Origin of the sequence: Longispora sp. NPDC051575, from assembly GCF_040681875.1 — a bacterium.
In the GTDB taxonomy this organism is placed as follows: domain Bacteria; phylum Actinomycetota; class Actinomycetes; order Mycobacteriales; family Micromonosporaceae; genus Longispora.
In genome coordinates this window covers 170,959-228,353 of the sequence record NZ_JBFAZP010000010.1, presented here as the reverse complement: position 1 = coordinate 228,353, position 57,395 = coordinate 170,959, and the positions used below count along the sequence as shown (strand labels likewise).

General features: G+C 70.6%; 50 protein-coding genes, 2 tRNA genes and 2 pseudogenes (2 of these 54 only partly in view). 17 read left to right on the top strand and 37 right to left on the bottom strand.

The genetic code is table 11. From position 1 onward, the window contains the following. Window positions 1-157: pseudogene (locus AB0M43_RS30150) on the bottom strand (APH(3') family aminoglycoside O-phosphotransferase) (its annotated part extends 560 nt beyond the left edge of the window); the annotation flags it as partial. A 271-nt stretch (window positions 158-428) separates the two neighbouring features. On the opposite strand from AB0M43_RS30150, the gene AB0M43_RS30145 reads away from it, so the two are divergent. Continuing rightward, window positions 429-1,268: an LLM class flavin-dependent oxidoreductase gene (locus tag AB0M43_RS30145; RefSeq protein WP_363729161.1), complete on the top strand. Its 840-nt coding sequence runs from the start codon at window positions 429-431 to the stop codon at window positions 1,266-1,268. A 12-nt stretch (window positions 1,269-1,280) separates the two neighbouring features. After that, window positions 1,281-1,775, top strand: coding sequence for a YbhB/YbcL family Raf kinase inhibitor-like protein (locus AB0M43_RS30140; protein ID WP_363729160.1), 495 nt, complete (start codon window positions 1,281-1,283; stop codon window positions 1,773-1,775). A gap of 289 nt (window positions 1,776-2,064) precedes the next feature. Here AB0M43_RS30140 and AB0M43_RS30135 read toward each other — a convergent pair whose 3' ends face one another. The 3 genes from AB0M43_RS30135 to AB0M43_RS30125 all read right to left on the bottom strand — a co-directional run bounded on the left by AB0M43_RS30135 (window position 2,065) and on the right by AB0M43_RS30125 (window position 7,827). Then, a complete protein-coding gene (locus AB0M43_RS30135; RefSeq protein WP_363729159.1) occupies window positions 2,065-4,374 on the bottom strand; it encodes a helix-turn-helix domain-containing protein in 2,310 nt (769 codons plus the stop codon). Further along, a complete protein-coding gene (locus AB0M43_RS30130; protein ID WP_363729158.1) occupies window positions 4,371-6,359 on the bottom strand; it encodes an MMPL family transporter in 1,989 nt (662 codons plus the stop codon). The genes AB0M43_RS30135 and AB0M43_RS30130 overlap by 4 nt, the downstream gene beginning before the upstream one ends. Before the next feature lie 232 nt (window positions 6,360-6,591). Then, window positions 6,592-7,827, bottom strand: coding sequence for an MFS transporter (locus AB0M43_RS30125; protein WP_363729157.1), 1,236 nt, complete (start codon window positions 7,825-7,827; stop codon window positions 6,592-6,594). A 46-nt stretch (window positions 7,828-7,873) separates the two neighbouring features. Between AB0M43_RS30125 and AB0M43_RS30120 the strand changes: the two genes are divergently transcribed. Continuing rightward, complete coding sequence (locus AB0M43_RS30120) at window positions 7,874-9,256, top strand: PLP-dependent aminotransferase family protein (protein WP_363729156.1); 1,383 nt, start codon at window positions 7,874-7,876, stop codon at window positions 9,254-9,256. 262 nt (window positions 9,257-9,518) lie between these two features. On the opposite strand, the gene AB0M43_RS30115 is transcribed toward AB0M43_RS30120, so the two are convergent. The 8 genes and pseudogenes from AB0M43_RS30115 to AB0M43_RS30080 form a co-directional block, all read right to left on the bottom strand. Continuing rightward, window positions 9,519-10,667, bottom strand: a complete 1,149-nt coding sequence (locus AB0M43_RS30115) for an acyl-CoA dehydrogenase family protein (protein WP_363729155.1) — start codon at window positions 10,665-10,667, stop codon at window positions 9,519-9,521. Between the two features lie 73 nt (window positions 10,668-10,740). After that, window positions 10,741-12,255: an acyl-CoA carboxylase subunit beta gene (locus tag AB0M43_RS30110; protein ID WP_363729154.1), complete on the bottom strand. Its 1,515-nt coding sequence runs from the start codon at window positions 12,253-12,255 to the stop codon at window positions 10,741-10,743. A gap of 161 nt (window positions 12,256-12,416) precedes the next feature. After that, the gene (locus AB0M43_RS30105; RefSeq protein ID WP_363729153.1) at window positions 12,417-12,695 is read right to left on the bottom strand and encodes a chaplin family protein; all 279 of its coding nucleotides are present in this window, start codon (window positions 12,693-12,695) and stop codon (window positions 12,417-12,419) included. Between the two features lie 332 nt (window positions 12,696-13,027). Then, on the bottom strand, window positions 13,028-13,711 hold the full coding sequence (locus AB0M43_RS30100) for a chaplin family protein (protein ID WP_363729317.1): 684 nt from the start codon (window positions 13,709-13,711) through the stop codon (window positions 13,028-13,030). 3 nt (window positions 13,712-13,714) lie between these two features. Beyond that, window positions 13,715-14,182 (bottom strand): annotated as a pseudogene (locus AB0M43_RS30095) (chaplin family protein); the annotation flags it as partial. Window positions 14,183-14,363: 181 nt separating this feature from the next. Beyond that, window positions 14,364-15,284: a hypothetical protein gene (locus AB0M43_RS30090; protein WP_363729152.1), complete on the bottom strand. Its 921-nt coding sequence runs from the start codon at window positions 15,282-15,284 to the stop codon at window positions 14,364-14,366. Window positions 15,285-15,374: 90 nt separating this feature from the next. Further along, window positions 15,375-16,265: a hydroxymethylglutaryl-CoA lyase gene (locus tag AB0M43_RS30085; RefSeq protein ID WP_363729315.1), complete on the bottom strand. Its 891-nt coding sequence runs from the start codon at window positions 16,263-16,265 to the stop codon at window positions 15,375-15,377. Between the two features lie 100 nt (window positions 16,266-16,365). After that, complete coding sequence (locus tag AB0M43_RS30080; RefSeq protein ID WP_363729151.1) at window positions 16,366-17,691, bottom strand: biotin carboxylase N-terminal domain-containing protein; 1,326 nt, start codon at window positions 17,689-17,691, stop codon at window positions 16,366-16,368. Window positions 17,692-17,768: 77 nt separating this feature from the next. On the opposite strand from AB0M43_RS30080, the gene AB0M43_RS30075 reads away from it, so the two are divergent. Continuing rightward, entirely contained in the window at window positions 17,769-18,080 is a 312-nt protein-coding gene (locus AB0M43_RS30075; protein WP_363729150.1) for a hypothetical protein, read from the top strand. A gap of 80 nt (window positions 18,081-18,160) precedes the next feature. On the opposite strand, the gene AB0M43_RS30070 is transcribed toward AB0M43_RS30075, so the two are convergent. The 4 genes from AB0M43_RS30070 to AB0M43_RS30055 form a co-directional block, all read right to left on the bottom strand. Further along, a complete protein-coding gene (locus tag AB0M43_RS30070) occupies window positions 18,161-18,739 on the bottom strand; it encodes a TetR/AcrR family transcriptional regulator (protein WP_363729149.1) in 579 nt (192 codons plus the stop codon). A gap of 157 nt (window positions 18,740-18,896) precedes the next feature. Beyond that, window positions 18,897-21,506: a tetratricopeptide repeat protein gene (locus AB0M43_RS30065; protein ID WP_363729148.1), complete on the bottom strand. Its 2,610-nt coding sequence runs from the start codon at window positions 21,504-21,506 to the stop codon at window positions 18,897-18,899. Further along, window positions 21,503-23,263 (bottom strand): HSP90 family protein, encoded by a 1,761-nt coding sequence (locus AB0M43_RS30060; RefSeq protein ID WP_363729147.1) that lies wholly within the window; start codon window positions 23,261-23,263, stop codon window positions 21,503-21,505. Before AB0M43_RS30060 ends, AB0M43_RS30065 begins: the two co-directional genes overlap by 4 nt. Continuing rightward, on the bottom strand, window positions 23,242-23,799 hold the full coding sequence (locus AB0M43_RS30055; protein WP_363729146.1) for a VanZ family protein: 558 nt from the start codon (window positions 23,797-23,799) through the stop codon (window positions 23,242-23,244). Before AB0M43_RS30055 ends, AB0M43_RS30060 begins: the two co-directional genes overlap by 22 nt. A 57-nt stretch (window positions 23,800-23,856) precedes the next feature. On the opposite strand from AB0M43_RS30055, the gene AB0M43_RS30050 reads away from it, so the two are divergent. Further along, window positions 23,857-24,648, top strand: coding sequence for a maleylpyruvate isomerase family mycothiol-dependent enzyme (locus AB0M43_RS30050; RefSeq protein ID WP_363729145.1), 792 nt, complete (start codon window positions 23,857-23,859; stop codon window positions 24,646-24,648). Window positions 24,649-24,721: 73 nt separating this feature from the next. Here AB0M43_RS30050 and AB0M43_RS30045 read toward each other — a convergent pair whose 3' ends face one another. Further along, window positions 24,722-25,480: an SGNH/GDSL hydrolase family protein gene (locus AB0M43_RS30045; protein ID WP_363729144.1), complete on the bottom strand. Its 759-nt coding sequence runs from the start codon at window positions 25,478-25,480 to the stop codon at window positions 24,722-24,724. Between the two features lie 80 nt (window positions 25,481-25,560). Here AB0M43_RS30045 and AB0M43_RS30040 point away from each other — a divergent pair, with 80 nt between their 5' ends. Continuing rightward, complete coding sequence (locus AB0M43_RS30040; RefSeq protein WP_363729143.1) at window positions 25,561-27,264, top strand: proline--tRNA ligase; 1,704 nt, start codon at window positions 25,561-25,563, stop codon at window positions 27,262-27,264. Between the two features lie 361 nt (window positions 27,265-27,625). Here the strand turns inward: AB0M43_RS30040 and AB0M43_RS30035 are convergent. The 13 genes from AB0M43_RS30035 to dnaA all read right to left on the bottom strand — a co-directional run bounded on the left by AB0M43_RS30035 (window position 27,626) and on the right by dnaA (window position 41,221). Then, window positions 27,626-27,701 (bottom strand) — tRNA-Ala (locus AB0M43_RS30035). A 36-nt stretch (window positions 27,702-27,737) separates the two neighbouring features. Next, the gene (locus AB0M43_RS30030; protein ID WP_231398964.1) at window positions 27,738-27,866 is read right to left on the bottom strand and encodes a DLW-39 family protein; all 129 of its coding nucleotides are present in this window, start codon (window positions 27,864-27,866) and stop codon (window positions 27,738-27,740) included. A gap of 42 nt (window positions 27,867-27,908) precedes the next feature. After that, window positions 27,909-27,982, bottom strand: a tRNA-Ile gene (locus AB0M43_RS30025). Between the two features lie 138 nt (window positions 27,983-28,120). Further along, window positions 28,121-28,561: a GNAT family N-acetyltransferase gene (locus AB0M43_RS30020; protein ID WP_363729142.1), complete on the bottom strand. Its 441-nt coding sequence runs from the start codon at window positions 28,559-28,561 to the stop codon at window positions 28,121-28,123. 356 nt (window positions 28,562-28,917) lie between these two features. Beyond that, complete coding sequence (locus AB0M43_RS30015) at window positions 28,918-29,613, bottom strand: DUF3566 domain-containing protein (RefSeq protein WP_363729141.1); 696 nt, start codon at window positions 29,611-29,613, stop codon at window positions 28,918-28,920. Window positions 29,614-29,616: 3 nt separating this feature from the next. Continuing rightward, window positions 29,617-32,079: a DNA gyrase subunit A gene (gyrA, locus tag AB0M43_RS30010; RefSeq protein WP_363729314.1), complete on the bottom strand. Its 2,463-nt coding sequence runs from the start codon at window positions 32,077-32,079 to the stop codon at window positions 29,617-29,619. Window positions 32,080-32,155: 76 nt separating this feature from the next. Beyond that, window positions 32,156-34,105 carry a DNA topoisomerase (ATP-hydrolyzing) subunit B gene (gyrB, locus tag AB0M43_RS30005; RefSeq protein ID WP_363729140.1) on the bottom strand — a complete coding sequence of 650 codons (1,950 nt, stop codon included), beginning with the start codon at window positions 34,103-34,105 and terminating at the stop codon, window positions 32,156-32,158. A gap of 360 nt (window positions 34,106-34,465) precedes the next feature. Continuing rightward, the gene (locus tag AB0M43_RS30000) at window positions 34,466-34,945 is read right to left on the bottom strand and encodes a hypothetical protein (RefSeq protein ID WP_363729139.1); all 480 of its coding nucleotides are present in this window, start codon (window positions 34,943-34,945) and stop codon (window positions 34,466-34,468) included. Window positions 34,946-34,978: 33 nt separating this feature from the next. Continuing rightward, window positions 34,979-35,455 carry a DciA family protein gene (locus AB0M43_RS29995; RefSeq protein WP_363729312.1) on the bottom strand — a complete coding sequence of 159 codons (477 nt, stop codon included), beginning with the start codon at window positions 35,453-35,455 and terminating at the stop codon, window positions 34,979-34,981. 167 nt (window positions 35,456-35,622) lie between these two features. Next, window positions 35,623-36,753 (bottom strand): DNA replication/repair protein RecF, encoded by a 1,131-nt coding sequence (recF, locus tag AB0M43_RS29990; RefSeq protein WP_363729138.1) that lies wholly within the window; start codon window positions 36,751-36,753, stop codon window positions 35,623-35,625. Between the two features lie 2 nt (window positions 36,754-36,755). Further along, complete coding sequence (gene gnd / locus AB0M43_RS29985; protein ID WP_363729137.1) at window positions 36,756-37,631, bottom strand: phosphogluconate dehydrogenase (NAD(+)-dependent, decarboxylating); 876 nt, start codon at window positions 37,629-37,631, stop codon at window positions 36,756-36,758. A gap of 148 nt (window positions 37,632-37,779) precedes the next feature. After that, window positions 37,780-38,922, bottom strand: coding sequence for a DNA polymerase III subunit beta (gene dnaN, locus AB0M43_RS29980; protein WP_363729136.1), 1,143 nt, complete (start codon window positions 38,920-38,922; stop codon window positions 37,780-37,782). Window positions 38,923-39,421: 499 nt separating this feature from the next. Further along, entirely contained in the window at window positions 39,422-41,221 is a 1,800-nt protein-coding gene (gene dnaA / locus AB0M43_RS29975; RefSeq protein ID WP_363729135.1) for a chromosomal replication initiator protein DnaA, read from the bottom strand. Window positions 41,222-41,475: 254 nt separating this feature from the next. On the opposite strand from dnaA, the gene rpmH reads away from it, so the two are divergent. The 10 genes from rpmH (at window position 41,476) to AB0M43_RS29925 (ending at window position 50,130) form a co-directional block, all read left to right on the top strand. Next, window positions 41,476-41,613, top strand: coding sequence for a 50S ribosomal protein L34 (gene rpmH, locus AB0M43_RS29970; RefSeq protein WP_363729134.1), 138 nt, complete (start codon window positions 41,476-41,478; stop codon window positions 41,611-41,613). 34 nt (window positions 41,614-41,647) lie between these two features. Further along, window positions 41,648-42,031 (top strand): ribonuclease P protein component, encoded by a 384-nt coding sequence (gene rnpA / locus AB0M43_RS29965; RefSeq protein WP_363729133.1) that lies wholly within the window; start codon window positions 41,648-41,650, stop codon window positions 42,029-42,031. 14 nt (window positions 42,032-42,045) lie between these two features. Continuing rightward, a complete protein-coding gene (gene yidD, locus AB0M43_RS29960; RefSeq protein WP_363729132.1) occupies window positions 42,046-42,288 on the top strand; it encodes a membrane protein insertion efficiency factor YidD in 243 nt (80 codons plus the stop codon). Continuing rightward, a complete protein-coding gene (gene yidC / locus AB0M43_RS29955) occupies window positions 42,285-43,196 on the top strand; it encodes a membrane protein insertase YidC (RefSeq protein WP_363729131.1) in 912 nt (303 codons plus the stop codon). Before yidD ends, yidC begins: the two co-directional genes overlap by 4 nt. Window positions 43,197-43,246: 50 nt before the next feature. Continuing rightward, the gene (locus AB0M43_RS29950; RefSeq protein WP_363729130.1) at window positions 43,247-43,783 is read left to right on the top strand and encodes a R3H domain-containing nucleic acid-binding protein; all 537 of its coding nucleotides are present in this window, start codon (window positions 43,247-43,249) and stop codon (window positions 43,781-43,783) included. A 299-nt stretch (window positions 43,784-44,082) separates the two neighbouring features. After that, window positions 44,083-44,751 (top strand): 16S rRNA (guanine(527)-N(7))-methyltransferase RsmG, encoded by a 669-nt coding sequence (rsmG, locus tag AB0M43_RS29945; protein ID WP_363729311.1) that lies wholly within the window; start codon window positions 44,083-44,085, stop codon window positions 44,749-44,751. A gap of 426 nt (window positions 44,752-45,177) precedes the next feature. Beyond that, a complete protein-coding gene (locus AB0M43_RS29940) occupies window positions 45,178-46,158 on the top strand; it encodes a ParA family protein (RefSeq protein WP_363729129.1) in 981 nt (326 codons plus the stop codon). Continuing rightward, window positions 46,155-47,237, top strand: coding sequence for a ParB/RepB/Spo0J family partition protein (locus AB0M43_RS29935; protein ID WP_363729128.1), 1,083 nt, complete (start codon window positions 46,155-46,157; stop codon window positions 47,235-47,237). The genes AB0M43_RS29940 and AB0M43_RS29935 overlap by 4 nt, the downstream gene beginning before the upstream one ends. Window positions 47,238-48,259: 1,022 nt before the next feature. After that, window positions 48,260-48,865: a hypothetical protein gene (locus AB0M43_RS29930; RefSeq protein WP_363729127.1), complete on the top strand. Its 606-nt coding sequence runs from the start codon at window positions 48,260-48,262 to the stop codon at window positions 48,863-48,865. Window positions 48,866-49,734: 869 nt separating this feature from the next. After that, window positions 49,735-50,130, top strand: coding sequence for a YrdB family protein (locus tag AB0M43_RS29925; protein ID WP_363729126.1), 396 nt, complete (start codon window positions 49,735-49,737; stop codon window positions 50,128-50,130). A gap of 187 nt (window positions 50,131-50,317) precedes the next feature. On the opposite strand, the gene AB0M43_RS29920 is transcribed toward AB0M43_RS29925, so the two are convergent. From AB0M43_RS29920 to AB0M43_RS29905, 4 genes are all read right to left on the bottom strand, one after another. Beyond that, on the bottom strand, window positions 50,318-51,520 hold the full coding sequence (locus AB0M43_RS29920; protein ID WP_363729125.1) for a hypothetical protein: 1,203 nt from the start codon (window positions 51,518-51,520) through the stop codon (window positions 50,318-50,320). After that, window positions 51,517-52,026, bottom strand: a complete 510-nt coding sequence (locus AB0M43_RS29915; RefSeq protein ID WP_363729124.1) for a SigE family RNA polymerase sigma factor — start codon at window positions 52,024-52,026, stop codon at window positions 51,517-51,519. Before AB0M43_RS29915 ends, AB0M43_RS29920 begins: the two co-directional genes overlap by 4 nt. A gap of 318 nt (window positions 52,027-52,344) precedes the next feature. Next, window positions 52,345-53,295, bottom strand: coding sequence for a D-alanine--D-alanine ligase (locus AB0M43_RS29910; RefSeq protein WP_363729123.1), 951 nt, complete (start codon window positions 53,293-53,295; stop codon window positions 52,345-52,347). A gap of 2 nt (window positions 53,296-53,297) precedes the next feature. After that, window positions 53,298-54,554, bottom strand: coding sequence for a PLP-dependent aminotransferase family protein (locus AB0M43_RS29905; protein ID WP_363729122.1), 1,257 nt, complete (start codon window positions 54,552-54,554; stop codon window positions 53,298-53,300). A gap of 214 nt (window positions 54,555-54,768) precedes the next feature. Between AB0M43_RS29905 and AB0M43_RS29900 the strand changes: the two genes are divergently transcribed. Continuing rightward, window positions 54,769-55,416, top strand: coding sequence for a GNAT family N-acetyltransferase (locus AB0M43_RS29900; protein ID WP_363729310.1), 648 nt, complete (start codon window positions 54,769-54,771; stop codon window positions 55,414-55,416). Window positions 55,417-55,475: 59 nt separating this feature from the next. On the opposite strand, the gene AB0M43_RS29895 is transcribed toward AB0M43_RS29900, so the two are convergent. The 3 genes from AB0M43_RS29895 to AB0M43_RS29885 form a co-directional block, all read right to left on the bottom strand. After that, entirely contained in the window at window positions 55,476-55,769 is a 294-nt protein-coding gene (locus AB0M43_RS29895) for a DUF3817 domain-containing protein (protein WP_363729121.1), read from the bottom strand. Window positions 55,770-55,831: 62 nt separating this feature from the next. Continuing rightward, window positions 55,832-56,536, bottom strand: a complete 705-nt coding sequence (locus AB0M43_RS29890) for a peroxide stress protein YaaA (RefSeq protein ID WP_363729120.1) — start codon at window positions 56,534-56,536, stop codon at window positions 55,832-55,834. Next, a protein-coding gene (locus tag AB0M43_RS29885; protein ID WP_363729119.1) for an N-acetylmuramoyl-L-alanine amidase crosses the window boundary here: on the bottom strand, window positions 56,533-57,395 show its 3' portion. The gene runs 265 nt beyond the window's last position; the window shows 863 of its 1,128 coding nt (coding positions 266-1,128); its start codon lies beyond the right edge, outside the window; the stop codon is at window positions 56,533-56,535. The genes AB0M43_RS29890 and AB0M43_RS29885 overlap by 4 nt, the downstream gene beginning before the upstream one ends.

Below are 57,395 nucleotides of genomic sequence, written 5' to 3'. Positions count from 1 at the left end.
CGGTCGGGATGCCGGCGTCGCGCAGCCACCGCAGCCGGGCGCCCTCGGCCTCCAGGTCCAGCCTCGGATCGTCGGAGGTCTTGCGGAACATGCCCTCCCGCCACTCGACCACCGCGCCGGACTTGCCGATCTCCACCGGGTGCCAGGTCACCTGTTCCCACCTCTCGTGTTGTCGACGTTCAGATTGTCAGGTCAGGTGGGGGTCCCGGCGGACGTGGCCGCCGTTGGGACCGGACGGGAGGTCGGCCGGCGTGTCACCGCCGCACCGGGCCGCCGGTCGGCGCGCAGGCCCGGGCGCGGATCGACGCCGTGTACCCGGTCCGGCCCGGCTGGCCCGGTCCACACACAGGCCCGGGCGCGGAGCCGATGGAGTCCCCGTCTCCGCGCGTTCCCCGGGAATTGTCACACCGCGCCGCTACGGTCGGCCCATGCGATACGGATTCGTGCTGCCGTACGGTGACGCCCGCCAGACCGCCGAGCTGGCCGTGATCGCCGAGGAGTCCGGCTGGGACGCCTTCTTCGTCTGGGAGCCGGTGTGGGGCATCGACGCGTGGGTCGCGCTGACCGCCGCCGCGATGCGCACCGAGCGGATCAGGCTCGGCACCATGCTCACCCCGCTGGCCCGCCGCAAGCCGTGGGACCTCGCCGGCCAGGTCGCGACGCTCGACAACCTGTCCGGCGGCCGGGTGATCCTGTCGGTGGGGATGGGCGCGGTGCACGACGGCTGGAAGGCGTTCGAGGCCGACGAGGGCCTGCGGATCCGCGCGGAGAAGCTCGACGAGGGCCTCGACATAGTCGCCGGCCTGTGGTCGGGCGACCCGTTCACGTTCGACGGCAAGCACTACCAGGTGCGGCCCACCGACTTCCACGTCCCGCCGCCGCCGGTGCAGCGTCCCCGGGTGCCGGTCTGGGTGGTCGGCGCGTGGCCCCGTCCGAAGTCGATGCGCCGGGCCGCCCGGTGGGACGGCTGGCTGCCCAACTACCTGCCGAAGGACGGCTCCGAGGGCGGGATCCCGCCGGTGGAGGAGGTGCCCAGGGCGGTCGAGTGGCTGCGGAAGGAGCGCGGTTCCCTCGACGGGTACGAGATCGTGATGGAGGGCCACACGCCCACCGACGACCCGGCGGCGGCCGCCGAGCAGGTCCGCCGGTGGGCCGACGCGGGGGTCACGTTCTGGCTGGAGGCCAACTGGGGGCTGGAGCCGGAGCAGATCTTCGAGGCCAGCGCCGCCCGGCTCGCGGCGGGCCCGCCCTCGGGGCACGGGGTCTGATACCAAAGAGGCATGAGAGCACCTATTCCGTACGAGTTCCTGCCGGCCGTGCCGGAGTTCACCCTGAAGAGCGACGACCTGGCGCACGGCGGCCGGGTTCCCGACGCCCAGGTCTACAACCGGGGCAACGTGTCCCCGCAGCTGTCCTGGTCGGGCTTCCCGGCGGAGACCCAGGGCTTCGCGGTGACCTGCTTCGACCCGGACGCCCCGACGGGCAGCGGTTTCTGGCACTGGCTGCTGTTCGACGTGCCGGCCGACGTGACCAGCCTGGAGTCGGGTGCGGCCGGGCCGCTCGGTTCGGTGACGACCCCCAACGACTACGGCCAGCCGGGCTACGGCGGCCCGTGCCCGCCCCCGGGCCCCGCGCACCGGTACGTGTTCGCGGTGCACGCGCTGGATGTGCCGGCCCTGGGCCTGTCGGGGGACGCCCGGCCGCCGTCGGTGGGCTTCACGGTCACGGCGCACACGATCGGGCGCGCGATTCTGGTGGCGGAGTTCGGCTTCTAGCGAGCGGCCCGATCATGGTCAACGGGCAGTGACGCTCCGGTTGGCCTGGAGATGCCCCCAAGACGTCTCCAGGACCAACCGGAGCTCGTTCCCGAGTGGGTGTCACCCCCGTGGTGCCCCCAGCAATCCACCCACTCGGCCCCATGTACGTGCCCTCAGGAAGGGACATTAGCCGGGTGATTTCCCCGCTTTGCCCGAAAAGATGGCACCTGAAGATCAACCGGCGGAACTTCTGCCGCTAGTTCTGCCGGTCACGAGTGCTGCGCGAATCCCCGGCGTCAGGTAAACGTCACAGCAGTTGGGTAAGGGCCTTCTGCTCGCGGGGTACCAGGTTCATCGCCAACACGCTCCGTAGCCGGTCGAGCCGGGTCAGTGCGTCCGACCGTTCGGCCGGGTCCTCGGTGCTCACGGCGAGTCCGACGAGCGCTTCCAGGGCGTCGCGCGCGTCGTGCTGCTCGGTCAGCTGCTCGACGGCGGCGGCGAACCGGAGCGCGGCGAGCGGCCGTTCGCCCCGGCTCAGGGCCACGTACCCCTCGACGGAGGTGCACAGCCCCCGGACGGCCCGGTTGGTGTCGTAGCCGGGCCGGGCCCGCAGGTCGGCGAGCACCGCGACGGCGTCGGTGACCCGGCCGTCCTGGGCGTACGCGAGCGCGGCCGTGCACAGCAGGCGCAGGTGCAGCCCGGGTTCGCCGAGGTCCACGAGCAGCGGCATGGCCTGGCGCGCGATGAGGATGGCGTCGGCGTACCGCATGTCGAGGCGGGCCACCTCCGCGAGGTTGATCCGGACGATGACGATCAGCCGGGTGTCGTCGATCTGCCGGGCGAGGCGTTCGGCGGCTTCGAGCCTGGTCCGGCCGGCCGCGAGGTCCCCGGCCCGGATGTCGTGCCAGAACAGGTTGTTCTGCGCCACCACGGCGTCCCGGGGCTGGCCGGTGCGCTGGGCGACCCCGACGGCGGCGTGCGCGTGGTGGTACGCCCCGGCGTGGTCCCCGAGCGCCTGGCACACCCCGGCGGCCATGCCGTGCGCCTGGAGTTCGCCGGCCGTGTCCCCGGCCTCGACGAACACGGCGATGGCGGCGTGCAGCGCGGGCAGCCCGGCGTTGGCCCGGCCCGGTTCGTGGGCGAGCATGACGAGCCCGAGGGTGGCCCAGGCCCAGGTGAGCCGGTCGACGTCGGCGACTCTGGGGTCCGCGAGCAGGCCGGCGAGGGCCTTTTCGCCCTCTTCGCTGCGGCCTCGGGCGCGCCAGTACCGGGGCAGGCGGGCGGCGATCCGCAGCGCCGCGCACGGGTCCTCGCGGGAGGCCCAGACGAGCGCGTACCGGATCTCGCTGTAGATGTCCGACAGCCGGGTGATGGCCGCCTTCTGGCCGGGCCCGGTCAGCCCGGCGGACAGGGCGACGACCTGGTCGGCGATCAGCGCGGCGTGCCGGGCGCGGAGTCCGCGCAGCTCCTCGGGGGAGGTGCACTCGACGGCGTAGTCGCGGACGACGTCGAGGAGCCGGAACCGCAGGTCGGTACCCGGCAGCAGGGTGACCAGGCCCAGCGAGGCGAGCCGGTCGACGGTGGGCACGATGTCGGTCTCGGCGAGCGCCTCGGCGAGCTCCATCGACCACCGGCTGGCGAAGGTGGACAGCAGCCGCAGGGCGTGCCGTTCCTGCTCGTCGAGGAGCTGGTAGCTGCTGGCCACGGCCACGCGCAGGCCGGCGCCGAGGTCGAGGACCCGGCTGCCGTACCGGGCGAGGATCTCCACGACGCTGAGCACCCGGCCCCGGGCGGCGGCGAGTTCGAGCGCGTACGGCAGGCCGCCGAGGCGTTCGACCAGTTCGCCGAGCGCGTCGCGTTCGTCGTCGGAGACCTCGTGCGCGCGGACCCGGCGTAATCGGTCGAGGAAGAGGAGCGCGGCGGGCTGGGGTTCCAGGGGCTGGAGCGGGCGCTGGTACTCCCCCGGCAGGCCGAGCGGGTGCCGGCCGGTGGCGAGGATGCGGATGCCGGGCACGTGTCGGCGCAGTACCCCCAGTGCTTCCACCACGGCCGAGGGCGAGCGTTCCACGGCGTCGAGCAGGAGCAGCGCGGGCTGGCCCTGGAGCCGTTCGGGCAGCTCCTCGATCCGGACCACCTGGTAGGCGGCGGCGATGGCGGCGAGCACGTCGGCGTCCCCGGCCGCGTCGGTGACCGGCACGCAGGCGACCCCGCCCGGGTACCGGTCGGCGACCCGGTGCGCGGCGGCCAGCGCGAGGCTGCTCTTGCCGACCCCGGCGACCCCGACGAGGGTGACCATGTCCGCGACGACGAGCAGGTCGCCGAGTTCGATGATGGCGGCGTCCCGGCCGATCAGCGGCTGCACGGGTGGCAGGCTGCGGTCGGCGCCCTGCACGACGATGGCCTGGCCCCGGGCGGCGGCGTCGAACTCGGCCCGGTCCACCCCGGTCAGGGCGAGCGCGTCGGCGAGGAGTTCGACGGTGGCGCGCTGCGGGCGGGCGACGTGGCCGCGTTCGATGTCGCGGAGGGTGCGGATGCCGACCCGGGCCCGGGTGGCGAGTTCCACCTGGGTCAGGCCGGCCGCGCGGCGCAGGATCTTGAGCCGTTCCGCGAAGGTCATGTCCGGCTCCTGGCCGGCCACCAGTTCCAGCGGTCCAGCATCGTCATCGACGCCGGCAGCAGCAGGCCACGGATGACCGTCACGTCCAGGACGACGGCGATCAGCATGCCGACCCCGATCTCGCGCACGGCGCTGAGCTGGCCGACCGCGAAGCCGGCGAACACCAGGCAGATGCACAGCGCGGCGGCGGTGACGACGGGTCCGGTGCTGGTCACGCCCGCGAGCACGGCGCGGTCGGTGTTCGGGTCGCGCCGCCACGCCTCGGTGATCCGGGACAGCAGGAACACCTCGTAGTCGCAGGACAGCCCGAAGACGAACACGAAGAGGAGTACCGGCGTGGTGAGGTCGAGCCGGCCGAACAGGAGACTGAGCAGCCCGAAGGTCGCGCCGACACTGAGAACATTGAAGATCAGGGCCTTGACGGGTACGACGAGCGAGCCGGTCAGCCAGAACAGCAGCCCGAACGTGGCCACGAACACGATCAGCACCGCCCAGGGCAGCCGCTGCGCGACCGAGGACTTGTAGTCGACGATCTCGGCGGCCTCTCCCCCGACCAGTACCCGGAAAGGGGTCGGAACGGCGCGCACGGCCTCGACGAGATTGCGGGCCTGGGCCCCGGCGGTGTCGCCCTTCGGGGTGAGCTGGATGACCGTGGCGCCGTCGGGGGCGTCGGAGTCGAGGGCGAGCCGGTGCAGGCCGGGCAGGCGCTGGAGCTGGTTGAGGTAGGCGCGCAGCTCGGGTTTCGCGTCGTCCACCTCGGCGACGATCTCCACCGGCCGGGCGAGCGCCCCGGTGAGCTTCTGGTACGCGTCGTGGGCCCGGCGCGCCTCCTGGCTCTGCGGTAGCGCCCGCGCGTCGGAGTTCTCCAGGTCCACGCTGGCGAACGGCACCGCGAGCAGCACGAGCACCAGGACGGTCCACAGCGCGACCGGCCCGGGGCGCTTCTGCGCGAACGCGGCGAGCCGGGGCAACACGGAGTCGGTCACCTTCGCGGCCCTGATCCGGTGCCCCCACACGCCGAGCAGCGCGGGTACCAGGGTCACGGCGGTGGCCGCCGCGATCAGCACGACGACGCAGCCGCCGAGTGCCATGGACACCAGCAGCGGCTCGGCGAACACGAGCAGGCCGAGGAGCGCGGCGGCGATGGTGAGCGCGGAGACGACGATGGTGCGGCCCGCGCGGCTGCCGGCCTCGGCGACCGCGTCGGGGACGTCGGCCCCGGCGGCGCGGGCCTCGCGGAACCGGGCGACGATCAGCAGCGAGTAGTCCACGGCGAGGCCGAGCCCCAGCAGCGTGACGATGTTGACCGTGTACTCGCTGACCGGCGCGACCCGGGCCAGCCCGACCAGGGCCAGGAACGTGGCGCTGATCGACGTGAGCGCGACGAGCAGCGGGGTGGCCGCGCCCAGGAACCCGCCGAAGATCAGGAACAGCGCGACGATCAGCAGCGCGAACGCGACGCCCTCCCCGACCGCCAGGTCCTTGACCGACTGGTCGGCGAACGCACGCTCGGCCAGCTCCTTGCCGCCGACCAGCACGCTCGGTGCCGGAATGGTGTGCAGGAGCGCGGTCACCTCGTCCTCGACGCCGTGCCGTTCGTCCTCGGTGAGGTTCTGGCGCAGGGTCACCCGGACCGTCGTTGTCCGGTTGTCGCCACTGACCTGACCGCCGGGCGAGGAGTACAGGTCGTCCACGTCCACCACGAGGTCGAGCTTCTTGATCTTGGCGGCGACGTCCTGCACGGCCCGGCCGAACGGCTCCTCGTACACGTCCAGCCCGCCGACCACGGCGATGATCACCGGACCCTCGGGAATCAGCTGTTCGAGCCGGTCAGCGGCCTTTTTCGACTCGGCGTGCGGACTGAGGGTCGGGGTCTCGCCCAGGTGGTCGAAGACACCCCCGCCGAGGGTGCCACCGAGCACGGCGACCACCACCCAGAAGGCGATGACACCGTGGCGGAACTTGTACCCAACTCGACCCAGCACCCCGGCACTAAAACACACCGGGGCGGGGGGTGGAAGGGCCGGTCGGGTATGCGACGGAGCGTGACCCCCAGAAAGGGGACGCCGGTCCAGCAAACGGTGCGCAGGCGGGAGGACCAGCACCGGACCGGAGTGATCGACACCGGGCGGTTACGGAGAGTGCCGACGACTCCGGGTGCCGTCCGAAGTCGGGCCACTGGCGCCCCTGGTCAGGTCCGGCCGGCACGGGTCAGGCTCACTGGGACGCGGCGGTCGTCAGCTCGGCGGAGCGGAGCCGCGCGATCCGGTGCTCCCGGAGCCGCGCGGTGACCAGGTAGGCCACGGCGGCCGCGACGCCCAGGACGAGGCAGAGGATCCACAGCGCCTCGCCGTGGCTGTGCAGCAGGTACCCGGCCAGCAGCGGGGCGGCGAACCTCGACAGTTGGCTCGCCGACGAGAAGATCCCGAAGTACCGGCCGCGCAGATGGCCCGGGGCCAGCCCGGCGACGCTGGCGTCGAGTACGGAGAAGTAGGCCATCTCGCCGAGCGTCCACACGGCGACGGTCACGGCGTAGAACCAGGCCACGTCGGCCAGCGCGGTCAGCCCGAAGCCGGCCCCGACGAGGAACACCCCGAGCGCGAGGACCTTCGAATGGGCCCGGTCGCGGATCAGGCGGGGCAGGAAGAGCTGCCCGACCACGATCAGCAGGGTGTTGACGACGTAGATCCAGCCGTAGGCGGTCGCGTCCAACCCGTCGCCCTGCACGGCCAGCGGCAGCCCGGCGTTGCTCTGCTTGAAGATCAGCTGGAAGACGAAGAACAGGACGACGAAGGTCAGGAAGACCCGGTCGGTGAGGACGTCGCGCAGCGAACCGGGGGCGGCCGGCCCGGACCCGGCGGCGACCGGCCGGGTCTCCGGTACCAGGGCGAACATGATCGTCGCGAGTACCGCGACCCCCGCCGCGTCGACCGCGAAGAGCAGGAAGAAGTCGGCCCGCATCGCGATCGGGGCGAGCAGGGCCGCCACGGAGGTACCGATGTTGATCGACCAGTAGTTGATGCTGAACGCCCTGGTCCGGTCGGCCTCGGCGACCACGTCGGTGACGAGCGCGCTGCTCGCCGTGCCCGCGACCGACATGCCCAGCCCGTTGAGCAGCATCATCGTGAGCACCACGGGCAGGTCGGGGCTCAGGCCGGTGCCGATCAGGGACACCACGCAGATCAGATAGCCCGTGATCGCGGTGCGGCGCCGGCTCCAGCGGTCGGCGAGCACGCCGCCCAGGGTGCTGCCGAGGACGCTGCCGACGCCGGCCACCGCGAGCACGACGCCGACCTCGGTGGCCGTGAAGCCCCGCGCGCTCCGCAGGTAGAAGGTGAGGAAGATCAGTACGAAAGAGGCGATGTTGCCGATCAGGGTGATGCTCCACAGGTACCAGAAGGTCCTGGGCAGTCCGCCTGTCGTCTCCCGCAGCCAGCGGTTCAGGGATTCCATGGCTGTGATCCTGTTTTCCAGTGGACCGAAAGTAAACTCCACTTCGATGAAGGAAAACTGGTCCACTTTCCGGGAACTGCTGCTGCCCACCGCCGGCCCCCGGGGCCTGGAGCGCGCCCTGCGGGAGGCGATCCGCGCCGGGCACCTGCCCGCGGGCATGCGGCTGCCCTCCACCCGGGACCTCGCCGGTCAGCTCGGCATCGCCAGGGGCACCGTCACCGCCGCCTACGACCAGCTCGCCGCCGAGGGGTACCTGGAGGCCCGGCGCGGCTCGGGCACCCGGATCGCCCTCGCCTCCGCCGCCACCTCCGCCACCGTCGAGCCGACCGCCGCGCGACCGGTGCGCTGGGAGCACGAGCTGCGGACCGGGATGCCGGCGCTCGGCGCGTTCCCCAGGACCGCGTGGAGCTCCGCCTGCCGGGCCGCCCTCAACGGCCTGTCCGACCACGACCTGGGCTACCCGGAGGCCGCCGGGTTGCCGGCACTGCGCGGCGAACTCGCCGGCTACCTGGCCCGGGTCCGCGCGATGGCCGTCCGACCCGAGGACGTGGTGGTCACGCACGGCTCGGCGGAGGGGCTGGCGCTCCTGGTCCGTTCGCTGCGGCAGGCCGGCCACACGGAGCTCGCCGTGGAGGATCCCAGCTACCCGGGCCAACTCGAACTGATCATCGAGCACGGGCTCCGACCGGTGCCGGTCCGGGTCGACGACGAGGGCCTGAGGGTCGCCGACCTGATGGGTACCGGATGCCGGGCCGTGGTGGTCACGTCCGCGCACCAGTACCCGCTGGGCGTGGCGCTCAGCCCCCGGCGCCGGCGGGCCCTGGTGAAGTGGGCCGGCACCGTGGACGGCACGATCATCGAGGACGACTACGACGCGGAGCACCGCTACGACCGCCCGGCGCACGCGGCCCTCCAGGCGCTCGCCCCCGACCGGGTCGCCTACCTCGGTACGACGAGCAAGACGCTCGCCCCGGGTCTCCGGCTCGGCTGGCTCGTCCTGGCGGGGAGACACCGGGCGCCGATCGTGGAGAGCAAGCGGCTGCACGACCGGGGCAACGGGGTCCTCGAACAGGCCGGCTTCGCCGAACTGCTCCGATCGGGCGGCTACGACCGGCACCTGCGCAGCACCCGGCGCCTCTACCGGCAACGCCGCGACGCCCTGCTGTCCGAACTGGCGGCCCGCGTCCCGGAGTGGCAGCCGATCGGCATCGCGGCCGGCCTGCACGTGGTGCTGCGGCTGCCGCCCGGCACGAACGACCGGGAGTTGGCGGACCGGTTGGCCGACGACGGGATCCTGCTGGCGCCGCTGTCGGCCTACGCGATGACGACGGCACCCTTTCCGGGCCTGGTCATCGGTTACGGGAATGTCAGTGCCGGCAGGCTACGGGCCGCAGCGGCAGCCATCGCGGACTCGGTCGGGCGGCTCTAGCTCCGACGGGGCGCTCCATGCCTGGTTCCACCGGGCGCTTCGGGCCTGCGGAGCCGTGTCGGGGCACGGCGGGTGCCCTCGACCGGGCGCCGTCGACCGAGGCGCGGAGTGACGTGCACCTGGCGCGAGACAGGCGGCCGGGACTCGCAGGCGTGCCGGGTCACGGTGCCGGAATCTCGCCGGCCCGACGATCGGCCGCGCGTGGCCCGGTACCCGTCAAAGGTGGTGCGGCGGCCCAGGAAGCGGGCCGCCGCGTCGATCATCAGGCCAGCAGGTCCCGCGCGATCAGCATCCGCTGCACCTCACTGGTGCCCTCGCCGATCTCCAGGATCTTCGAGTCCCGCCAGAACCGGGCGACGGGGAACTCGTTCATGAAGCCGTAGCCGCCGTGGATCTGGGTCGCCTCACGGGCGCTGGTCACCGCGGCCTCGGACGAGTAGAGCTTCGCGATCGCGGCCTGGCGCTTGAACGGCTCGCCGGCGAGCATCCGGGCGGCCGCGTCGTAGTAGGCCAGCCGGCCGGTGTGCGCGCGCAGCTCCATGTCCGCGATCTTGAACTGGATCGCCTGGAAGTTCGCGATCGGCTGCCCGAACGCGTGCCGCTGCTTGGCGTACTTGACCGACTCGTCCACGCAGCCCTGCGCCAGCCCGACGGCCAGCGCCGAGATCGCGATCCGGCCCTCGTCGAGGATCCGGAGGAACTGCGCGTAGCCCCGGCCCCGCTCGCCGACCAGGTTCGACGCCGGCACCCGCACGTTGTCGAACGTCAGCTCGTGGGTGTCGGAGGCGTTCCAACCCACCTTCGAGTACCCGGGGGCCACGGTGAACCCGGGCGTCCCCGACGGCACGATGATGGAGGAGATCTCCTTCTTGCCGTTCGCGTCGACCCCGGTGACGGCCGTGACCGTGACCAGGCACGTGATGTCCGTACCCGAGTTGGTGATGAACGCCTTCGAGCCGTTGATCACCCACTCGTCGCCGTCGAGCTCCGCCCGGGTGGCCGTGCCGCCCGCGTCGGAGCCGAAGCCGGGCTCGGTCAGCCCGAAACCGGCGAGCCGCTTGCCGGACAGCAGGTCGGGCAGCCAGGTCTTCTTCTGCTCCTCGGTGCCGAACCGGTAGATCGGCATCGCGCCCAGGCCGATCGCGGCCTCCAGGGTGATCGCGACACTGGAGTCGACCCGGGCCAGCTCCTCCAGGGCGAGGCAGAGGGCGAGGTAGTCGCCGCCCATGCCGCCGACCTCTTCGGGGAACGGCAGGCCGAACAGGCCCATCTCGCCCATCTTGGCGATGATCTCGTACGGGAACGCGTGCCGCTCGTAGTAGTCCCCGATGACCGGGGCGATCTCCTTCTCGGCGAACTCGCGGACACTCTGGCGGAGGGCCTCGTGCTCGTCACTGAGCTTGAAGTCCATTGTGTACTCCTCATGGCGTGGCCGCGACCGGGGTCCGCCGGGCGGCTGGGCTGGTGGGAGGGCGGGTCGCGCCCTAGACCGGGGTGACGCCGTGTCGGCGACGGGAGAAGGAGCGGTCCTTGGTGCGGGCCGCCGCGTACCGGCGGATCAGCTCGCCCCGCAGGTCGGCCGGTTCCACGATCGTGTCGATGACCAGCTCGCTGGCGAGGCGCACGACGTCGATGTCCTCGTCGTACTCCCGGCGGCGGTCCGCCACGAACTGGTCGCGCTCCTCCTCGGGGAGGGCCGCGATCTTGTTCGCGTACACCGCGTTCACGGCGGCCTCCGCGCCCATCACCGCGATCTTGGCGGTGGGCAGCGCGATGGTCGCCTCGGGCTCGAAGCCGGGGCCGGCCATGGCGTACAGCCCCGCCCCGTACGCCTTGCGGACGACGACGCAGATCTTCGGGACCGTGGCCTCGCTGATCGCGGTGATCATCTTCGCGCCGTGCCGGATGATGCCCTGCCGCTCGACCACGGAACCGACCATGAAGCCGGGCACGTCGGACAGGAACAGCAGCGGCACGTTGAACGCGTCGCAGAGCTGCACGAACCGGCTGGCCTTGTCGGCCGAGTCGATGAACAGCACGCCGCCCTTGAACATCGAGTTGTTCGCGACGACGCCGATCACCTCGCCGTTGAGCCGGGCGAAGCCGATGGTCAGCTCCTTGGCCCACAGCGCGTGGATCTCGAAGAACGTGCCCTCGTCGACGATGCCCTTCACGTACCGGCGCATGTCGAACGCCTGGCGCTCGCTCGGCGGCACCATCGCGGCCAGGTCGACGCCGCTGGACGCGACCGGCTCGGCGACCGGCGGGGCCTGCTCCCAGTTCGACGGGAGGTAGGACAGGTACTCGCGGATCGTCTGGATCGCGGCCTCCTCCGTCTTGCACAGGAAGTGGCCCACCCCCGACTCCTTGCAGTGCACCGACGCGCCGCCCATGGCCTCCAGGGTGGTCTTCTCGCCGGTGACCATCTCGACCATGCGGTCCGAGCCCAGGTACATCGAGGCGTTGCCGTCGACCATCGCCACCACGTCGCAGAACGCGGGGATGTAGGCCCCACCGGCCGCGCTCGGCCCGAACAGCGCGCACGCCTGCGGGATCGAACCCGACGCCTTGACCTGGTTGTAGAAGATCTTCCCCGCGCCGCGCCGGCCCGGGAACAGGTCCACCTGGTCGGTGATCCGCGCGCCCGCCGAGTCGACGAGGTAGACCATCGGGACCCCGGTCTGGTACGCCCGCTCGATGATCCGGATGATCTTCTCCACGGTACGCGCGCCCCAGGAGCCCGCCTTGACCGTCGAGTCGTTGGCCATCAGACACACCGGCCGGCCGTCCACCCTCGCCGAGCCGGTGATGACACCGTCGGCGGGCAGGCCCTCGGCCAGCGCGTTCGCGTACATCCCGTCCTCGACGAAGCTGCCCTCGTCCACCAGCAGGGCGACCCGCTCCCGCGCGAAGAGCTTGCCCTTCGCCGCGTTCGCCGCGTGGTACTTCTCCGCGCCGCCCGCCTGGATCCGCTTCCGCAGATGCTCCAGACCTTCCACCGCTGCCGCCCTCCTAAACGATCGTTAGGTCAGCCTACAGCCAAACGCAAGAAGCCGCGCCCACGCAAGAAGGCGGGCCTCCGAGGAGACCCGCCTTCGACGTGCGACCGGGGCTGGTTACCCGGCAGTGAGGGACAAATTAGCTGGCGAAGAGGGCCAGGCTAGCCGGCGTCGACGTTGTTCCACGCGCCGTTGTTGCAGGAGGCGACGCCGGCACCGATGCCGATGACCGCGCCAACGCCGATGCCACAGACGTTGATCGGGACCTGAACCACGGCGTAGATCTGGTTGCCGTTCAGGACGCCGTCGTTGTCGATCGAGACCTGGTGGACGCCAGCGCCCTCGGTCACGACGGCAGCGGAGGCCTGCGTCGCGCCGCCGGCCACGATGGCGGCGGCCAGCATGCCCACGCTGATGCTCTTGGTGATCCACGGCTTCATGAGAGAGATGCCTTTCTCGGAGGACAGAACTACTGAGGGACCTCGCTTACCAGGGGAACTTTACACATACATGACCTGAAAGTCTGTGATATCCGTAAAAAGTTAAAAAAGGTGCAAGGCCCCAATTTGGGGCCTTGCACCCGAATTTATCGATACACGTCTACCGTGCTGGCGGCGCGGCTTCGCGAGTCTGCTGAGGGTCGTACACAAGGGTCGTGCTCAAGCGAAGAAGTTTCTGGTTCCCGGCGGGCCAGCGCGGACCGGCCCGCCGGGAACTACGTGCTCAGTGCTAGATGCTCATTGCCACGTGCTCAGAAGGAACTCGGTGGTGCTTAGAACAGCTCGCGGGTGGCGGTGACCGTCTCGGCGAGGAAGTTGCCCTCGGTCAGGCCGGCCGACTCCTGCGCGTTGTCGACCGCGCCGTTGGAGCAGCCCGCGATGCCGAGGCCGACGCCGACGACGCCCACGCCGTTGCCACACACGTTGACCGGGATCTGGACCGGCACGTAGACCTGGTTGCCGTTCGCGACACCGTCGTTGTCGTCCGAGAGCTGCAGGACGCCGGCGCCACCGTGGTCGCCACCGTCGTAGCGGGGCGCGGGGGCGACCTGCGGGGCAGCGGCCTTCGGCGCGGCCGGAGCCGGCTGCAGGATGCTGGCCATCTGCGACACCTGGGTGTTCATCTTCGGGGCGGCCGGGGCCTTGGTGGCCTTCTTGGCCTTCTTGTCCTTGGCAGCCTCGGTCGGCGCAACGCTGCCGCCCGCGTTGCTCAGCAGGTTGCCCGCGTCCAGGCCGCCCACGTTCACAGCGTTGCTGCCCGGGGTCAGGTTGCCCAGGGCACCCGCCAGCGGGAGCTTGCCGAGCATGTTGCCGTCGCCGCCCGGCATCGCGAAGGGCAGAGCGTCGGTCGCGCCGGCCTCCTTGCTGTGCTTGTAGTCCGGGCCGCCGTTGTGGTCGCCGCTGTCGACGTTGTCGACCGCGCCGTTGGAGCAGGAGCCGATGCCGATGCCGGCCACCAGCAGGACGCTCACGCCGTTGCCGCAGACGTTGACCGGGACCTGCACGGGCACGTACACCTGGTTGCCGTTGAGGACACCGTCGTTGTCGTGCGAGACCTGCGCGACGCCGGCACCCTCGGTGCGGGCCGACTCGGTGTCGACGTTGTTCTGCGCGCCGTTGGAGCAGCCCGCGAGGCCGACGCCCACGCCGACGACGCCCACGCCGTTGCCACAGACGTTGACCGGCACCTGCACCGGGATGTAAACCTGGTTGCCGTTCAGGACACCGTCGTTGTCCGAGGAGATCTGCGCGACACCGCCGCCACCGTGGCCGCCACCGTGCCGGGCGGGCTGGGCGATCTGGGTGGGCTTGCCAGCCGCGGAGTGGCCGCCGCCGACGGGGGCCGCCGACGCCGCACCGGCGGTCAGCAGGATGGCGCCAGCAGCGAGGACACCGACGTTGATGGTCTTGCGGATCCAAGTCTTCATGACTGAAGTAGAACCTTTCAATAAAGGTACTGAGAAATTGGTTTGCTTTTTATTGGTGCGCAATTCATCCGGCCGCGAATAATCGCGAACAGATTTGCTATTTCTTGAAAAGAAGCCTCGCCCCAGCGCGCACGGTCTCCTACCGCGGAATGAAGAACCGCGCGAGCAGAGTGCTAGTCAACTAGTCAGGCGAGACCATCGGGTCCGCGGCAGAGTCCCGCGAGATCCCGATGAAGGACGTCACAGGCAGCACTCCGGAAACCGGGGCACCGTGTGTGACGGAGGCAGGAGACGAGGCGAAAGAGCCACCGTCCTGCTGGGAACCGGGCAGGCTGCCCGTGCTTCCCGTCGAGCCCATGCCCGGTCCGAATGGCGTCGGCGCGGGCAGGGGGCGCGGCGCCACCGGAGAGGTGGCGTCGCCGACAGCTGCGACCAGGTCGCGAGCCGCACTGTCGTACTCGGGGAGCGTCCGCTCCCACGGGGCGGCCGGGGGGCCGCCACGGACGGCACGAGCACTCGCCTCGAGAGGCGAGGGTGCCTGACCGTTGTTCGCCGGGATGACCAACCGCGGCGTGTCGTCGGTGCCCCTGTCCAGTCCCAGCCCCAGCGTCCGCGACACCGGCTGCGTGAGCGGACGAACCATGTCCGTCACAGGCGCGGTGAGCGTGGAAAGTGGTGCCAGGAGAGAGGAGTCACCCGTCTCGGCGGGGGTCTCGGTGACGACCGAGACCACAGCCCGCGTGGTCTGCGCGAGAACCGTCACCACCTGGTTGGTGGTGCCGGGGGAAGATGCCCGGTCCGCCTCGGATCCCGTGCTCAGAATGCTGGGCACGATACCCAGGATCGGCTCAACTGCGGCCTTTACCTGGGAGTTCGCCGGTGCCAGTCCGGCGTCCTTGGCGGTGTCGGGTGCGCCGAGCGGCGCCGTGACGGTCTCCGTCATCGGCGCGACGTTCAGTGCGTCGGCCTGGACACCGGGGTCCGCCTGGGCGGCGGAACCGGAGAGCAGCCAGGCGGTTGCGGCGAAACCCGCGATGGTGAGCGCCTTCAGAGCGTGCGCACGCCAGGACCGCGCTACGCGCTCGGTCTTCGGCGTGGTCATCGCTGAATCGTCCCCTTCGTTGGTCTTTCGCAACTACTGACTCAACGAAGGGGCCAACTCGGGCGTCACGGGTTATTCGGGAAAAAGATATTAGATTCTCGGGCCGGCTTTCAGGACTCCCGAAGGCAACTCGCGACCCACGATCTCCTGAGCGAGTTTCGCGGATTCGATCAGTGCCGCGAGATCAATTCCGGTGTCGATTCCCATGTCCTCGAGCATGTGCACGACCTCCTCGGTCGCGACGTTGCCCGTGGCCCCCGGCGCGTACGGGCAGCCGCCCAGGCCGCCGATCGCCGCGTCGTACTCGGTGACCCCCAACTGGAGGGCCGTGAGGATGTTGGCGAGCGCCGTGCCCCGGGTGTTGTGGAAGTGCAGGAGGAGAGGAGTGCCCGCGTGCCGCTGGAGCACCGGGTCCACCACCTCGAGCACCCGGCGGGGCGTGGCCATGCCCGTGGTGTCCCCGAAGGAGATCCGGTCCGCGCCGTCGGCGAGCACCCGGTCCACGATCGCGTGCACCCGCTTGGGGTCCACGTCCCCCTCGTACGGGCAGCCGAAGGACGTCGACACGATCACCTCGGCCGTCGCGCCCGCGGTGTGCAGCAGGTCGATCAGGCCGGCGATGTCGTCGAGCGACTCGTCCGTACTCCTGTTGACGTTCTTCAGGTTGTGGGTGTTGGACGCCGAGACCACGACCTCGATCTCGGTGAAACCGGCGGCCAGCGCCCGCTCCGCGCCCTTCGAGTTGGGCACGAGCGCGGAGTAGCGCACGCCCTCGGCCCTGGCCGCCGCCGCCCACACCTCGGAGGCGTCCGCCATCTGCGGGATCGCCTTCGGGTGCACGAAGCTGACGGCCTCGATCCGCCCGACCCCGTTGCGGGACAACGAGTCCAGCAGCCGGACCTTGGCGTCGGTCGGGACGACGTCCTCGTTCTGCAGGCCGTCGCGCGGCCCCACCTCGCGGATGGAGACCTGACTCGGCAGGTTCACTGTGCCTCCCTGATGCCCGGGGCCGAAGCCCCGCTCTCCATGGTCTCTCGGCGCGGGACGGCCGGCCCGGGTGCGCCCCGGGCCGGCCTGTGATCTAGCGCATCCGCCCCACGATGCCCGTGTCGTAGTCGCCGCTGAGGAACTCGGGGTTCTCCAGCAGCTCCGCGAAGAACGGCAGGTTGTTCTTCGGTCCGACGATCGTGAACCCGGCGACGGCGGCCTTGGCCTTCTCGATCGCGGCCTCACGGGTGTCGGCGTGCACGATGACCTTGGCCATCAGCGAGTCGTAGAACGGGGTGACCGTGGTGTTCGGCCCGTAGCCGGCGTCGACGCGCACGTCACCGGTCGGCTCGATCCACTCCTTGACCACGCCGGGGCCGGGCAGGAACCGCTTCGGGTCCTCGGCGTTGACCCGCAGCTCGATGGCGTGCCCGTGCGGGGTGGTCGGCACCTCCACCGGCAGGCCCGAGGCCACCCGGAGCTGCGCCTCGACCAGGTCGATGCCGAACACGGCCTCGGTGACCGGGTGCTCGACCTGGAGCCGGGTGTTCATCTCCAGGAAGTAGAAGTCACCGGTGGCGGGGTCGAGCAGGCATTCCACGGTACCGGCGTTGCGGTAGTCCACAGCCTCACCGGCCTTCACGGCGGCGGCGAGCATCCGGGTACGGGTCTCGGCGGAGATGCCCGGCGACGGGGACTCCTCGACCAGCTTCTGGTTGCGGCGCTGCACGGAGCACTCCCGCTCGCCGAGCGCGACGACCGTGCCGTCGGCCAGGCCGAGGATCTGCACCTCGACGTGCCGGATCCGGGGGAAGTACTTCTCCACGAGGACGCTGCCGTCGCCGAACATCCGCTCGGCGAACCCGCGCACCTTGTCGTACTCCACGCCGAGCTGGGCCGCGTCGTACGCCGGGGCCATGCCCATCCCGCCGCCGCCGGCCGAAGCCTTGATCATGACCGGGTAGCCGATCTCCTCGGCGGCCGCGAGCGCGAGCTCCACGGTGTCGACCGGGTCCGGCGTACCGGGCGCGACGGGCACGCCGGCCGCCTGCATCAGGTTCCGCGCGTTGATCTTGTCGCCCATGGCGGTGATCGCGTCGCCGGACGGGCCGACCCAGATCAGGCCCTCTTCGGCGACCTTCCTCGCGAACTCGGCGTTCTCGGACAGGAAGCCGTAACCGGGGTGGATCGCCTGCGCGCCGGTCTTCTTCGCCGCTGTGAGAACCGCCTCACCGTTGCGGTACGACTCCGCCGGGCTGGCCGGGCCGATCAGCACCGCCTCGTCGGCCTCCAGCACGAACGGCATGTCGGCGTCGGCCTCCGAGTACACCGCGATGGCGCGGATCCCGAGCCGTTTCGCGGTACGGATGATCCGGCGGGCGATCTCGCCCCGGTTGGCGACCAGCAGCGACTCGATCACGTTTATCCTCCGAAAACCACAGACTGAACGATCGTTAGGTTATCTCAGCGGTCTACCGACCTGCTATACCCGAAGACATGATCTCGCCCTGCCCCGAGTGCGGCGGCCCCCGGGTATCCGCGCCACTCTACGGCGACGTCGCGATCGGCCGCGGCAGCTGGCCCGTCCGGCACGTCGTCGACCTGCGCTGTCTCGCCTGTCTCGAATGCGGATACACCGCACTCTATGCCAAGGATCTCGACCGGCTGAGGAAGGCGGCCCGGAAGCACCCGAAGCAGCTGAGCACGGGGGAAGACGGGCCGGCGATCCCGCAGCAGCACCGGAGATACGACGCGGACACGTCCGAGCAGCGGACCGTCCAGGCGTGGGATCCGGACAAGCGGGGCTAGGCCGGCTCGGCCCGGCGTGACTCAGCCGGGCGCGGTGGGGCCAGCTTGGCGGCACCGGCCCGGCGGGCCGGCTCCCGGCCTCAGCCCCGCAGCGCCGCCAACGCCGAAGCCCGCAACAGCACCGACCGCCGCTCGCGGTCGACCTCCCCGCCCAGGAACGGCGTCGAGTTCATCAACCCGAACGCCGCGTGCGCGAGCACCCGGGCCTCCGCCGGGTCCAGCTCCGGCCGCAGCTTGATCAGCACGGCGACCCACTCCTCGACGTACAGCCGCTGGAGCCGGCGGATCTCCCGGCGCGGCTCCGGGGGCAGCCGGTCCAGCTCGTGCAGGTGCACGGCGATCACGGCCGGGTGCTCCAGCGCGAACTCCACGTGGAAGCCGATCAGCGCGGCGAGCGCCTCCTCCGGCGTACCCCCCTCGGCGACCCTGTCCCGGCCGCCGGCCAGGAGTTGCTCACTCACCGGAGTCAACGCGGCGGCCAGCATGGCCTCCTTGCCGGCGAAGTGGTGGTACAGCGCCGGACCGGTCACCCCGGCCGCGCCGCCGATGTCGTCCATCGACACGCCGTGGTACCCCCGGGTCGCGAACAGCTCAACCGCGATCTCCAGGATCTCTTCGCGGCGGGTACGGCGACGGGGCAGCGCCAGGCGTTCAGTCACCCGCACAGGGTAACTCGCGGGTAACCAGCCCGGGAACTCCTGCACCGCCGCCGGGACTCACCCTGAGTGTTCGCCCAGCCCCCGATCCGGCGCCCGGCCCGCCACTCCGAGGGGCGGGCCGGGCCCGACGCCCCGGGGAAGCGGGCCGGGGCGGCGGCTACCCCCGGGCCTCCGCCAGCAGCTCCCGGACGTGCTCGCGCTGCGGCGCCTCCTCGGGCAGCACGCTGAGCACCTCCTCCAGCACCGGCACCGCCTCCGCCGGCCGTCCCACCCGGATCAGCAGCCGACCGCGCATCGTGTCGGCGGTGATCGCCTCGTAGACCGCCCCGATCCCGGCCAGCGCCTCGGCCACCGGGGTGACCCGGTCCAGGGCGTCGGCGGGCCGGTCGTTGTTCGCCAGGATCCGGGCCGCGTCGAAGCCGAGCATGGCGCGCTCGAAGATCTGCGGCGGCTCGTCGGTCGGCACCTTCGCTGCCACGGCGTCGGCGGCGGACAGCCCCTCGATCGCCTTGTCCGGTTCGCCGGCCCACTGCCAGGACAGCGCGGCCCGGCGCCGGGCCCGGAGTTCATCCAGATCAGCACCCATTTTCTGGTACGCCGCCGCGGCCCCCGCGAAGCTCTCCGCCGCCGCCGCGTCCCGGTCCACGGTGTCCAGGTGCTCCCCGGACTCCTCCCGCAACTGCGCCTCCCCGGCCAGGTTCCCGCTGGTCAGGCAGCTGTCGATCAGCTCGTCCAGGATCGCGAGCGCCTGGTCGACCTGCCCGATCTGCGCGTACGCCTTGGACAGGATGTACCGGGCCCGCTCCGCCCCGTCGACGTCCCCGGACCGGGCCAGCAGCGGCTCCGCGTCCTCGGCGGCCAGCGCGGCCTCGTCGGGGCGCCCGGCGTTCAGGTAGCAGCTGGCCAGTTCCATGCCGGCCGCCCCGGCCATCGGGGTGCCCGGCAGGCCGGCCATGACGGCCCGGAAGTCGGCGACGGCCCCGTCGGGGTCCCCGAGGTGCAGCAGCATGTTGCCGCGCATCAGGCGGGCCCCGGCGAGCGGTTCGGGGCTGGTGGTCAGGGCGATGGCCCGGCCGGCGTGCTCGACCCCGGACCGCAGGCCCTCCTCGGTGCCCAGGTTGGCCTCGGTCTGCGACCAGTACAGCGCGATGACGGCCGTCAGCTCGTCCTTGCCCAGCGGGGCGGCCAGTTCGTGCGCGAGGGCGAACGCGGCGGAGGCCTCCCCGGGCTGGCCGGCGAACAGCAGGGCCAGCCCGAGCCGGCACTGCGCGTTGGAGGCCTGCTCGCTCGTCCCGTGCCGGGTGATGTACTCCGCCCCGCCCGACAACTCCAGGATCTGCCCCGCCGCGTCCCCGGACCGGGCCCGGTGCAGCGCGAGCCGGCCCAGTACGGACCGGTGCCGGACCTCGTCGCCGGCCGCCGCGAACAGCTCGGCGGCCTCCTGCCAGGCGGCGGTACCCGCCTCGGGGTCGGCGTCGATCAGCTCGGCGCCGCGCGCGTTGACCCGGCGGGCCCGCAGGGCGCCCTCCGGTTCGGGGCACACCTCGTCGAACCGGGCCCACAGCTGCGCCGACCGGCCCAGGTCGTACGTGTCCTCGGCCCGCTCGACCAGTTCCTCGGGGCTCAACCCGGGCTCCACCTCCACCGGGGTGGCGGGCCGGACCGCCGCCGGCGCCGGGGTGACCGCGGACAACGGCAGGTGCTCGACCAGCGGCTCCGCGGCCAGCCGGGCCCGGACCCGGTCGCCCTGGGCCGGGGTGCCGTTGCGGGCGTCGAACCGGGCCGCCAGGGCCAGCGCCCGGTCGGTCAGTTCGACGCGCAGCGCGGCGACCGTCTTCTCCGCCCGGCCGACGGGGGTCGCGCCGTGCCCGGCCTCGTCCAGCCGGCGGAGCAGCAGGCCGGCCGACGCGCAGAACCACATGTCGGCGGCCGGGGTGTCCGGGGCGTCCAGCCAGCCCAGGTGCCGTTCGAGGATCTCCAGGCCGCGCGCCTCGTTGCCGGTGCGCGCGCAGAACACCAGGTGGTCGCCGACCGAGTCGAGGTCGGACCGGTTGAACTGGATCGCCCGGTACGCGCGGCGGTGCGCGTCGCGGGCCTCCTCCAGCCTGCCGGTGCGCACGTACGGCTCCAGGAGGCCGGTGAGGATCTGTTGGGGCTGTTCCCGGCAGGTCAGGGTGCCGGCGAGCACGGGGGTGGCGAGCGCCACGGACTCCTCGTACCGGCCGATGTGGTTGAAATGGGTCATCGTCGCGGTCGGGTCGCACCCGGCGCAGTCGGAGAACTCCCCGCGCGGGCTGGCCTGCCACTGCCGGAAGTGCTCGGCGGCGGCCTCCTCGTCCCCGAGGTGGTGGGCGAGGACCCAGCGGTAGTGGTGCACGGGGTGCAGGCTGGTGTTGGCCTCGCGGTAGCGGCGTTCCATGTCGGCGAGCACGGCCCGGGTGCGCTCCAGCTCCACCTCCGGGAACTGGGTCAGCCCCGACACCATGTCCTTCATGTGCCACAGCAGCTGGTGGGTCAGGCCGTCGTCGCCCTCGCCCCGGTCGTGCGCCGCCAGACACCACGCGAACGGCACGAACGACTTGACCCGCTCGCCGCCGTAGACGTACGCCCCGGTGGCCAGGATCCGCGCCGCGTACTGGATCTCCTTGAGCCCCTGGGCGTCCGCGTGCCGGATGATCTCCTCGACGGCGGCGATCTGCCCGGTGCCGTACGGCAACGACCACGCGTCGCTGATCATGTCGCGCAACTGCGCCTCAGTAGGACTCACGGGGTCTCCTCAGCGGTCGGTACGGCCTGGTTCAGCAGCCCCAGGAAGGAACGGTTCAGCAGCGCGGCGTCGGCCGGCCGGATCGGGTGGTAGCCGAGCAGCAGCGCCTGGCCGTACAGAGACTCGACCGAGAGGCCGACCAGCTCGGAGTCGCCGAGGCCCGCGATCCGGCGGACCAGCGGGTTGCGGTGGTTGAGCACGAGCTGGGGCCGCTGGTCGGCGGGCTTGTCGAACGCGGCGAGCACCCCCGCCCACAGCTCGTCGGCCTTGTCCCGGGTGTTGCGCAGCTCCGCCGCGAACGCGGCGGACCGGTCCAGCAGGTACAGCGCGGGCAGGGTCGCCGGCTCGAACGTCCGGAGCACCACCTCGCAGCCCAGCTTGTCCATGCTGCGCTGGGCGGCGCCGAGGAACGCGCGCAGCGACAGCTCGACCCCGGGCTCCACCGACTCGAACCGGGTGGCCAGGTCCGTCGGGTCGAGGCGTTCGACCCGCAGGCCCGGTTCGAGGGCGGGCAGGCGCTCGATGAGCTGGGCGTCGTACACGTACCCCCCGTTGACGAGGGCGATGTCCTGCGCGGCGGCCACACCGGCGAGCTGGCGGAACTCGTCGGCGGTGGCGGTGTAGCGCACCAGCCCGTACCGGCCCCGGAAGTCCGCGAGGGTCATCCGGCCCACGTTGGTCTCCACCGGCCACCACTGCTCGACCAGCCGGAGCATCTCGTCGTCGTGCAGGGCGAGCGCCTTGACGCCGAGGTGGTGGATGTTGAGGAACTCGCCGAGCCGGTCGGGGTCCCGCTGGGCGAGGCCGACGAGCCAGCCGCGCAGCTGGTCGCCGAGCGCCTCGCGGGTCTCCTCCAGCTGCCCGTCCTGGTAGAGCGCCTCCCGGCTGGCGGTGGGCCGCAGCTCCCCCGCGTCGATCACGCACCGGGCGAAGAAGCCCCAGGCGGGCAGCAGGTCCTTGACGGCCTCGCTGAGCAGCATCCGCTTCAGGTAGACCCGGTGACCGGCCTTGTCGGCCAGGTTCGCCGGGAACGGCAACACGTAGGCCACCCCGGTCAGGCCCGAGCCGGGCACCTTCAACTCGATCGCGTCGAAGGGCGTGAAGCCGAGGACGTCCTGGGCGTACCCGACCAGGTCGGCGCGGCGCATCGCCGGCTCCTCCGCCGCCCACGGCAGGCCGGCACCGGAGACGGGCTCCCCGTTGACCCGCACCGTGAACGGCAGCATCGAGCCGTAGAGCCTCGCGAGCTCCAGGACCGTGGGGGCCTCGAACCACTGCTCGCTGCCCGCGCGGGCGGCCAGGGTCACCGTGGTGCCGGGCTCCGGGCGGGACTCGGCGACGACCCGCACCTGGTACGTACCGTCGGAGCGCCCGAGCCACTCCACAGTGGGAGCGTCCCCGCACCGGGTCAGCACCCGCACCTCGTCGGCGACCAGGAACGCGGACAACAGCCCGATCCCGAACTGGCCGAGGAACTCGTGCCGGGCGAAGCCCAGCTCGTCCCGCTTGGAACTACGGCCGATGGTGGCCAGCAGCTCGTGCACCTGGGCCTCGGTCAGGCCGATGCCGGGGTCGGAGATCGTCAGCCGCGCCCCGTCCGTGCCGATCTCGATGTCAGCCGACTCCGCCCCGGTCGCGGTCACCGCGTCGACGGCGTTCTGGAGCAGCTCCCGGACGTACACCCGGGGACTCGAATAGAGGTGATGACTGAGCAAATCGACGATACCGCGTAGGTCTACCTGGAATGTTCGCTCCACGGGCGACCACGGTACCCACCTCGCGCGAAGTTCGCCCGCCTGCTCCGCCACCAGTTCCGCGAACAGAGCCCGGCGAGCAGCGCGCCGACCCCGTTGACGAGCACGTCGTCTACGGAGGAGTGCCGCCCGATCGACAGCGCGTACTGCAACGCCTCCACGGTCACCGACGCCGCGGCGCCCACCAGGAGGAGCCGCCACCACCGGCCGAACCAGGCCCAGCGCACCGGCAGGCAGAACCCGAGCGCGGCGAAGACGAGGAGGTTGCCGCCGATCTGCTCGACCAGCAGGCTCGTACCCCCGAAGATCTGACCGGGCAGGTCGGTGAACGGCACCAGTGACAGCGACCGACCCGACCCGTTGGGGCTGAGGATCATCCAGACCCACGGCACGGTGCCGACGACCATCGCCACGTCGCACAGGGCGGTGCGCCAGCTGCCCCGCCACGCGGCCAGCGCCCAGGCGGCGAGCGCGGCGAGCGGCAGCGCGGCCAGCGCGGGCCCGATCACCTCGCCCCAGGTGTCCCATGTGCGGTGCATCCGGCAAGTGTGCCCGGAACCCTTGTCGGAACAAGCGGACGGAGGGAGGCTGATGTCATGGCCTCCCCCAAGCACGCCGACGCCTGGCGCCACACCTACGGCGCGTCCCTGCAACTCGCCCACCAGTTCAGTCCGGCCGACTGGGACCGGAGAACGGAGTGCCCGGCCTGGTCGGTGCGCGACATCGTGTCCCACCTGGTCGGCGCGGAACAGTGGGTCCTGGGCGACCGCCCGGAGTACGACCTGCCGGACCTGGACCACGTGCGCACGGACTTCGACCGGTGGACCGAGGTGCACGTCCTGCAACGCCGCGACGTGCCGCCGGCGACCCTGCTGGCCGAGTTCCAGGAGGTGTACGACCGCCGCTCCGCCCAGCTCGCCGCCCAGGACGGCGCGGACGAGGTCCCGACCCCGTGGGGCTTCGACGCGCCGGTGGACCACGCGGTCGCCACCCGGATCTACGACTGCTGGACCCACGAGCAGGACCTGCGCCGGGCGGTCGGCCGGCCCGGCAACCTGGACTCCCCGGCGGCCCGGGTGGTCCGGTCGCAGCTGTTGCACGCCCTGCCCCGTCTGGTGGCCAGGGAGGCGCGGGCCGAACCGGGGCAGGTGGTCCGGCTGGAGGTGACCGGGCAGTTGTCGTTCGACACGGACATCGCGGTGGATCCCGACGGGCTCGGGGTGGCGCGGGCGTCGACGGGGCACGCGTCGGTGGTGCTGAACACGAGCTGGGAGACGTTCGCCCGGCTGTGCAGCGGTCGACTGCCGGCGAACCGGGCGCCGGTGACGTACCTGGGGAATGTGGAACTGGGGTTGCGGGTGGCGCAGTCGTTGATCGTGACGCCCTGAGGCAAGGGGCGCGACACCCCGGGCCGTCCGCCCGGTCGCACGCCCGGCCCGCCCAGTCGCACGCCCGGCCCGCCTAGTCGAACGGCAGCAGCTCCGGCCGCTTGGCGTGCCGCCCGTCCCCGGACGACCGCCCCGTCAGCCGGCGCTGGATCCACGGCGCGAGATGCTCGCGCACCCACAGCGCGTCGGCCTTCCGCCGGGTCAGCCACGGGGCCGGCACCGCCGGGGGCAGCTCCGCGCGCCAGGCCGGCTCCGGCGGCACCCCCAGGGCTTCGAGGGCGTGGGCGGCGACCCGGCGGTGCCCGGCGGCGTTGAGGTGCAGCCGGTCGATGCTCCACAGCCGGGGGTCGTCCAGGCTCCGGTCGCCGTGCATGTCGACGATGTGCGCCCCGTGCCGCTTCGCCGCCGCCCGGACCGCCTCGTTCATGGTCTGGGTCCGGGCCCGCATCAGCGCCTTGCCGGGCAGCCGGGCCCCGAAGTCGGCGAACTGGAACAGCAGCACGTCCGCCCCGCTGGCCCGCAGCATCCGGACGATCTCGTCGAACCGTTCGATCAACGTGGGCAGGTCGACCTTGCGGCGGAGCACGTCGTTGCCGCCGGCCGCGAAGCTGACCAGGTCGGGGCGCATCCGCAGCGTCGCCGGGACCTGCTCGTCGACCACGGCGTCGAACTTCTTGCCGCGCACGGCCAGGTTGGCGTAGCGCAGGGGGCCCTCCTGGGCGAGGCGGGCGGCGACGAGGTCGGCCCAGCCCCGGTACGCCCCGCTGGGCAGGGCGTCATCCATCCCCTCGGTGAAGCTGTCTCCCACCGCGACAAAGCTGGACCAGCGCATGAAGACAGTTTTACAACTCGGTCGGCCCCAACGCCTAACTCGCTGGTAATGACCCTCCTTACAGCGAATACTCAGCGGGCATGGTGAACAGAATGTCGACCTTGTTCCTGCGCACGCTCCGTGAGAACCCCGCCGAGGCAGAGGTGCCGAGCCACCGTCTGCTGCTGCGCGCGGGGTACGTCCGCCGCGTCGCCCCGGGTTCCTACACGTGGCTGCCGCTGGGTCGGCTGCTGCTCGACCAGGTGTCCCGGGTGATCCGCGAGGAGATGGCCGCGACCGGCGCCCAGGAGGTGTCCTTCCCCGCGATGCTGCCCCGGGACGTGTACGACACGTCGGGCCGGTTCGCCGAGTACGGCGAGGACATGTTCACGCTCCGGGACCGGCGCGCGGCGGAGTACGTCCTCGGCCCCACGCATGAGGAGATGTTCACGCTGCTCGTGAAGGACCTCTACTCCTCGTACCGCGACTACCCCGTCACCCTCTTCCAGATCGGCACCAAGTTCCGCGACGAGCGGCGACCCCGGGGCGGGCTGTTGCGCGGCCGGGAGTTCCTGATGAAGGACGCGTACTCGTTCGACACCTCCGAGGCCGGGCTCATGGAGTCCTACGCCGCCCAGCGGGCCGCCTACCAGCGGGTCTTCGACCGGTTCGGGCTCGACTACACCGTGGTCGACGCGATGTCCGGTCCGATGGGCGGTTCGGGGTCGGAGGAGTTCCTGGCGCGCTCCGAGGTGGGCGAGGACACGTTCGCGGGCTGCTCGAAGTGCGGCTACGCGGCCAACGTCGAGGCGGTGCTGACCCGGGCGCCCGGCACGGGTCCCGGTGCCGGCCCGCTGCGGGTGATCGACACCCCGGACACCCCCACGATCGAGTCCCTGGTCACGGTCGTGCGGGGCCTCGGCTTCGACATCACGGCGGCGCAGACCCTGAAGAACGTCGTCCTGGCGGTACGGGCCACCGACGGCACGACCACACCCCTGGTGATCGGCGTCCCCGGCGACCGGGACGTGGACATGAAGCGGGTCGAGGCGGCGCTCTTCCCCGCCACGGTCACCATGTTCGAGGACTTCGCCGCGTACCCCCAGCTCGTGCCCGGCTACATCGGGCCGCAGGGCCTGACCGGGGTCCGCTACCTGGTGGATCCCCGGGTGGTGCCCGGCAGCGCCTGGGTCACCGGGGCCAACGCCGCCGGGCAGCACGCCGTGGACGTGGTCTGCGGGCGGGACTTCACCCCGGACGGCACGATCGAGGCCGCGGCGGTCCTGGCCGGGGACCCCTGTCCCACCTGCGGCGAGGGGCTGGCCATGGAACGCGGGATCGAGATCGGGCACATCTTCGCGCTGGGTACCCGCTTCTCCGACGACTTCGGGCTCGACGCCCTGGGCCCGGACTCCGAGCGGATCCGGATCCAGATGGGCTCGTACGGCATCGGGGTGTCCCGGGTGGTGGCCGCCATCGCCGAGCAGCAGCACGACGAGCGCGGGCTGTGCTGGGGGCGCGAGGTGGCCCCGTTCCAGGTGCACATCGTGGCACTCGGAAAGGAGCAGACGGCCGCGTCCCTCGAGTTGGCTGCCTCGTTGGAGTCTGTGGGCCTGCGCGTGCTCGTCGACGACCGCCAGGGGGTGTCCGCCGGGGTGACGTTCACCGACGCGGAACTCCTGGGCGCGCCGACGTGCGTCGTGCTCGGCCGCCGGTACGCCGAGGGCTTCGTCGAGCTCCGCGACCGCCGGTCGGGCACCCGCGAGGACGTGTCGTTGGAGTCACTGGCTGTGAGGCTTCTCTAGTTATCCACAGCCTCGCGTTGTCCACAGCCCTCGGTGTCTCCCGACACCGGGGGCTGTACTTCACAGAAGGCTGATTTCGGACCGTTGGCCCCAGGAGGCTGCTTGTTTCACGTGAAACCCCCACGCGGAGCGCTCAGATCCCCCTAAAGTGGGGCGTAACGAAGGGGGCGTTGTCCCCAGAAGTTGTCCACAGCCTGTGGATAAACATGTGTGCAGAAGATCGCACCCCGTGGTTGTCCACAGGGTGCTGATGGTTATCCACAGAGTTATCCACAGCCTGTGTGGATAACGGGATGACGGATCGTAAGCGTGGTTCGTGATGCGAGTTGGTGCGGTGCGGCGTACTGCTGGTGCCTCGTACTGGTGGAGACGAGGGGAATCGAACCCCTAACCCCTGCCTTGCAAAGGCAGTGCTCTGCCAATTGAGCTACGTCCCCGCGGCGGCCGTGTGGTGCCCCGGGCGCCGGGGTTGATTATCGCAGGTCGGGCGAGGTGGTGGCCTCGTGCCACAGGGCGCGCTCGTCGTTCGCGTCCTTGACCTTCTTGACGACGAACGCGGCGACCCCGAGGATGCCGGCGATGATGATGATCTTCTTCAGCATCGGGGTAGCTCCCTAAGCGATCGAGCGTTGTTCAATCCTGGGTGGGGCTAGCTGGAATCGAACCAGCGACCTCAGAGTTATCAGCTCTGCGCTCTAACCGACTGAGCTATAGCCCCGTGACACGCGAGAGCAAACTTTACCCCACGCCCTCCCGGCCCTCAAATCGGGACCCCACCCCCGTCGACGGGCCCCGGTCATCCCGGGTTCCCGCGCTGGTCGCGGCCTGTTCGGCGACCGATCGGCACGGCCCGTCCTCAGAGCCGCTTGGCGAAGCACCGGCTGAACTCCGACCCGACGTAGTGCCCGAACAACGGGATCTCCGCGTACCCCGCCGACGAGTACAGCCCGATCGCCTCGCCCTGCCGGGTTCCCGTCTCCAGCCGGATCTCCGCGTGCCCCTCCGCCCGGGCCGCATCCTCCAATGTGGAGAGCAGTCGCCGCGACAGCCCTCGTCCACGGTGCTCGGGCCGGACGTACATCCGCTTCAGCTCGGCCACCCCCGGCTCCAGGGTCTGGATCGCGCCGCAGCCGACCGGGGCACCGTCGAGGAAGGCGACCAGAAACCGGGCTGTGGCGTCCATGGGGAAGCCGCCGGACTCCTCCCCTGGTGCGTACCGTCCGGCGATCTCCGCCTGCTGTGCGGCCACCAGGGCGGCGACGTCGGGGCTGTCGGCCGGGCGCGGCTGGATCTCCATGCCCCCGACGCTAGGCAGCCCCTGTTACGCACCCGTTTCCGAGCAAGGTCACAACCCGAACCCCCAGACGATTACGGGTACCGGCCGACCCGCTCACCGACGACCGGCCCGCGCCCCGCCCACCAAGGCCTACCGGCCGCCCTACCCACCCGAGCCCTCCCCTGCCCCACCTGACGTTGCCAGCCGCCCCACGTCCCACGTGACGCCGCCAGCCCCACCCCTGCCCAACCTGACGTTGCCAGCCCCCTCCTGCCCCGTCTGACGTTGCCAGCCCCCAAGGAGTCACCCGCCCGCCCAGGCACACGAAAAGGGCCCCCGCCACCCGGCGAGGACCCTTCCCGAAACGTACCCCCGACTCACTCCTTCTCGGAGAGAGTCAGCTCCACTCCACCGACCAGGTCGGCACACACGTTGTAGATGAACGACCCCAGCGTGGACAGGGCCGTGAACAGCACCATGTTCACCACGCCGAGCACCGCCGACGTACCGATCACGCCCAGTGCCGTGATCTTGAAGCTCGCGCCACCCTTGGCCTCACCACCGGTCGAGCCGATCAGCGAGGCGAGGGTCTTGTTCAGGGTGTCGAAGACGCCCATCGCGTCCAGCGCCAGGTACAGCACCGACGTGGCCACGACCATGACGATGAACAGCACCACCGACACGGCGAACGAGAACTTCATGACCGACCACGGGTCGATCCGCTTGAGGTGCAGCCGGGCCCGCCTGGGCCCACGCGAGGCCGCGGCGGACACGGTGGCCCGTGCCGCCCGGACGGCCTCGGCGACCGGCCCCTTGGCACCGGCGGCGCCGGTGGGCACGGGCTGGGCGGCCTGAGCCGTCCCGACCGGCCGGGCCACCGCCACGGGGGCGGTGGCCGGCAGGCTGTCCGGCGGCGGGTTCATGCCCGGCGGGCGGGTGAACTTGGCCGTCGAGGGTGCCGCTTCTCCGGGGACTGTGGCGCGCCCTACCGCCGCGCGACCGGCAGCGCCGGCCTCCCCGGGGTCCCCCGTAGACCCGGTCGACGCCGAGCTCTTCGCCTGTGTCTCCGTCATCGGCTATTCCTGTTCGTCCGGCTCGTCGGCATTGCGGGCAACAGCCACGATCGTCACACCGTCTGGAAGTTCCATCAACTTGACACCCATTGTGTTCCGATCACGGGTCCTGCGCACGGGCTTCACCGGAGTCCGAATAACTCCGCCGTTCGACGTGATGGCGAACAGCTCGTCCTCCGGCTGGACGGCGACGGCTCCGACAAGGCCACCCCGGCGTGAGGTGATCTTGGCGGTGAGCACGCCCTTGCCGCCCCGGCCCTGCACCGGGTACTCCTCGATGGGGGTCCGCTTCGCGAAGCCACCGTCGGTAACTACGAGAATGTCCATTCCCTCCCGAGTTACTTCCATCGACAGTAGCTCGTCACCCTCGCCGAAGCGCATACCGATGACACCCGACGTGGCGCGTCCCATCGGCCGGAGCGCCTCGTCGGTGGCCTCGAACCGGATGGCCTGCGCCTTCTTGCTCACCAGCAGCAGGTCGTCGGTCGGGGAGATCAGCTGGGCCGCGACGAGCTCGTCGTCGTCCTTCAGGTTGATCCCGATGACGCCGCCCGAACGGTTGGAGTCGAAGTCCTCCAGCTTGGTCTTCTTGACCAGGCCGGCCTTCGTCGCCAGCACCAGGTACGGGGAGACCTGGTAGTTCGGGATCTCGATGATCTGGGCGATCTGCTCGTCCGGCTGGAACGCCAGCAGGTTGGCCACGTGCTGACCCTTGGCCGTCCGCGACGCCTCGGGGAGCTCGTACGCCTTCGCCCGGTACACCCGGCCCTTGTTCGTGAAGAACAGCACCCAGTCATGGGTGGAGCACACGAAGAAGTGGTTGATGATGTCGTCCTGGCGCAGGGTGGCCCCGGAGACGCCCTTGCCGCCGCGCTTCTGCGAACGGTAGAGGTCGACCTTGGTCCGCTTGGCGTACCCGGTCCGGGTGATCGTCACGACGACGTCCTCGCGGGCGATGAGGTCCTCCATCGAGACCTCGCCGTCGAACGGCACGATCCGGGTGCGCCGGTCGTCGCCCCACTTCTCGACGATCTCGGTGAGCTCGTCGCGGACGATCTTCCGCTGGCGCTCCGGCTTGGCCAGGATGTCCAGGAAGTCGGCGATCTCCAGCTCGATCTTGCCGAGCTCGTCGATGATCTTCTGCCGCTCCAGGGCCGCGAGGCGGCGGAGCTGCATGTCGAGGATCGCCGTCGCCTGGATCTCGTCGACGGTGAGCAGCTCCATGAGGCCGTTGCGGGCCTCCTCGGTGCTCATCGAGCGGCGGATCAACGCGATGACCTCGTCGAGCGCGTCGAGCGCCTTGACGAGGCCGCGCAGGATGTGAGCCCGCTCCTCGGCCTTCCGCAGCCGGTACTGGGTGCGGCGGACGATGACCTCGAGCTGGTGGGTCACGTAGTGCCGGAGGAACTGGGCCAGGTTCAGGGTGCGGGGCACGCCGTCGACCAGGGCCAGCATGTTCGCGCCGAACGTCTCCTGCAGCTGGGTGTGCTTGTACAGGTTGTTCAGCACGACCTTCGCGACCGCGTCCCGCTTGAGGACGATGACGATCCGCATGCCGGTCCGGCCGCTGGACTCGTCGCGGATGTCCGCGATGCCGGTGAGCTTGCCGTCCTTGATCAGGTCGGCGATCCGCTCGGCGAGGTTGTCCGGGTTCACCTGGTACGGCAGTTCGGTGACGACGAGCACGGCGCGGCCGCGGGCGTCCTCCTCGACCTCCACGACGGCGCGCATCCGGATCGAGCCGCGGCCCGTGCGGTACGCGTCCTCGATGGCCTGCCGGCCGACGATCAGCCCGTGGGTCGGGAAGTCCGGCCCCTGGACGATCTTGATCAGCTCGTCGAGGGTCTCGGCCTCGTCGACGTCCGGGTTGTCCAGGCACCAGTGCACGGCCTTGGCGATCTCGCGCAGGTTGTGCGGCGGGATCTTGGTGGCCATACCGACGGCGATGCCCTCGGAACCGTTGACCAGCAGGTTCGGGATGCGGGCGGGCAGCACCTCGGGCTCGGTCGCGCGGCCGTCGTAGTTCGGGCCGAAGTTGACCGTGTCCTCGTCGATGTCCCGGAGCATCTCCATGGCCAGCGGGTCGAGCTTCGCCTCGGTGTACCGCATGGCGGCCGGCGGGTCGTTGCCCGGCGAGCCGAAGTTGCCGTGGCTGTCGATCAGCGGGTACCGCAGGGACCAGGGCTGGGCCATCCGGACCAGGGCGTCGTAGATCGACGAGTCGCCGTGCGGGTGGTACTGGCCCATCACGTCGCCGACGACGCGCGAACACTTCACGAAGCCCCGGTCGGGCCGGTAGCCGCTGTCGTACATCGCGTACAGGATCTTGCGGTGGACCGGCTTGAGTCCGTCGCGCACGTCCGGCAGCGCACGGGCCACGATCACGCTCATCGCGTAGTCGAGGAACGAGCGCTGCATCTCGACCTCGATGCCGACCAGCTCGACCCGATCGCCTTCCTCCGGCATGGCACCGCCGGCCGGCGGGATGGTCGTCTCCGTCACAGGTAACCCTTCACTCGTATGTGCTTAGTCGACAGAGCGATCAGATGTCGAGGAACCGGACATCCTTGGCGTTGCGCTGGATGAAGTTCCGGCGCGACTCCACGTCCTCACCCATCAAGACGCTGAACAGCTCGTCGGCGGTTGCGGCGTCGTCCAGAGTGACCTTCAGGAACGTGCGCGTCGCCGGGTTCATCGTGGTGTCCCACAACTCGTGGTGGTTCATCTCGCCCAGACCCTTGTTGCGCTGGATCTCGTCGGGCTTCGCGTTGGGCTTGGACACCTGGCGCTCCCGGATCAGCGCGTCGCGCTCGCGGTCGGAGAACGCGTACTGGATGTCGTCGCCCTTCTTGTTCCACCGGATCTTGTACAACGGCGGCTGCGCGAGGTAGACGTGGCCCAGCTCGACCAGCGGCCGCATGAAACGGAACAGCAGGGTCAGCAGCAGCGTGTTGATGTGCTGGCCGTCGACGTCGGCGTCGGCCATGAGCACGATCTTGTGGTACCGCAGCTTCTCGGCGTCGAACTCGTCGTGGATACCGGTGCCCAGGGCCGTGACCAGCGCCTGGACCTCGTTGTTCTTCAGCGCCCGGTCGATCCGCGCCTTCTCGACGTTGAGGATCTTCCCTCGGATCGGCAGGATCGCCTGGATCTTCGGGTCGCGGCCCTGCTTGGCGGAGCCACCGGCCGAGTCGCCCTCGACGATGAAGATCTCCGACAGCCGAGGGTCGGTCGACTGGCAGTCGGCGAGCTTGCCCGGCATCGAGCCGGACTCCAGCAGGCTCTTGCGCCGGGCGAGCTTGCGGGCCTGCTGGGCCGCGATCCGGGCCCGGGCGGCCTGCGAGGCCTTCACGATGATGGTCTTGGCCTCGGTCGGGTTCCGCTCGAACCAGTCGACCATCCACTCGTTGCAGGCCTTCTGCACGAAGCTCTTCACCTCGGTGTTGCCGAGCTTCGTCTTCGTCTGGCCCTCGAACTGCGGGTTGGCCAGCTTCACCGAGATGATCGCGGCGAGGCCCTCGCGGATGTCCTCGCCGGAGAGCTTCTCGTCGCTCTTGAGGAACTTCTTCTCGGCGCCGTACTTGTTGACGATCGTCGTCAGCGCGGCCCGGAAGCCCTCCTCGTGCGTACCACCCTCGTGGGTGTTGATCGCGTTGGCGAACGTGTACACGCTCTCGCCGTACGATTCGTTCCACTGCATCGCCACCTCGAGCGACATGCCCTCGGCCTCGGCCTCGAACTCAACCACCGACTTGTGGATCGGGCTCTTGCTGGCGTTGAGGTGCCGGACGAAGTCGGAGATGCCGTTCTTGTAGCAGAAGACGACCTCGTGCGGTTCCTCGTCGCCCTCCACTCGGTCGTCGCGCAGCACGATCGTCAGGCCCTTGTTCAGGAAGGCCATCTCTTGGAGCCGGCGGTAGATCGTCTCGAAGCTGTAGACCGTGGTCTCGAAGATCTTCGGATCGGCCACGAACTCGACGGTGCTGCCGGTCTCGTGGGTCGGGTCGCCCTTGGTCAGGTCGGCGACCGGCTTGGAGTCGCGGAACGACTGGTACCAGAAAAAGCCGGACTTCTTCACCGTCACGTCGACGGTGGTGGACAGGGCGTTCACCACCGAGATGCCGACGCCGTGAAGACCGCCGGACACCGCATACGCCTTGCCGTCGAACTTGCCACCCGCGTGCAGGATCGTCAGTGCGACCTCGACGCCCGACTTCTTCAGCTTCGGGTGCAGATCGACGGGGAAACCGCGCCCGTTGTCGACCACCCGGACGCCGCCGTTGGGCAGCAGGGAGACGACGATGGTGTCGCAATAGCCGGCGAGGGCCTCGTCAACGGAGTTGTTGACGACCTCCCACACCAAGTGATGCAGGCCCCGCTCACCGGTAGAGCCGATGTACATGCCCGGCCGCTTCCGGACAGCCTCCAGGCCCTCCAGAACGGTCAGTGAACTGGCGCTGTAGTCGTCCTGCTGTTGCTTCGGCGCTGCCACCCTTGGTCGCTTTCTCCGCCCCGGTCGGGGGCGGCAGGTCGGCACGGGCACGGCGTCAAGTCAGGGCGCTGGGCACCCCCGACGCCCGTACGCGCGGATCTGATCGGCTGCTTCGCAGTAATCCTACTGCGCCCCACCGACAGAACATGCACCAGACGCCCTCAAGTCGCCGTAGGGCCCGGAACTGACCCAGGTTGGCATCCCCCCACGCGGACCAGGTTGCTCGGGTCGGAGTCTGCCCAGGGGCCGATAATGACACCCGCGACACTCCCACTGAGGGTTTTTAGTTATTTAAGAACCCTAAATCCGATTTTGTACGCGTAACCCAGAGCGCGCCGTCAGTCACTCGACGAGCTGGGGTCATTCGCTCGACGAGCTGGACGACGAGGACGAGGAATCCGACGAGGAGGACGATCCGGAGTCCGACGACGAGGACGAACCCGAGTCCGACGAGCTGGACGACGACCCCGAGTCGGACCACGAGCCGACATCCTGCGCGGGGCGCTCCTGCCAGGAGCCGACGTCCTGCGCGGGACGTTCCTGCCACGAACCGACGTCCGCCGGCTGGGCGGTGTAGTCCACCTGGGGACCACCGGGGTTGTACCCCACGGCCGGGTCGTAGTACGGCACGGCGGCCTGGTTCTGGTTCGGGTCGCCGTGCGGCGCGGAGCCGTGCTGCGGGTAGAGCGTGTTCGGGTAGCCCGGGGACTGCCGGTAGCCGCCCGGCTGACCGCCGGAGGACTTCTTCGAGGCCGCGACGAGGGCCGCGACCACCGCCCCGAGCGCCGCGACGACGGCGAACAGGATCACGAACAGCACGAGGATGCCGATGATGCTCATAGCGTCCAGGATGTGGCCGGTGTCAAGCCGGCGTCACTCGTACTGGTCGCGCGGCCCCGGCCGGTCCCGTACCCAGCGCGGGCCCTGGTAGCCCCGGCCGGTGCTCGGCCCGTGGATGTTCAGCCGCTTGACGACGTTGTGCCCGATCTCCTTGGCGATCTGGGCGAGCAGCCGGGCCGTCATCAGCCGGAGCTGGGTGGCCCACGCCGTGGACTCCGCCTCGACGGTCAGTTCGCCGTCGTCGAGCTTGACCGGCCGGCAGTGCGCCGCGATGTCCGGGCCGACGACCTTCTCCCAGGAGCCGAAGACCTTGGCCTCGGCGTTCGGCTTCTGCCAGCCCCGGTCCTTGATCAGTTTGCCGAGGAGCGCGCCGATCAGCTGCGGGTCGCGGGGGTCGGGGCCCGGGCCGCTGTAGCCGCGCTTGCGGCGTTCCAGCGCGCCCGGCGGCTTGCGGGTCGCGCGCCGCTCCGCCGTGCGTTTCTGGGCCGCCTCCAGGGCCGCCCGGGCCAGGTCGGGGCCCCGGAGCGGCTCGCCGGCCGGCTTCGCGGCCGGTGGTGGCGCGGCGGCGGGCTGGCCCGGGGTCACCGGATGCCGGCGGTCGGGCCGGGCCGTCTCGTCAGCGGGCACGACGCACCTCGACGTCCGCGATGTCGCGCCACGCGCGCGGCGAGGGCTGGTCACAGCACACGGCGCACCTCCCCGCCGGCCACGTCGTAGCGCGCCCCCTGGAGCGCCGGCGGGACGTCCCCGGCGACCGCGCAGGTCACGAGGGTCTGGCCGGCGCTGGCGACCAGCTCGGCCAGCCGGTCCCGCCGGGAGGTGTCCAGCTCGGCGAACACGTCGTCCAGGGCCAGCACCGGCTCGATGCCCTCCGAGCGGAGCAGTTCGAAGCTCGCCAGGCGCATGCCGAGGGCGTAGGACCAGCACTCGCCGTGGCTCGCGTAGCCCTTCACGGGCAGGTCGCCGAGTTGGAGTCGCAGTTCGTCGCGGTGCGGGCCGACCAGGGTCACGCCGCGCTCGATCTCCTGGCCCCGGGCCTGTGCGAGCGCGTCGAGCAGCCGGGCCGTCAGGAGCCCCCGGTCGGAACCCGGAAGATCCTCACCCAGACTCGACTGGTACTCGATGAGCGCGGTGCCCTTGCCCTGGCTCACCGCGTTGTAGGCGTCCTCGACGGGCTGGCGCAACGCCGTGACCAGCTCCAACCGGCCGGCGAGCAGCTCCGCCCCGTGCTGGGCGAGATGGTTGTCCCACACGTCCAGGGTGGACAGGTCCCGCGAGCCGGCCCCGGTCTTCCGCGACAGGTACGCCGTGCGGAGCAACGCGTTGCGCTGCTTGACGACCCGGTCGTAGTCGGCGCGCACCCCCGCGTACCGGGGCTGGCGGGCCACCAGGAGCTCGTCGAGGAAACCCCGGCGCTCACCCGGGTCCCCCCGTACCAGCGAAAGGTCCTCCGGGGCGAAGAGCACCATCCGCAGGGCGCCGAGGATGTCGCGCGGTCTGCTGGCCGGCGCGCGGTTCAGCCTGGCCCGGTTGGCCTTGCCCGGGACGATCTCCAGCTCGACCAGGAGCTCCCGGCCGTCGTGCACGATCGCGGTGCGCACCACGGCCCGGTCGGACCCGGCCCGGACCAGCGGCGCGTCCGTGGCGACCCGGTGGCTGCCGAGGGTGGCGACATAGCCGAGCGCCTCGAGCAGGTTGGTCTTGCCCTGGCCGTTGGGGCCGACGAAGACGCTCGGCCCGGCCTCGAGCTCGATCGACAGCTTCTCGTAGCTGCGGAAGTCGACGAGCTCGAGGTGGCGGGCGTACACGGCTAGTTCGTCTTGACGGCGTGGCCGCCGAACTGGTTGCGCAGCGCGGCGACGGCCTTCATCGCCGGCGAGTCGTCCTGGCGGGAGGCGAACCGGGCGAACAGCGACGCGGTGATCACGTGCAGCGGGACGCCGAGCCGGATGGCCTCCTCGACCGTCCAGCGGCCCTCGCCGGAGTCCGCCGCGTAGCCCTTGATCCCGGCCAGCTGCGGGTCCTCTTCGAGGGCGTTGACCAGCAGGTCCAGCAGCCAGGACCGGACGACCGTGCCCTCTTTCCAGGACTTGAAGACCTCCGGCACGTTGGTCACGTGCTCGCTGGCCTCCAGCAGCTCGTAGCCCTCGGCGTAGGCGTGCATCAGCCCGTACTCGATGCCGTTGTGCACCATCTTCGCGTAGTGGCCGGCGCCCACCTTGCCGGCGTGCACGAACCCGTACTCGCCCTCGGGCTTGAGCGATTCGAAGATCGGCATCAGCCGGGCCACGTCCGCGTCGGCCCCGCCGACCATCAGCGCGTAGCCGTTCTGCAGGCCCCAGACGCCACCGGAGACCCCCGCGTCCACGTACCCGACGCCCTTGGGGGCCAGGTACGCCGCGTTCGCCTCGTCGTCGGTGAAGCGGGAGTTGCCGCCGTCGATGACGATGTCGCCCTCGCCGAGGAGTTCACCCAGCTCGACGACCGTGTCGTGGGTCGGGGCGCCGGCCGGGACCATCACCCAGACGGCACGGGGGGCGGCCAGCTTCTCGACCAGCTCGGCCAGGCTCGCGACGTCGGAGACCTCCGGGTTGCGGTCGTAGCCGACCACCTCGTGCCCCGCGCGGCGCAACCGCTCGCGCATGTTGCCGCCCATTTTCCCGAGTCCGACGAGCCCGAGCTGCATGTCCGCCCCTTTTCGCGTGGTCTACGCAGAGCCTAGCGTGGCCCCACGGGAGAGGTGCCCGGCCCGGCTGATCGGCCGCCCGGTGCGCGACGCGGCCCGGGCGGCGCGTGACCCGGGCGCGGGACCGTGCCCCGCGCCCGGAGCATGATCAGCTGTTCAGGCGGATCGGCATCAGCAGGTACCGGTACGCGGCCTTGGCGTCGGCGTCGCCGTTCGAGTCCTCGGTGCCCGCCGACAGCACGGCCGGCTTCATCGCGTTGGTGAACGACAGCACCGCCATCGGCGCGTCGAGCACCGACAGGCCGTCGAGCAGGAACTGGTGGTTGAACGCGATCGTCATCGGCTCGCCGGTGTACTCGCAGTCCAGCGCCTCGCTGGCCCGCGCGTCCTCCGTGCCGCCGGCCTCGACGACCAGGCCGTCCTCGCTGAAGCTGAGCCGCACGGGGGTGGACCGCTCGGCGACCAGGGCGACACGCTTGACGACCTCGACGAGCGAGGAGGCCTTGACCCGGGCCTGCGCGTTGTACGAGTCCGGGAACAGCGAGCGCAGCTTCGGGTAGTCCCCGTCGAGCAGCCGGCTGGTGGCCCGGCGGCCCTCGCCCGCGAAGCCGATCATGCCCTCGCCGACGCCGTCGGCCGCCAGCGCGATCGTGACGTTGCCGCCGAGCGGGCCGAGGGTCTTGGCGGTGTCCGCGAGCGTGCGGGCCGGCACCAGCGCCTGGAAGCTCGCGCCGGGCTCGCCCGGGTTCCAGGTGAGCTCGCGCAGCGCCAGCCGGAACCGGTCGGTGGTGAGCATCGTGAGCGTCTCGCCCTCGAACTCGAGCCGGACGCCCGTCATCATCGGCAGGGTGTCGTCACGGCCCGCGGCTATGGCGACCTGTGCGACAGCGGCTGCGAAGGCCGCAGCGTCGATCTGACCGGCCGTAGGGGGCATCTCAGGGAGCGTGGGGTAGTCCTCGACGGGCATCGTCGGCAGAGTGAAGCGCGCGCTGCCGCACGTGAGCTCCAGGTGCGAACCCACGGCGGCGAGGTCGACCGGCTTGTTCGGCAGCGACTTGGTGATCTCCGCGAGTAGCCGACCAGACACCAGCGTCACGCCGTCGGACTCCGCGTTCACCAGGACCCGCACCTGGCTCGACACCTCGTAGTCGAAGCCCGAGACCGTCAGGTGCCCGTCCGCGACCCGCAGCAGCACTCCGGCGAGCACCGGCACCGGCGGTCGGTTCGGCAGGCTCTTGGCCGTCCACGCCACCGCGTCGGCGAACGCGTCTCGCTCCACCCGGAACTTCATGCTGCCCCCTTCATCGAGCTTTGTAGATTACTTGGCTGCGGTGTCGAGGAGAACGCTTCTCCACAGGTTTCCCCAGCCTGTTATTGATCTTTTCTTTCTTTCTAAGAACTAACAGTCGTAGTAATCGGTCCTGTGGATACTGTGGATAACCGTCGTTTCCGCAGGTGAACACCGTCGATACCCTGTGGACAACCTGTGGACGCAGCTGTGGGTAACTGCCCTAGTTTTCCACAGGCCCAAAGTTGTCCACATCCTGTCCACAGGCAGAGCCTAGTTATCCACAGGATATCCACAGGGTTTTGCACAAACTGTGGATAACCCCGTCCACAGGGATATCCACAGATCTTGGGCCGTTGTCCACAGGAACAGGACGTTATCCACAGGTCGTCCACAGGTATATCCACAGAGTTATCCACAGGCTGTGGAGGCGCGAACGCGACTAGATAGGTGATCATGGATGGAGTCGCGGAGTTCGATGCCCCGCGGAGTGCCGGGGACATCAGGGAGCCTGGAGCTTGATCCGGTTGGTCAGCTCGGCGATCTGGTTGTAAAGCGAACGCCGCTCGGCCATCTGCTGACGGATCTTGCGGTCCGCGTGCATGACCGTGGTGTGGTCCCGCCCGCCGAACGCGGCCCCGATCCGGGGCAGGGAGAGGTCCGTCAGCTCGCGGCACAGGTACATGGCGACCTGGCGGGCGCCGACCAGGAGCCGGGAGCGCGAGTGGCCCCGGAGGTCCTCCATCGTGACCCCGAAGTACTCGGCGGTCTCCTGCATGATCTGGTCCGCCGTGAGCTCCGCGGCCTCGCCGACCGGGATCAGGTCCCGCAGGACCTCCTGGGCCAGCGACAGCTCCACCGACGTGCGGTTCAGGCTCGCGAACGCGGTGACCCGGATCAGGGCACCCTCCAGCTCGCGGATCGACGAGGAGATCTGGGAGGCGATGAACTCCAGCACCTCCGGCGGCGCGAACAGCCGCTCCTGCGCGGCCTTCTTCTGCAGGATCGCGATCCGGGTCTCCAGGTCCGGCGGCTGGATGTCGGCGAGCAGGCCCCACTCGAAGCGGGTCCGCAGCCGGTCCTCCAGGGTCGCCAGCTGCCGGGGGGACCGGTCGGAGCTGATCACGATCTGCTTGTTCGCGTTGTGCAGCGTGTTGAAGGTGTGGAAGAACTCCTCCTGGGTCCGTTCCCGGTTCTCCAGGAACTGGATGTCGTCGATCAGGAGGATGTCCACGTCGCGGTACCGGCGCTGGAACGCACTCGTCTTGTCGTCCCGCAGCGAGTTGATGAAGTCGTTGGTGAACTCCTCCGTCGACACGTACCGGACGCTGCGGGCGTTGCCCAGCGTCGTCGCGTAGTGCCCGATGGCGTGCAGGAGGTGCGTCTTGCCCAGCCCGGAGTGCCCGTAGATGAACAGCGGGTTGTACGCCTTCGCCGGTGACTCCGACACCGCCACCGACGCCGCGTGCGCGAACCGGTTGGACGAGCCGATCACGAACGTCTCGAACATGTACTTCGGGTTCAGCCGGGCCAGCCCGCTGTCCGCCTTGGCGTCCCGGCCGGCCGAGCCCCGCCGGACGTAGTCGGCCGGATGCGGCTGCTCGCCGCGTGCCGGGTCGCTCGCGCGGGCCACGGCGGCCTGGGCGCTGCCCCCGCTGCCGTGCGACGGCGCCTGGGAGGGCCTGGGCGCCGCGACCTCGGCGTACGCGGACGTGCCGCCCTTGCGCTCGGCCTCCAGCGCGTCGGCGGTCGCGTGGTTCGCGATCACCTGGTCGTACTCGGTCGGGTTCGACAGTCCCGGCAGGGTGAACGTCTGGGTCGACTGCTGCTGCGGCTCGGCCGGCGGGTGCTCCGCCGTCCGGCGGGACCGGCGCGGCCGGGCCGGGGGCTGCTCGGGCTGGGCCTCGAACGGCAGCACGCCGGGCTGGGCGGCAGTCGGGGTCCGGTCGCGCTCGACCTGAGGCGGGGCCGGGTGCGGCTGGGCGAGCTGGGGCTGCGCGAGCTGCGGTGCCGGAGCCGGCGCGTCGGTGGTGACCGGGTCCGGGGGCCGGACGGTCACGGCGACCTGGATCGGCCGGCCCAGCCTGCGCGACAGCGCGTCGGTGATCGCCGGACGCAGCTTCGTCTCGATCGCGTCGCGGGTGAACGTGTCCGGCACGGAGATCAGCGCCGTGTCCTCCACGAGTGCCCGCAGCCGGGTCATCCGGAGGTAGGCACGCTGCTGGGGCGAGATCAGTCCGTCGGAGAGCTCTTCGGTCGCCGACGTCCAAACCTTCGCGAGGTCGACCGGATTGTCGGTCACCGCCGCGCCTCCCCCTGGTTGATTGCGTGCTGTGGCGAGTTTTCCACAGGTCCTCAACCCCGCAGGACTCAGGCATGATAGTCACGGCCGTCGCGGCGTGTCCGGGCTTCGTGTGTCGGACGGCACGGCGGCGTAGGTCTACCCTGAAGGGTCGCCGCCGCGACCCTTTGCTAGGGTGGACGACGCGGCGTGTCCGCGTACGTGGACCACCACGAAGACTTATGAGTACCACCTGAGAGTACGGAGACCGTGACGTGAGCAAGCGCACCTTCCAGCCGAACAACCGCCGGCGCGCGAAGACCCACGGGTTCCGGCTTCGCATGCGGACCCGCGCGGGCCGCGCCATCCTCTCGGCGCGTCGCGCCAAGGGTCGCGTCACTCTGTCGGCCTAAGCCGCACAGGCCCGGTCATACGGAGCCGTTGAACGTGCTGCCTGCCGCTTCGAGGCTGCGCCGCCGCATCGACTTCAGCATGACCGTCCGCGGCGGCCGACGTGCGAGCCGGGGCGCCCTCGTGGTGCACCTGGCCGGCACCGCCACCGAGCAGTCGACAACCCGCCCGGAGGGACACACTCCCCGGGCGGGCTTTGTCGTGTCCAAGGCGGTCGGCAACGCGGTCGTGCGAAACCGGGTCAAACGTCGGCTTCGGCACCTGATGCGCGACCGGCTCGGGCTCCTCGGCCCGGACGACGCGGTCGTGGTGCGCGCGTTGCCGGCGGCGGCGGACCGTTCGTACGCCCAACTGGGTTCCGACCTCGACGAAGCTCTCGCCGCGGCCCGGGCCCGGCGGCACCGCGGCGGTGAGCGGTGACACCCGTGGCCCGTGTGCTCTCGTTTCCTATCGTCGCGTACCGTCGATGGGTGAGTCCGGCGCTGCCGGCGCGCTGTCGGTTCCACCCGTCCTGTAGCGCCTACGCTCTAGAGGCGTTGGCCACGCACGGTGCTCTTCGAGGGGCCTGGCTGACGCTCCGGCGGCTGCTGCGCTGCCAACCATTCCACCCCGGCGGTTATGACCCGGTACCCCCGGCGAACCGCCACCCAGGCGACGTGACTGGAGCCGCGACGTGAGTCTCGACTGGATCTACATTGCCATTTCGTGGCTACTTCTGCGCTGGCACGAACTCTGGGACATGATCGTCCCTGACAAGGTCGTCCTCGGCACGAACTGGTCCTGGGTCCTCGCGATCGTCTTCCTCGTGATCACGGTCCGGATCATCCTGTTCCCGCTGTTCGTGAAGCAGATCCGGTCACAGCGGGCGATGCAGGCCATCCAGCCCAAGGTGAAGGAGCTTCAGCTCAAGCACAAGGGCGACAAGGAGACGCTCCAGCGCGAGATGATGGAGCTCTACCGCAAGGAGAAGGCCAACCCGCTCATGGGCTGCCTCCCCCTCGTGCTCCAGATGCCGGTCTTCCTGGGCCTGCTGCACGTCCTGCGCCGCCTGGTGCCCGACGGCAAGCACAACCCCACGCTGTACACGTGGACGGCCGACCAGTTCGACAAGGCCTCGCACGCCAAGCTGTTCGGCGCTCCCATCGCGGCGAAGTTCCCCGACCAGGGCGGCTTCCTCACCGACATGGGCACCAGCCCGCTGAACATCAAGATCGTCGCCGGGATCCTGATCCTGATGATGATGGCGACGACGTTCCTGACGAGCCGTCAGATGATCCTCAAGACCGGTTGGTCCGAGGACCCGCAGCAGAAGATGATCCAGCGCCTGATGCTGTACGGCATCCCGTTCACGCTGTTGATCTCGGGTTACCTCTTCCCCATCGGCGTCATCATCTACTGGGTCACCACGAACCTGTTCTCGCTGGGCCAGCAGTTCTGGGTGCTGAAGAAGTACCCGCCGCCGCCCGCCGCGGTCAAGATCGGCGAGAAGTCCAAGGACGTGGACGCCGCCGCCAAGCTGACCGTCGAGGCTCCGAAGCCCGGTGTGAAGCCCGCCAACCAGAAGAAGCGCGGCGCCCGGCGCTAGGCGCCCCAAGACCATTGGCGCCTCGACGCCGGAGCTAGGAGAGAACAACAGTGACCGACACGAGCACCCCGCAGGCCGAGACCGACGACGTCGTGGTGGCCGAGAAGCCGGTTCGGGCTCAGGCTGACGCGGAGACCCTGTTCCGGGAGAGCGAGATCGCCGCCGACTACCTGGAGGGTCTGCTCGACATCCTCGACTACGACGGCGACATCGACGAGGTCGTCCAGAACGGCCGTCCGCTGGTCGAGATCGTCGGCGAGGACCTCGACGGGCTGGTCGGCCCGCGCGGCGCGACCCTGGAGGCGCTCCAGGAGCTGGCCCGCCTCGCGGTGTACGCGCAGACCGGCCACCCGAGCCGTCTCCTCGTCGACGTCGGCGGCTTCCGCGACGGCCGGCGCAAGGAGCTCGGCGCGCTCGCCAAGACCGCCGGCGAGCGGGTCCTGAAGGACGGCGAGGCCGTGACGCTGGAGCCGATGAGCGCGTTCGAGCGCAAGTGCGTGCACGACGTGATCACGGCCATGGACGGGGTCCGCAGCGAGTCCGAGGGCGCCGAGCCGGCCCGTCGCGTCGTCGTGCTGCCGGAGTGACCGCTTCCTCGTCGGGTTCCGAGAACTTCCCGGGTTCCGGGGCGTTGTCCGACTCTGCGGACCTGTCGGGTTCGGTGCCGGACTCCGGCACCGGGGCCGCCCCGGGTTCCGGGTCACTGTCCGGCACTGAGGCACTGTCCGGCTCTGGGCAGTCGTCCGGTGCCGGGGCCGTTCCGGGTTCGTCGTCGGGCCGGGAGGCTTCGGCCGGCTCCGTGCCGGCCACCGGCGCTCCGTCGGCGGGCGACCCGGGTTCGGCGACCACCTCGCCGCGACCGGAATCCGACCCGGCGGGCGACCCCGTGCCCGGCCCGCCGCCGGCCGCCGCGCGCAAGGTGTTCGGCGACCAGCTCGACGCCGCGATCGCGTACGCGGAACTGCTCGCGACCGAGGGCGTCGTCCGGGGGCTGATCGGGCCCCGGGAGGCGCCGAGGATCTGGGACCGGCACCTGCTCAACTGTGCCGTCGTGGCCGAGCTGATCCCGTTAGGCGCGTCTGTCGTGGATGTCGGTTCTGGGGCTGGATTGCCCGGTATCGTCCTAGCTGTGGCCCGACCGGATCTGCAGGTGACCCTGGTGGAGCCGCTCGCGCGTCGTACCGCGTTCCTGGACGAGGTCGTCGACCAGCTGGACCTGACCGGGGTCACGGTGGTCCGGGGCCGCGCCGAGGAGCTGGTGGGTCGCCTGGCACCCGCCGACATCGTCACCGCCCGCGCGGTCGCGCCGCTCGACCGGCTCGCCGGTTGGTGCCTGCCGCTCGCGGCGGTCGGTGGCCGGATGCTGGCGATGAAGGGTTCGACGGCGGCCGAGGAGATCGCGGAGCACCGTAATGTGATGCTCCGGCTCGGCGGCGGACAGGCACGGGTACTGAGTTGTGGCGCCGGACTGATCGACCCCGAGACGACCGTGGTCGAGGTGGTCCGGGAGCGCGTGATCTCGCAGGGAGGAAGCCGGCGCAGCCGAGGCCGGTAGCTACGCATAGGGGGGCTGATGGCGGGGGGCCGGAAGCGAGTCAGTGCGTTGGGGTGGCTGCGCAGTGCGGTCACGGGCAGGCTGAGCCAGTCGATCGAGAACGCGACGACTGATGACGTTCAGGTGCGTACGGGGCGGATGACGCGAGGCGTGGCGAGGCCTGAGGTGTCGGTTCCACGACCCCAGGTGCCCGGGGTGTTCGGGCCGCGCCCCGACCCCGACAAAGTACCCATATTGGAGCTCGTTTCTTCGGTTGAGACGGATTCCGCCGAGGGCGCTGATGACGACAGGGGCTCCACCCCCGTAGGCTTGCCGGGCGCCCCCCGATCGGGCGGAGACGCAGTGCCGGCACCGGTCGGCGCGGACTCCCCCGGACACGCCGGAGATTCGGAGTCGACGGCGGCTCAGGGTGCCGAATCCAGCGGAGTGGACACGGTGCAGGACGACAGCTACGGCGATGTTTCACGTGAAACGAGCGACATCCCACACCCTCGGCTCGGTGATGTTTCACGTGAAACGCGTGCCGCCGACATAGATGAAGATCTTCCGCTCGCCCAGGAGGCGAAGCGGGCCGTCCAGGTACTCAACCCTGGTGGTGGGGCTCAACTCCCCCGCCCGACCCGGCGGCGCATCATGGCTGTCGCGAACCAGAAGGGCGGGGTGGGTAAGACCACCACCACGGTGAACATCGCCGTGTCACTCGCCCTGCACGGCAACCGGGTGCTGGTCATCGACCTGGACCCGCAGGGCAACGCGTCCACCGGGCTCGGCGTCGACCACCACGCCGGCGTGCCGAGCATCTACGAGTCGCTGATCGACAACGTGCCGTTGCACGAGGTGGTCGCGCGGGTCGAGGGCATCCCGAACCTGGTCTGCGCCCCCGCGACGATCGACCTGGCCGGCGCGGAGATCGAGCTGGTCAGCGTCGTCGCCCGGGAGTCGCGGCTGAAGCGGGCCATCGAGGCGTACCCGGAAGAGTTGGACTATGTCCTGATCGACTGCCCGCCGTCGCTCGGCCTGCTCACGGTCAACGCGCTCGTGGCGGCCGAGGAGGTCATGATCCCGATCCAGTGTGAGTACTACGCGCTGGAGGGCCTCGGCCAGCTCATCCGCAACATCGACTTGGTCCAGGCGCACCTGAACCCGAAGATCGAGGTCTCCACCATCCTGCTGACCATGTACGACCGCCGCACCCGGCTGGCCGACCAGGTCGAGCAGGAGGTCCGCAGCTACTTCACCGACAAGGTGCTCCAGGCTGTCATCCCCCGGAATGTCCGGGTTTCGGAGGCTCCCAGCTATGGTCAGTCGGTGATGACGTACGACCCGGGCTCCCGCGGAGCCACCAGCTACTTCGAAGCGGCGCAGGAGATCGCGCAGCGCGGCGCGAAACTCGGAGGCGGCGCATGAAGACCAACCGACGGGGCGGTCTCGGCCGTGGACTCGGCGCGCTGATCCCGTCGGGGCCCGCAGCCCCGGAGGTCGCTCCGGAGGCCCCAGCGGCTCCCGTGGCCCCGGTGGCGTCGGTGCCGGCTCAGGCTGTGCCGGCGTCGGTTCCGGTGGCTGAGGCGGCTTCTCCGGCCCCGGCTCCGGCCGTTGAGGCCCCGGCCCCGGTCATTGACTCGGATTCGGTGCCGGCCTCGCGTGTCGAGGCGCCGGTCGGGGACGACCTCGCGCCCGTGCCCGGTGCCCGCTTCCGCGAGCTGCCGATCGACTCGATCGTGCCCAACACCAAGCAGCCCCGGCAGGTCTTCGACGAGGACGCGCTCGAGGAACTGAAGGCGTCCATCCGCGAGGTCGGGTTCCTGCAGCCGATCGTGGTGCGGGAGACGGCCCCGGGTAAGTACGAGCTGATCATGGGTGAGCGCCGGTGGCGGTCGGCCCAGGCGATCGGGCTCACCGCGATCCCGGCCATCATCCGGGAGACCGCCGACGACGCGATGCTCCGCGACGCGCTCCTGGAGAACATCCACCGGGCGAACCTGAACCCGCTGGAAGAGGGCGCCGCCTACCAGCAGCTGCTGGAGGAGTTCGGGGCCACGCACGAGGAGCTATCCCGGCGGATCGGCCGCAGCCGGCCCCAGATCACCAACACCATCCGGCTCCTGAACCTGCCGGCCGGGGTGCAGCGCCGGGTCGCGGCCGGGGTGCTCTCTGCCGGGCACGCCCGGGCCCTGCTGTCCCTGGACAGTGCCGAGGCCCAGGAGGCGCTCGCGCTCCGGATCGTGGCCGAGGGGCTGTCGGTGCGGGTGACCGAGGAGCTGGTGTCGCTCGGCGCGCCGGAGACCCGGAAGGCTCCCGCGGCGCGGCGGCCCAAGGCGCACGCGCCCGCGTTGGGCGAGTTGGCGGAGAAGCTGTGCGACCGGTTCGACACCAAGGTGCGGGTGGACCTGGGCAAGCGCAAGGGCAAGATCACGATCGAGTTCGCGACCGTGGATGATCTGGAGCGGATCGTCGGAGTGATCGGGCTGGACCGCCCGGAAGAATAGAAAACATTCTTTGGGTACTGAGCCCCGGGCGCCTTCTGGTGTCCGGGGCTTTTCCATGCCGGTGCCGGTGCCGGTGTGGGGCTTGCTTTCGGCACGGCACCGCTGGGCATGGATCGGCTGGGCACCGCTTGGCTCGACTTGGCACCGCTTCGATCGGCTCGGCTCGGCTCGGTTCGGCACTTCGGCTCGGTTCGGAGCGGGCCGGAGTGAAGCGGTTGTGGGCAGATCCGCAGGGCTGGTCGAGTTCCCTGGGGAGTGGGCCAGTCATCGTCGAGTCAGCCTGGGGACGCCGCAAGGCCGCTCGCCGCCCGCTGCCCGGCTCCCGCCGCCCTGGCACCCGCCGCCCTGGCACCCGCCTCCCCCTCCCCCTCCCGCCGCCTGGTGCCCGACGCCCGGCGCCGGGCACCAGGCGGCGGGTCGTTAGCGAGTAGGACCGGGGCGGGTGGCTGGGTCGCTTTCGAGTTGGTCGGGAAGTCGCTGGGTTGCCGCCGAGGTGTTGCCGGCGTGGTTCCGGGTTGGGCTTCGGTTGGGCCCGAGTGTCGCTGCTCGGGTTCCGGGACGCCCTCGGGTTGGCTCGGCGACAGGGTCGGCGCCGGCTGGTTCGTGTCGGCTGTGGTGCGTTGTCGGTCTCGGGTGAGGGAGCCGGCGGTTCGTCGCCGGTTCTTTCTCTGGGTGCGTCGGCGTGGTTCCGGGTCGTTGCCGGTCCGACTTCGGGGCGTCCTCGGGTCGAGCTCGCGTCGCTTCGGGTCGATTCGGATCGTCATCGGTCTGGGTCCGGCACTCCCCTGGTTCGGGTCCGGTGGATCGGCGGGACGATCGCACTCCGAAATTCGCGAGAATCCCCTGTGGAATCGACAGATATCGCTGAATCGTTGAGCGTCCACAGAGATATGACAATTACTATCAAACTAGGGCCTATTTTTGCCCTATCCCCTAACCCTCGGGACTGACGTCACGGTGACGATACTGTTCGTCGCACCTGCGGTGTGTCCATCCTGGCGCGACTCGGATAGGGTCCGATTGTGGCCGACGACACCCCAGCTGTGCCCCACGACAGAGAACTTCCGGACTTCGTTTCCTGGCCGACGTTTCCCTTCGAGGGCGAGTTCAAGATTCGCGCCCTCGATCCACCGGTCGAGCTTGAGCCCGATCGGGAAGGCGAGGATCCCAGCACCTGCACCGCATGCAAACGTACCGACGAGGACTACATCTGGGTCGACGAGCGCTGGCGACTCCGGGCGCTCGGGCCGACCGGCCTGCCCATGGTGCTGATGCTCGAAACCCGGTCGCACCTCGACCTCGGCGATCTGCCCAACCTCCTGGCCACCGAGATGGGCGTCCTCACCGTCCGCCTCGAACGGGCCATCCGCTGCCTCGACGGGGTCGCCCGCGTACACGTGAACCGGTGGGGCGACGGCTCCGCGCACCTGCACCTCTGGTTCCTGGCCCGTCCGTACGGGCAACTCCAACTGCGGGGGACGTTCCTCTCGCTCTGGGATGACGTACTTCCTCCGGTCGCGGAACGGCCGTGGTTGGAGAACCTGGCGTTCGTCGCGGCGTACCTTGCCGAGCATGGCGGGCGGGCCGTGATGGCGCCGCCGCCGATTGACTGGGGTGCCTCGGAGTAGAGGTCCGCTGTTGAGTGTCCTGTTTGAAGGAGCCATGTTTCACGTGAAACATGGCTCCTTTCTTTGCCCGGACGGAAGCCACGATCGGCAGTGACCCACAGCCTCCGGAGCCAGCCGATCCCCGGCGTGGATGGCAACGGGACGCCAGGAGCCACGCGATCCCGCCGCCAGTCAGCCCGGCGTCAACTGGCACGGGCCGCTGTCGTGACTGGGTGAACTGCGGCCACCCGGGACTTGCCCACGCAACCCCCGATGAACATGCTCACTTTGGAGCCGGGAGCCGGGAGCCGGGAGCCGGGAGCCGGGAGCCGGGAGCCGGGAGCCGGGAGCCGGGAGCCGGGAGCCGGGAGGGCGATCAGCCCCAGTCGGGTGCCCTCGGAAGGATGGACCGTCGTTGTTTCACGTGAAACATCGACCTCGCGGGGCGCGTGTTTCACGTGAAACATCGGTGCCCCGACTCCACGCGTGGCGTGCTCCCGGAGACCGGAGACCGGAGACCGGAGACCGGAGTGAAGTGTCTGCCTTGCGCGCTGGGCCAGATGGAGCGGCGACGGTCCGGCTGCGCGGCATCTGTTAGGTCGGTGCCCGGCGCGGGGTGCCCCGAGTGGCCCACCACTTTTGAGTCGGACTCCCCCACGCTGCGGGCGAGGACGAACCCTGTTTCACGTGAAACATCGCGCCGGGGTGGCGGGTCGAGCTATCCGCGCCTAGCTATTCGAACTGGGCCACCCGAGCGAGTGTCCGAGTCGGGGCTGGCCCCCGGTGCCGTCCATGTTTCACGTGAAACACCGACCTCGATCGCGTGAGCGCGGGCGGCTTCGGGATTCCAGGTGATCCGGTGGGCGGGTACGTCGGCTACTGTCCGGCGGATGGTCAACTCTTCGGCTGGTGGCGCGTCGACTCCCGCGTGGAACCTGGCGCTCCGGCTGTGCCTGGAACTCGCCGCCCTCGTCGGGTTCGGTTGGGCGGGCTGGCACCTCGCTGACGGCACTCTCGCCCTGGTGCTCGCGATCGTCGGGCCACTGGTCGGGGCGACGTTGTGGGGCGTGTTCGCGGTACCCGGGGATCCGAGTCGGAGTGGGAACGCACCGGTGTCGGTACCCGGAATCGTGCGGCTCTTGATTGAACTGCTCGTCCTGTTCGGCGGCTCGATGGCCTTCGTGCTCGCGGGCGCGCCGCTGGTCGGCTGGGTCCTCGTCGCGCTGAACGTTCTGCACATGGCCTTCGCGATCCCCCGCCTGCGCTGGCTGGTGCGCCAGTGCTAGTCCCGAGACTCCGCGAGGAGCCTGCGGAATCGTCGGCCGCAGGGGCGTCGGCGCACCAGGGCCCGGCGGTTCCTCCGGGAAAGGTCGACCGTGCTGAACCGCCGGCCCGACCAGAAGGCCGGACCGGCGGTGCACACGGGAGGAGTTGTCTGGACTGGTCGGCCCGGCAGCTGCCCGGGCGGTACCACTAGCTGGCCGTGACGTTGAACTTCGCTTCTGAGCTACTTCCCGGCCGCGCCCCTTCCGAGTCCTCCCCGTCGCGCGCCCTCCCGACGACATAGGTCTCGGCCCCCGCCGGATCCACATTCGCGCTGCCGGTGCTGAATCCGTAGGTGAAGGTCCGGGTCTCCCCCGGCTGGAGCTTGCCGATGACGCACTCCGCGCCGACCCGGTACTCCCCGCTGGGGATGGGTGTGCACGTGTCCCAGCCCGGCCCGGTTCGGAGCACGAAGCCCGGGGCCCAGATGGCCAGCTTGGTGCCCCAGGCCGGCCCTGCCCCGTCGTTGTGCACGGTGACCTTCAGGGTGCCGGTCCGCTGTCCGCCGGTCAGGGGTCCGAACTGGAGGTCGGTGGTCGTGATGATCAGCTGGGAGAAATTCGGGTTCTTGGCGAAGCTGGTCGGGCCGGCGTGCTGGGCGAACTTCTGGCCGTCCCAGCGGTAGGTCCGGAACTGGTGCTGGGAGTACTGCGCCGAGTGCTGGTCCAGGAGGCCGGTGAAGTCTCCGACCTCGGCCTGGATGTCGCCCTCGTCGGTGACCTTCACGTCGAAGATCGTGGCGAGTTCGGACGTCGTCCGGTGCGGCGCCGGGCCGACGATCCGCCCGATGGTGCGCACCCCGCCGGACGGGCCGGCCTCGAACGCGACGAGCTGTGACAGGGGGTTCTGCCCGGTGCGGCACAGGATCACCGCGACGGTGTCCAGCTTGCCGTCGTGGTTGACGTCGCCGGTGACGACCTTGCCCAGGGCGATGTGCCGGGTGGGGCCGCTGGTCGCGCCGGGGGCCACCCCGTCGGTCAGGGTCTTCGTGCCCTGGCAGGGCGCGGAGTTGTCGCCCGGCCAGGCCGGGATGTCCAGGGTGGAGTTCGCGAGGTCGATCGCGGTGCCGGTCGGGCCGGGGCTCGTCGACAGGGCGGCGGCCGGCGTGGGGGTGGGCGTCGGCAGCGTTGCCGCCGGGCTCGGGCTGTCGGCGGGGGTGACCGCCCGGAGGGTCGGGGTCAGGGCCAGCGCGGAGCCGGCGATCACGCCGACGATGGTCAGGGCGACGCTGCCGGCGAGGGCGCTCCGCTGCCAGGCGAGCTTGCGGGAGGTGGCGAGTACCCGGCTGTGCAGGTCGACCGGGGTGACGTCTTCGGCGAGGGCGGTGAGGCGGGCGTGCAGGTCGTCGTTCATCGGACGTCTCCGTTGGCGAGGGCGAGCTCGGGGGCGACCGTCCGGAGCCGGGCGAGGGCCTTGGCGGTCTGTGACTTGACGGTGCCGAGGGCGACGCCGAGGAGTTCGGCGGTCTCGGCCTCGGTGTGGTCCTCGAAGAAGCGCAGGACGAGGACGGCACGCTGCTTGTCCGTGAGCTTGAGCAGCGCCTGCTGGAGGGTGATCTTGAGTGTCGTGGCCGTGGTGGTGTCGACCCCGCCCCGGTCGGGCAGGTCGCCGGGCATCGACTCGGCGACCCGGCGCTTGCGCCACCAGCTGACCTGGAGGTGGTACATGACCTTGCGGGTGTACGCCTCGGCGTTGCCCACCTCGTGCAGCCGCTTCCAGGACCGGTGGGTCCGGGCCAGGGCGCTCTGGACGAGGTCCTCGGCGAGGTGCTGATCGCCGGTGAGCAGGTACGCCGAGCGGAGGAGTGCCGGGGTTCGTGTTCGCACGAAACTGTCGAACTCGTCGGCGATGGATGGCACGTGGTCGCTCCGGGGAGAGGGGTTCAGCGTCGGACACTGGGCTAGACGTCGCCCTCGGATCAAAGGGTTGCCGCGTCCGGCAGAGTAGATCTTGCCGCTCCCACCCGGGAGCAGCAGCGCCCGCCGCCACCCCACCCGCGCCAGATCACCCGCCCGAGCCCGGCCCCGGCCGCGATCCCAGCCACCCGCCCGAGCCGGGCCCCGGCCCCGGCCCCGGCCGCGCCCTCGGCCACCCACCCGACCCCGAGCTCGCCCCCTCGGACACGAAGGAGCCCGGTCCCTCCCCAGAGGAACCGGGCTCAGTACCACCCAGTGGACTCAGGACTTACGGTCGATCGCCACCTGGACGAGCTTCCCCAGCACCTCGCCGAAGTCCAACCCCGCCGCCTCGATGGCCATCGGCACCAGCGACGTCTCGGTCAGCCCCGGGGACACGTTCGCCTCCAGGATGTGCGCGTCGCCGCCCGCGTCGACGATCAGGTCCACCCGGGACAGGTCCCGCAACCCGAGCGCCTTGTACGTCGCGACGGCGATCTCGGCCACCTTCGCGGTGACCTCCTCGGACAGTCGGGCCGGCGCGTGCCAGGTGGTGACGCCGGCGGTGTAGCGGGCCGTGTAGTCGTACACCCCGTTGGCGGGGACGATCTCGACGGCGGGGAGGGCGACGGGGCCGTCCCCGAGGTCGAGGACGGTGACCGCGATGTCGGTACCGGTGACGAAGCGTTCGATGAGGGCGGTGCCGCCGTACGCGAAGCAGCCGACCATCGCGGCGGGCAGTTCGGAAGCCTCCCGGACGACGTGCGCGCCGAGGCCCGACCCGCCCTGGGTGGGCTTGACCATCAGGGGCAGCCCGAGCCGTTCGATGATCTCGGTCATGAGCGCCCCGGCCCCGAGTTCGGAGAAGGTCTCCTGGGGGAGGGTGATCCAGTCCGGGGTGGGCAGGTGGTTGTCCCGGAGGACCGCCTTGGCCGTGGGCTTGTCCCAGGCGAGCCGGGCGGCGCGGGCGTCGGGGCCGACGTAGGGCACGCCGGTCAGTTCGAGGACGCCGCGGAGTGCGCCGTCCTCCCCTGTCGCGCCGTGCAGGGAGATGAGCACCGCGTCGGGCGGGGTGCTGGTGAGGAGCGGCAGCAGGGTGACGTCGGCGTCGCGCTGTTCGGCGTCGAGGCCGGCGAGACGGAGAGCGTCGAGGACCCGGCGACCGGAGCGCAGCGAGACGTCGCGCTCGTAGGACAGTCCTCCGGCGAGGACGAGAACGTGGGCGAAGCTCATGGTCATGACGCTACTCCGAAGGTCGCGCGCAGGGCCTGCTCTTCCTCGATGGTGGTGGCCAGTCGGCGGACTCCTTCGCGGATCCGCTCGGGGGGCGGGAAGCAGTACGACAGGCGGAGGTTCTGGCGGCCGGTGCCGTCGGCGTAGAACCCGGTGCCGGGCACGTACGCGACGCGGTTGTTGATGGCCCGGGGCACCATCGCCTTGGAGTCCAACCCTTCCGGCAGGGTCAGCCAGACGTAGAAGCCGCCGGCGGGCTTGGTCCACTGGGTGCCGGCGGGCATGAAGTCGTCGAGGGCGGACAGGACGGCGTCGCGGCGTTCCGCGTACACCCCCTGGAATTTCTTGAGTTGTTCCTGCCACGGCATGGTCGTGAAGTAGGTGGTGACCGCCGACTGGGACAGCATGCTGGGGCAGAGGATCTGCGCCTCGGAGGCCATGACGAGCTTGTCGCGGACGGCGTGCGGGGCGAGGATCCAGCCGACCCGGACCCCGGAGGCGAAGGTCTTGGAGAAGGTGCCGAGGTAGATGATGCCCTCGCGGACCCGGGACCGCAGCGCCGGCAGCGGCTCGGTGTCGAAGCCGAGCAGGCCGTAGGGGTTGTCCTCCAGGATGAGCAGCCCGGCGCGCGCGCAGATCTCGATGATCTCGTCGCGGCGCTCGTTGGGCAGGGTGACGCCGCCGGGGTTGTGGTAGGTCGGCACGGTGTAGAGGAACTTGACCCGCCGCCCGGCCTTGGCCATGTCCTCCAGGGCCGCGGAAAGGGCGGCAGGGATCAGACCAAGATCATCCATGGGTACGTGCACCACGTCCGCCTGGGCCGCCTGGAACACCCCGAGCGCTCCGACGTACGACGGGCCTTCGGCGAGTACGACGTCGCCCGGGTCGAGGAACACCCGGGCGACGAGGTCGAGGGCCTGCTGGGCTCCCGTGGTGACCACGACGTCGTCGGGCGACGCTCCGCACCGCGCGTCGATGCCCTCGAGCGCCATGATCTCGCAGATGACCTCGCGCAGCGCGGGGTCACCCTGGCCGATGCAGTACTGGAGGGCGGAGGCGCCGTTGCGGGCGATCAGCTCGCCGAGCATCTCCCCCACGGCGTCGAGCGGGAGTGCGGAGACGAATGGCGATCCGCCGGCGAGGCTGACCACCTCCGGCCGACTTGCGACTGCGAAGAGAGCCCGGATCTCGGAGGCGGTCATGCCTTTGACCCGCTGGGCGTACCTATCGGTGTAGTCGTCAAGCGTCGTGCCGGTCACTGAGGGTCCTCCGAACCGTTCGCGCAGGAGGGCACCACGGCTGGGGCGACGGTGACCCAGCGCGGGGCGCACGGATCGTCTGATTCTACCGGGCCGAAACGTGTCAACTCTCGGCTGTTCGGAGGAGAGGCACCTTAGACTTGTACCCCTGGGCATTACGCTAGGTTCGCTGACCTGTGCAGATGTGGGCCCGTCGAGGTTTTTGGGGGTGCACGTGTCGCGCCGTCTGGTCAGTTTGACCTTGGACACGCTCGAGGAGCTGCCGAGGAAATGTCGTTCTTGTGTGCACTGGGAGCTGGACCCGATCGCGGGTGAACGCTCGTGCGCGAACGGCACCGCCGACCTGGCGAAGGAGTCCTGGGTCTCGCAGACCCTGCTGGAGTGGGGCTCGTGCGGCAAGCTCGCGTACGTGGACGGCCTGCCCGCCGGCTACGTGATGTACGCGCCCCCGGCGTACGTCCCGCGTTCGACGGCCTTCCCGACGAGTCCGGTCTCCCCCGACGCCGTGCTGCTGACGACCGCGCACGTGGTGCCGTCGTTCGCGGGCGCCGGTCTGGGGCGGATGCTGGTGCAGGGTGTGGCCCGGGAGCTGACGAAGCGGGGCGTGAAGGCGATCGAGGCGTTCGGGGACGCGAAGTGGGAGCAGCCGGAGTGCGTCGCGCCGGTGGACTTCTTCCTGTCCGTCGGGTTCAAGACTGTTCGTCCGCATCCGAGGTACCCGAGGCTGCGGCTGGAGCTGCGCACCGCGCTGGGCTGGAAGAGCGACGTGGAGTACGCGCTGGAGAAGCTGCTGGGCACGATGAGCCCGGAGCAGGCGCTGCGGCCGTCCCAGTTCAGGTCCGAGGCGGCACCGCGCCGCTGAGGCCCTTCAGGCGGGCGGCCCCGGCGTCACGGGCCGGGACCCCGCCCGAGTCGTGGGCGTCAGTCGGAGACGAGGTCCCGACGCCCCACCCTGCGCTCGAACCACAACGTGGCCAACGGCGGAATCGCCGCGAACAGCCCCAGCAGCACCGTCTTCGAGTCCCACCGGTAGTTCCGCGCACACAGCAGCACGGACACCCCGTACAGCACGAACAGCGCGCCGTGGATCGGCCCGAACACCTTCACGCCGATCTCGTTGTGGACGACGACGTACTTGAAGAACATCCCGACGAGCAGCCCGATCCACGAGCAGGCCTCGGCGAGTGCGGCGAACCGGAAGAGTCTCAGGGGCATGACAAAACCCTAGATCCCTTGACGGGTACGACCGGAGCCCGCCCGCCGACCGGTGCGGTAGGTCACGCGTGCACGATCTCCACAGTGGAACGCCCGGTGGCCGTCGCGGACAGCCCCGCGGCCAGGGCCACGTCGACCAGTTCGTCCACGCTCTCGACGGGCTGACCGGCCAGCGCGCGGGCCAGTAGCCCCTTGGTGGCCTTGTTGAAGTGCGAGACGACCTTGCCCTCGGCGGTGACCACCCGGACCGCCACGGCCCCGGGCAGGGGCGCCAGGGCCCCGTACGCGCCCGAACGCAGGTCGATCACCAATCCGTCCAGCCCCCGGAGCACCGGGCCGAGCACGGGCTTCCACAGGGCCGGTAGGCCGCCGACGCCGGGGAGCCGCGAGCCGCCCGACAACCGGTACGCCGGGATGGCGTCCTCCGGGCCCAGCAGCCCGAACAGCGCCGAGCCGATCCGCAGCCGGGCCCGCGCCGCCGGGGCGAGGGTGCCCGCGTCGAGGGCGTCGAACAGCACGCCCGTGTAGCGGTCGAGGGCGGCCAGGGTGGCGGCCTCGCGCAGTACCCCGTTGTGCTTGAGTTCCTGGTCCTGCTTCTCGCTCAGGCCCAGGGCGGCGCGGCCCTCCTCCGGGGACAGTCCGGTCAGGACGGTCACGAGGCGCTGGCGGACGGCGTTCAGCTCCGGGAACGACAGGGCGGTGAGGGCGAGCGGCTCCCCCGTACCCGTCGGATTCTTGGTTTCGCTGGGTGGCAGCAGGACGATCATCGACCGGCCAGCATCGCCCGCAGGCTGGACACGTCGAACGTCCCGGTCGGCACGTCGGTCTCGACGGAGAAGAACATCCGCTGCACCGCGGCGAGCAGCGCGTCGACCACGGTGTCCCGGAACGCCGGATCCGCGAGCCGGGCCCGGTCGGTCGGCGAGGTCAGGTAGCCCACCTCGACCCGCACGGCGGGCATCCGGCTGCGGCGCAGCAGCTCCCAGGTCTTCGCGTGCACCCGGCAGTCGATCATCCCGGTCCGCACCACGATCTCGCGCTGCACGAGCCCGGCGAACCGCTCCCCCGCCGTCGAGGTCACGGCGTTGTCGCCGCCGTAGTGGTACGTCGCCACGCCGCCGGCCAGCGGATTGTGGTGCCCGTCGGAGTGCAGGGAGATCAGCAGGTCGCCGCCGAGGTCGTTGGCCAGGGCGGCCCGCTCGGCGTCGCTGAAGCCGTTGTCGGGGCCCCGGGTCAGGTGCACGGCCACCCCGGCGGCCGCGAGCCGGCCCTCCAGGCGGCTGGCCAGGTCGAACATCAGCTCCGACTCGGTGTACCCGCCGCCGGCCACGCCCGGGTCCGCGCCGCCGTGCCCCGGGTCGATGATGATCCGCTTACCGGCGAGCACCGGGCCGGAGTGGAACAGGTTCGCCGACTCGCGGAGGAACTGCGGCCGGCCGCCGACGACCTTGCGGCCCAGCCTCCGGAGCGCGGCCATCGTCGAGGGCCCGAACGAGCCGTCCGGCACCAGGCCGACCTCGCGCTGGAACTGGGCCAGGGCGCGGGCCGTCGCCGGGCCGAAGATGCCGTCGGGGCGGGACGGGTCGTAGCCCATCTCCAGCAGCCGCTCCTGCAACTGGCGCACGT

What these genes read in the sequence shown, in the direction of transcription:
- AB0M43_RS30120 (WP_363729156.1), top strand. Translation starts at nt 7,874, where the DNA reads ATGAAGGAAAACTGGTCCACTTTCCGGGAACTGCTGCTGCCCACCGCC.
- AB0M43_RS30140 (WP_363729160.1), top strand. Translation starts at nt 1,281, where the DNA reads ATGAGAGCACCTATTCCGTACGAGTTCCTGCCGGCCGTGCCGGAGTTC.
- gnd (WP_363729137.1), bottom strand. Translation starts at nt 37,631, where the DNA reads ATGCAGCTCGGGCTCGTCGGACTCGGGAAAATGGGCGGCAACATGCGC.
- AB0M43_RS29890 (WP_363729120.1), bottom strand. Translation starts at nt 56,536, where the DNA reads ATGATCGTCCTGCTGCCACCCAGCGAAACCAAGAATCCGACGGGTACG.
- AB0M43_RS29895 (WP_363729121.1), bottom strand. Translation starts at nt 55,769, where the DNA reads ATGCCCCTGAGACTCTTCCGGTTCGCCGCACTCGCCGAGGCCTGCTCG.
- AB0M43_RS30040 (WP_363729143.1), top strand. Translation starts at nt 25,561, where the DNA reads ATGGTGAACAGAATGTCGACCTTGTTCCTGCGCACGCTCCGTGAGAAC.
- AB0M43_RS30000 (WP_363729139.1), bottom strand. Translation starts at nt 34,945, where the DNA reads ATGAGCATCATCGGCATCCTCGTGCTGTTCGTGATCCTGTTCGCCGTC.
- AB0M43_RS30075 (WP_363729150.1), top strand. Translation starts at nt 17,769, where the DNA reads ATGATCTCGCCCTGCCCCGAGTGCGGCGGCCCCCGGGTATCCGCGCCA.
- gyrA (WP_363729314.1), bottom strand. Translation starts at nt 32,079, where the DNA reads ATGCCGGAGGAAGGCGATCGGGTCGAGCTGGTCGGCATCGAGGTCGAG.
- AB0M43_RS29920 (WP_363729125.1), bottom strand. Translation starts at nt 51,520, where the DNA reads ATGAACGACGACCTGCACGCCCGCCTCACCGCCCTCGCCGAAGACGTC.
- AB0M43_RS30125 (WP_363729157.1), bottom strand. Translation starts at nt 7,827, where the DNA reads ATGGAATCCCTGAACCGCTGGCTGCGGGAGACGACAGGCGGACTGCCC.
- AB0M43_RS30030 (WP_231398964.1), bottom strand. Translation starts at nt 27,866, where the DNA reads ATGCTGAAGAAGATCATCATCATCGCCGGCATCCTCGGGGTCGCCGCG.
- AB0M43_RS30145 (WP_363729161.1), top strand. Translation starts at nt 429, where the DNA reads ATGCGATACGGATTCGTGCTGCCGTACGGTGACGCCCGCCAGACCGCC.
- AB0M43_RS29925 (WP_363729126.1), top strand. Translation starts at nt 49,735, where the DNA reads ATGGTCAACTCTTCGGCTGGTGGCGCGTCGACTCCCGCGTGGAACCTG.
- AB0M43_RS30015 (WP_363729141.1), bottom strand. Translation starts at nt 29,613, where the DNA reads ATGACGGAGACACAGGCGAAGAGCTCGGCGTCGACCGGGTCTACGGGG.
- AB0M43_RS30115 (WP_363729155.1), bottom strand. Translation starts at nt 10,667, where the DNA reads ATGGACTTCAAGCTCAGTGACGAGCACGAGGCCCTCCGCCAGAGTGTC.
- AB0M43_RS30050 (WP_363729145.1), top strand. Translation starts at nt 23,857, where the DNA reads ATGGCCTCCCCCAAGCACGCCGACGCCTGGCGCCACACCTACGGCGCG.
- AB0M43_RS30135 (WP_363729159.1), bottom strand. Translation starts at nt 4,374, where the DNA reads ATGACCTTCGCGGAACGGCTCAAGATCCTGCGCCGCGCGGCCGGCCTG.
- AB0M43_RS30090 (WP_363729152.1), bottom strand. Translation starts at nt 15,284, where the DNA reads ATGACCACGCCGAAGACCGAGCGCGTAGCGCGGTCCTGGCGTGCGCAC.
- AB0M43_RS30045 (WP_363729144.1), bottom strand. Translation starts at nt 25,480, where the DNA reads ATGCGCTGGTCCAGCTTTGTCGCGGTGGGAGACAGCTTCACCGAGGGG.
- AB0M43_RS30105 (WP_363729153.1), bottom strand. Translation starts at nt 12,695, where the DNA reads ATGAAGCCGTGGATCACCAAGAGCATCAGCGTGGGCATGCTGGCCGCC.
- dnaN (WP_363729136.1), bottom strand. Translation starts at nt 38,922, where the DNA reads ATGAAGTTCCGGGTGGAGCGAGACGCGTTCGCCGACGCGGTGGCGTGG.
- AB0M43_RS30020 (WP_363729142.1), bottom strand. Translation starts at nt 28,561, where the DNA reads ATGGAGATCCAGCCGCGCCCGGCCGACAGCCCCGACGTCGCCGCCCTG.
- AB0M43_RS30055 (WP_363729146.1), bottom strand. Translation starts at nt 23,799, where the DNA reads ATGCACCGCACATGGGACACCTGGGGCGAGGTGATCGGGCCCGCGCTG.
- AB0M43_RS29910 (WP_363729123.1), bottom strand. Translation starts at nt 53,295, where the DNA reads ATGAGCTTCGCCCACGTTCTCGTCCTCGCCGGAGGACTGTCCTACGAG.
- AB0M43_RS29935 (WP_363729128.1), top strand. Translation starts at nt 46,155, where the DNA reads ATGAAGACCAACCGACGGGGCGGTCTCGGCCGTGGACTCGGCGCGCTG.